Consider the following 54,940-nt stretch of genomic DNA (forward strand, 5'->3'; position numbering starts at 1 on the left):
GACGGCCAGGGACAAATTCTCAAGTAAATTCAATATGATGAGGTAGAACCATGACACTTCCGATCGGCACCACCGCCCCCGACTTCGAAGCCGAGACCACCGAAGGGAAGATCAAGTTCCACGACTGGATCGGCAACAGCTGGGCCCTCCTGTTTTCGCACCCCAAGGACTTCACCCCGGTTTGCACGACCGAACTCGGCGCGCTCGCCAAGCTGAAGCCGGAATTCGACAAGCGCGGCGTCAAGCTGATCGGCCTCTCGGTCGATCCGATCGATCGCCACGCCAAATGGGCCGAGGATATCAAGGAGACGCAGGGCGCTGCTCCCAACTATCCCCTGATCGGCGACACCGACTTCAACGTCTCGAAGCTTTACGAGATGCTGCCGGCCTCGACCTCGGGCGATCCCCTCACCCGGACGCCTGCCGACAACCAGACCGTCCGCAACGTCTTCATCATCGGACCGGACAAGAAGATCAAGCTGGTGCTGGTCTATCCGATGACCACGGGCCGGAACTTCCAGGAGATCCTGCGCGTCATCGACTCGCTCCAGCTCACCGCCAAGCATCGCGTCGCCACCCCGGCCGACTGGACGCAGGGCGAGGACGTCATCATCGCGGGCTCGGTCTCGAACGACGAGGCCAAGACGATCTACCCGCAGGGCTGGAAGGAGCCGAAGCCCTACATCCGGATCGTGCCGCAGCCGAAATGACTTTTGGCGGTCGCGGATAGCGACCGCAAAAAGTCATCCCGGGATGGTCCAAAGGACCAGACCCGGGATCTCGAGATTCCGGGCTCGGTGCTTCGCACCGCCCCGGAATGACTGCGTTGAGTCTCTATGCCGCGCGCACGCGGTCGATGAAGCTGTCGACCTCGGCCTTCAGATGCAGGCTCTCGCCCGACAGCGCCTGGGCGGAGGCGAACATCCGGCTCGACGTCTCGCCCGTCTCGCTCGCGCCCTTGGCGGCGTGACGGACATTGACCGCGACATCGGCGGTGCCTGACGCCGCGGCGCGAACGCTGGCCGCGATGTTGTGGGTGGCGCTCCTCTGCTGCTCGACCGCGGCCGAGATCGAGCCGGCGATGCTGCTGATGCGCTCGATGGTCTGGCCGATCCCCTTGACGGCGGTAACCGACTCCTCGGTCGCAAGCTGCATGCTGGCGATCTGGTTCGAGATCTCCTCGGTCGCCTTCGCGGTCTGGCCGGCGAGCGTCTTGACCTCCTGAGCCACGACCGCAAAGCCGCGGCCGGCATCGCCGGCGCGAGCGGCCTCGATGGTGGCGTTCAGCGCCAGCAGATTGGTCTGCTCGGCGATGGAGGTGATCAGCTTGACCACGTCGCCGATGCGCGAGCCCGCCTCGGAGAGCTGCGCAATGCGCTGGTCGGTGGCCTCGGCCTGCCGCACCGCTTCGGCGGAGATTTGGTTGGATTCCTGCACACGGCGGGTGATCTCGGAGATCGACTGGGACAATTCGTCGGAGGCTGCGGCCGCCGAGCGGACATGCTCGGAGGCGTCCTCTGACGCCCCGGCCGATCGCGCCGAGAGATCGGCGGTGGAGCGTGCGGTGTCGGTGAGCTGCCGCGCGGCCCGTTCGAACTCGCCGGATGAGCTCAGCACCTTGTCGAGGATGCCGCCGACGCTGCCGCGGAACTCCTCGACGAAGTTGCGCAGCTCCGCCTTGCGCTGCTCGGCCGCAGCAGCCGTGGCCGCCGTCTGCTCGCTGCGCAGGCGCGCCCGCTCCAGCGAATTGCTCCTGAACACCGCGACCGTGCGGGCGATCTCGCCGATCTCGTCGGCGCGGTCCTCGCAATCGATCTCGACGTCGCTCTGGCCGTTGGCGAGCGCCGTCAGCGAGCGCGTCACCGAGGTGAGCGGCCGGGTGACGCGGCGGACGATCAGCAGCGTGAGGACCAGCACCAGCAGCGCGGCGAGCCCGGCCGCGGCGGCCATGCTCGAGATCGCCTGGGTCAGCATGCTCTCGAACTGGGCCATCGGGATGCCGACGTAAAGGATGCCGGAGACCTTGCCGGCCGCGTCGACGACCGGGAAATAGGCGGTCATGAACGACTTGCCAAACAGGACGGCCGGACCCTTATAGGCCTCGCCACGGCGCAAGCCGGCCTGCGCCGGATGATCGGCGGCAAGCTGGGTCCCGACGGCGCGGTCGCCATTCTCCTTCTTCACGTTGGTCGAGCGTCGCACGAACTGCCCGCTCGCATCGTCGAACACGAACAGTGTCGCGTTGCCGCCGACATAGGATACCGCGCGATCGACGATCGCATGGTCCTTGAACTCGGGCATTCTGGGGACCTCGGCGCGGACGACCGCACCATCCCTCACCGTGATCTTCACGTCCGGAGCGGTTTCGGCGAAGGCCAGCGCCAAGGTGCGCAGATTGACCTCGATGTCGCGCAGCGCACGATCATTGAAAGCGGACGTGAGCGACCAATAGCCGGCGCCGACCACGAGCGCCGTGTTGACGGCGATCAGCAGCACGGCAGACAGGACTGCCTTGGTGCCGAGCTTGAACTGCGGCAGGAACCTTGCCGTCGAAAGGTTGGACATGGATGGAATGACCCCCGTAATTCCTGCATAATCGTGCAATCGGCTTACGGCAGCATTAACGACGGTTCACACCGCCGCGAGCGGCATGCTTTCCAAATCGTAAACGAGGCCCTGCCTGACCACGCCAAGCGCGCCGCCCGTCATCGTCTGGTTTCGCGATGACCTCCGCCTGTACGACCACCCCGCCCTCCACGCCGCCGCGAAATCCGGCGCGCCGGTGATCTGCCTCTACGTCCTCGACGACATGGTCGGGCGAGCGCCGGGCGCCGCGGCGCGCTGGTGGCTGGCGCAATCGCTGCGGGCGCTCGGCGCCGAGATCGCCGCGCGTGGAGGGGCGCTGATCCTGCGCAAGGGACCAGCGGCCAGGGAGATCCCCGATCTGGCGCGCGAGAGCGGCGCCCGCGCCGTTTACTGGAACGGGATCGCGCAGGCGCCGCATCAGGCGGTTGATCGGCAGCTCGAAGCTGCGCTTTCAAAGCTCGGCGTGGACTCGCAAATCTTCCCCGGCGACTTGCTCGTCCCGCCCTCGGCGATCCGCAACAAGGACGACCGGGGCCTGCGCGTATTCACGCCGTTCTGGCGGCGGGTGTTATTGCTCGGCGATCCGCCAAAGCCCCTGCCCGCGCCGAAGGAGCTGCGTCCGAGTCTGAAGATCGCCAGCGACAGGCTGGAGAGCTGGACGCTCGAACCGAGCAAGCCCGATTGGGCCGGCAGCCTGCGCGAGACATGGACGCCGGGCGAGGCCTCGGCCCGCACGCGCCTGCGCGATTTCCTCAAGCACACCGCCCGCGATTATGTCGGCGACCGCGACCGCCCGGACCGAAAAGGCACCTCAGGCCTCTCGCCGCATTTGCGGTTCGGCGAGCTCAGCCCGCGCCAAGTCTGGCACACCGCGCGGTTCGCTGCGGCCGAGCATCCGGCGCTCGGGCCCGGTGTCGAAAAATTCCTGAGCGAGCTCGGCTGGCGCGAGTTCTGCCGGCACCTCCTCCACGACTATCCGAACCTCGCCACCGAGAACCTGCAAACGAATTTCGACGACTTCCCCTGGAAGCCCGACAAGAAGGCACTTGTCGCCTGGCAGCGCGGCCGCACCGGCTATCCGATCGTCGACGCCGGCCTGCGCGAGCTATGGCACACCGGCGTTATGCACAACCGGGTGCGGATGGTGGTGGCGTCCTTCCTGGTCAAGCACCTCTTGATCGACTGGCGCGATGGCGAGTCCTGGTTCTGGGACACGCTGGTCGATGCGGATGCCGGCAGCAATCCCGCCAACTGGCAGTGGGTCGCCGGCTGCGGCGCCGACGCCGCGCCCTATTTCCGCGTGTTCAATCCGCAGCTGCAGGGCGAGAAGTTCGATCCTGACGGAGCCTATGTCCGGCGCTGGGTGCCGGAGCTGAAGGACCTGCCGGCGAAGCTGATCCACCAGCCCTGGCAGGCGACGCCGATCGAGCTGGCCAGCACCGGCATCACGCTCGGCAAGACCTATCCGCAGCCAATCGTCCATCATGCGAGAGGACGCGAGCGCGCGCTCGCTGCCTACGCAAAGATCCGCAAAGGTTGAGCGTTGCTTTGACACAATTGTGAATCCAGCTATCGTCATCGCTCCATACAAACCGTGGGGGACGATATGGACGACGAGAAGCCGATCGCCGAACAGGCGATGGAGACGATGACCACCGCCGTGGAAGCAACCAACGACGCCGCAGTCACCGCTGCCAAGCCGGTGAAGAAAGCCGCCAAGAAGGTCGCAAAGAAAGTAGCACCGAAGAAGGCCAAGAGGGCGAAGAAGTCTTCGAAGAAGGCTGCGAAGAAGTCGTCGAAGAAAGCCGCCAAGAAGACCGCGAAGAAAGCGGTGAAGAAATCCGCGAAGAAGGCCGTCAAGAAGAAAAAGAAGGCCAAGAAGTCGAAGCGCTGATCGCGGCGCGAGACGCATGTCTCCGGGTGCGGGCGCGCCCGGAGACGGCTCCTGCGATACCCTACCCTCACTTTTTGGCGGCGAGCCGGCCCGGGTGATGCTTGCCTTGCGGATCGCGGAATTCGCTGCGATGACCGCGCCGGTCCTCGCTATTGAAGCGCCGCCGCTTCGCCGGCGAGCCGAACGCCTTGATCACCTTCCTGCCGTTGACCTTCTTGATGACGTAGCCGCCCTCGGTCATCGAGAACGGCTCCTTCAGCGTCCCCTTGTGGTCGAACCTGGTGCCGCGCGGATGCTTGAACGGTTCGAACCAGGACGGGTAGACGAAGTTCGACATCTCGAAGCGGCCGACGCGGAAGGAGTCCTCCTCAACGGCGTCGCAGACCTCATAGGCGTATTGCGTGTTCGGGTTCTTGTCGGCCCAGAGATTGGCCATCGGGTCGAGCACCATCTCGAACAGCTCATGCGAGGCCGCTACGCTGAGCGGCTCATCGCCCAGTGCCTTGACGAATATCTTCGAGATCGGCTGGCCGCGATGGGTCAGCTCGTGTCGCCCGAGCATGTTCTTGTGCGAGGCGTCGTCGAAATAGACCAGCTGCCAGTCGGTCGGCCTCGGCTTCCGGGTAACGTAAAGGTCGACAGGATAGCCCCACACCGGCAGGAAATGCTTGTCGTAGCATTTTTGCAGTGCCGCGGTGAGCTCGGCCATTTTGCGGCCGCTGATCGACTCCTCCGCGTAGTTGATGCAGGCAATCCGGACCGGCTTCAGGGACCGGCCAAGCAGCGCACGTCTCGCCTTCTTCATGGAAATCACCTGTGAAAGGGAAAGCTGAAATGTGCTCAGCCTAACACGGACGCGGCCCGCACGTCAGGGATGTATTCCGCCGTACCGGTCCATCTGCCTAGAACCGCCGGTTGACCACGAACACCGCAGCTGCGCACATCGCCATGCCGGCAATCGCCAGTGCATCGAGTTTTTCATCGAACAGCAGATAGGCCATCAGCGCGGTCACCGCGGGCACGAGGTAGAACAGGCTCGCCACCGACGTCGCCGCAGCGTGGCGGATCAGCCAGTACAGCAGCCCGATCGATCCGATCGAGAGCGCGACCGCGAGCCAGGCCAGCGCGAGCACGAACTCCCGCGTCCAGTGCACCACGCGGTCCTCGAACAGGAAGGCGCCGATCGCGAAGAAGATGGTGACGGACACGTACTGCACGAGATTGCCGGCGCGCCAGTCGATGTGATTGCAATAGCGGCGCTGGTAGAGCGTGCCGAGCGTGATGGAGATCAGCGAGACAACTGAGGCGAGCCAGCCGAGCCCGGCTTCGCCGGTCATCGGGCGGTTGTGCAGGATCATCACCACGCCGCCGAGACCGAGCACGAGGCCGGCCCACTGCACCGGCGTCACTTTCTCGCCGAGCCAGCGGTTGGCGATGGTCGAGGTCAGGATTGGCTGAAGGCCCGGAATCAGCGCGGAGAGCCCGGCCGGAATCGAATGCGCGATCGCGATCGCGGTACCGCCGAGATAGAAGCCATGGACGAGGATGCCGGCGACTGCGCTGTGGGCGATGCCAATCCGGTCAGGCCATTTCGGCCGGGCAATCGCGACGATGAGCGCCATCAGGCCGACCACGATCGCCATGCGGATGGCGAGATAGGTCAAGGGATCGGCATTGTTGACGACGTATTTGGTGCCGATGAATCCGGTGCTCCAGAGCAGCACGAACAGGATCGGCGCGGCGCGGGCGGTCAGGGCTTCTTGATTATGGTTCATTGCCGCCCTCATTGCCCCATGGGGGCCTATGCGGCAATGCGAATTTCTTGCTCGGCGATGCTGCGCTGCGACGGACGGCGGCTAGCTCAGCCGCTCACCATTCTTCCGGACAGGGGTCGATGATCTTCCAGAGCTCGACACCGTTCTTGATCTTCTTCATGTCGGTGGTGAGCCCGCCATTGCGGCGGATCCAGTCCTTCACCGTGTCGGGGTAGTAGGACATCAGGTCGGACGTCCCTTCCGTGCTGGTGACCTTGATGCCGAAGGTGAAGGCCTTGTCGTAATAGGCCTGGTGGAAACCGAGGCTGGCGCGCGGGGTCACGCAGATCTTGTTCATCGGCACCATGCCAAGCACGAGCGTGCAGGCCGAGTTGCAGATGCCGTCGATGATGACGCGCTCGCCCTTTTCGCGGACGCGCTTGTACTTGGCCTTGTACTCCTCGACATAGCCGCCATGGTCGCGGGTAATGTGCAGTTCGGCCCGCGCCGGCGTCGTGGCGGCGAAGCAGAGCAACAGCAGGCTCAGAAGCGTGATGCGCATGACGAGGTGACGGTGAAAACCTTGCTGGGACGGGCCGGCCTCAAAGAGCACCCCAGGCGACCGGCAGGAATCTCTAACCGAACTCTTCTTGGTCATACTTGTGTGGGGAATTCGTTAAGCATCCCGAAAAGGCCAAAAATGGGCAGAGTTCGACCGCACTTCCGGCAATTCTGTCACACCCACCCGGGAATCGGCGGGATTAGCCCCTGATTCCGGCCGCTTGACGGGTGCCCTCGCGGCCCGAAATGGCTATAACGGCTGAGCTATTTGCGCGGGTTCCGGAGAATCGAGATGAGCAAGTTGAAGCTTGTAGCCGCAGTTGCTGCCCTGTCAGCCGCAATCCTGGCCCCTGGCCTTGCGGAAGCAAATGGACATCACCGGTATCACCGCTCCTACGTCAACCCGCTACCCTACCCGATCAGCTATCTGCACAATTACGGCCCGGGCCTCACCCCCGGCACCTTCGCCTATTACGACGGTCCCGCAACCAACCACTGCTACCAGAGCTCGGCCGCCTATATCGGCCAGGACCGCCGCCGGCACCCCTGCTACTGAGGGGCGCCAGCGCGTCCGCTGCGGGCGTCCTTATTTCGCGGCGCCCGACCGCAGCAACTGCTTCTCGATCTCATAGACCGGCAGCTTGACGAGGTCCTTGCCGACCTCGCCCTGAAGCGCCTTGCGCACGACGTCGGAATAGTCGGCGCGGATCATGCCGAGCGCACGCGGCGAGGCCACCATGGTCAGGGCCGAAGTCTCGCCCGAGCTGACTGCGGCGTCGAGCCGGCCGGCGAGGCTGCGCAGGAAGGCGCGCTCGGCCTCGTCGTGCCAATCGGTCTGCTCGACTGAGCTGCGTGCGCCGCCGGCTGTGCCATGCAGCCGGCCCGGCGCATCGCTTCCTTGTGCGCTGGTCGAGGGATTGGGCTGCTCGTGCACCTCCCTGGTGTGGAGGTTCGGAAACATCTCGTCGCCGAGGTTTTCCAGAATGAGCGCCTTGCGCCCGTCGCAAACGACCAGCCAGTCACCCTTGTCGATTCTCATCTTGTCCATTGCACAGCTCCAAACAAACGGTGGGCTCCGGGCCGATGCGAACCGCCGGACGCGCTTCGCATTCCGCGAAGGACTGCCCACGGCGACAAGACTATGGACGAAGCCGCCGGCGCGACTTGCGCAGGATCAAGGATGGGTGGCGATGCCGATGACGCAAGCGCGGCATGGCCAGGGGCATGAAGCTGGGCTAGTTTGGCCGAGCTGGATCAGGCCCGCGGCGGAGTGGCTGAAGATCTGTTCATCAGCATTACATTTCGGTTCCGCCACAATTTGATCAGAACAACTTCGATATCCTGTATTGCGTAAGCAGAGGAAGACATCATGAAGCTTAAGATTGGCCTCGTCGTCGCGTCTATGTTCGGTGCCCTAGCGGCATCGCCGGCGGCGTCCGCCATGCCCGTCGCGCCTGCACCTGCCGTCCCGCAGGTCTCCGACGTCGAGCAGGTCCGTATGGTCTGCGACGCCTGGGGGCGCTGTTTCTGGCGTCCGAACTATTATGGGTATTACGGCCCGCGGCCGTATTACGGGCCCCGATATTATGGGTATGGGCCCCGTGCCTACGGACCACGCTATGGATACTACGGCTACCGCCGCTGGTGATCAGAAGGGGCCCTCGGGGGCCCCTTCGCTTTTGCGAGATCACCCGTTCGGTCCGCCTGGAGCCATTCCAAAACTGATCTAGATCAAAGTGGGAAATCCGCCGCGGCGCCATTCTGCGCCGATGGCCGATTTGATCGTTTTTCGATGCCCTCAGACGGGTATGAATGTGCAGACGCATCTGGAAAAGCAACAGAGACCGGAGGGGCGAAGCTTCGAGTCCTACGCCTGTCCGGCCTGCACGCGTCTCCATTTCATCGACCTCGTCACCGGCCAACCGATGAGCCGGGACCGTTGACGGTGACAATGATCAGGCACACTTCGTGGCATGATGTCCGCAATACTACGGCCCGGAATCCGGTTTACTGAGGCGGCCTGTTTCGCCATTGATGGCAATGTACTGACGTTCATTTCATTGTCACATTGCAGCAGCCGGCCAGACGCATGTTCGATGCCCTCGTTCCGTCCTCCGCGCTTCAATTGATCGGCTTTGCCGACGTCGATGCCTTTCGGCCGATCGAGTCGATGGAGGATGCGCGAAGCATTCCGCTCGACGTTGTGAACTTCGCGGCCGCCCGCGCCGTCGTCTCCTTGCCGGCATGCCGCATCATCGTGATGAGGTCCTTCGCGCGCATCCTCGACACCGCCTATCGGATGCCGGGCGGCATGGTGATCCTGTCGATGACCGACGACCTTCAGGCCAATTCCAAGGGCATGGACCTCGACGCCCGCTTCTTCGTTGCGCTCCGCGGCAACGACGAGTGCCATTTCGTCGAACCCCAGACCAATCATTACGCGATGATCATCCTTTCGCCCGGCCTGCAAGACCGGGGCTGGTTCGATCACGCCGACGATTTGCGGGCCTATGTCGCAAACCGGCCCGCCCTGCTCCATACGCGTCATCTCGTGCTCGACATCCTGCGAACCGCCTCGATGCAGCCGTTACTGTTCGAGACCACCGAGGCCGCCGCCCATCTCCAGGAGGGCCTGCTGCTCGCGCTCGACGATCTGTTTCGGATCGGTGCGGGCCCGGACCGGAGCACCTCGGTCCTGAGCGGGCGGTCGACCAGGCTGGTGCAGCGGATCGACGATTACGTGGCTGCCTATCCGACCGCTCCGATCTACACGGCCGATCTCGCCGGTGAGTTCGGCGTCTCGGTCCGGACGCTCAGCGGCGCGGTCAGCAAGGTACGCGGCATGAGCCTGCACCAGTACATTCGGCTGAAGCGACTGTGGGCGACCCGCGCCCGGCTCCTGAAGGGCGGCGGTGCCACCGTTGCCACCTGCGCGCGTGCCCAGGGCTTCCACCACATGGGCGAGTTCGCCGCGGCTTACCGTGCGACCTTCCACGAGGCCCCCTCGGACACGCTGGCGCGCGGGCGGCAGAGCGGTCTTTCGCCAGGCTGACGCTGCCTAGCGCGGCGACGGCCGTCCGATCTCGGCAACGCCTGGAATTATGTCGGTAACGGTGGGGTTGGCGCGCTCGGAAGGATTCGAACCTCCGACCCTCGGAATCGAAATCCGATGCTCTATCCAGCTGAGCTACGAGCGCCCTGGCCCGGGGTTGGGCCGTTAGCCGCGAAGCGCCGGACCGTGGCTGGCGAGCCAGCGCACCGGACGGCGTTCGGACGGGTTCGAATTAGCAGAGAGGCTGGCCAATAAAAAGCCCTTCCCGCCTCCACGGAGGCGGGTCACTGCCGGCTTGTCACCAGGTCGTGTTGAAGAGGCCGAAATGCGGCTGCTGTGCCACCATCATCGGCCGGCCATACTGCGGCCCGCCATATTGTGGCCCGCCATAATACTGCGGCGCCGGATGCGCTCTGGCGACCTTACGCTTGGGCTGAGCCTGGGCCAGCGGCTTCTTGGCGGCGTCGGCCTTCGAACCGGGCGTAAACTGGGCAAAGGTCTCGCGCACCCGCGCCTTGGCCGACATCTCCGCGAGGGCCGCTGCCGACGCGGTATCCGGCGGCTGCGGCGCCGCGACAGCGGCGGTCTTCACCGCAGGCGGGGCAATCGTCGGCTGGCTGGTGTCGAGCACGACACGCTCGGGCAGATGGCGATCGGACCGGATCCGGATCGACGGCTGGTCATTGCTTGCGGTCGCGACGGCTGGCGTCACGGGCGAGGCCGGCACGACGAAGTTCACCGCAAACAGCAGTGTGAGCAACGCTCCGCCGACATACATGAAATACCGAAAGATGGGCATTGGCCGCACTCCGCCCCCCGCAATCCCCGCGTGGGCTCTCCGCCTTAACAGGCGATACTCTGATTGGTTCCTGGCCCTGCCCTTCGGTTCAAATGGCGACGCCAAGTTTTTCGGCCAAGGCCAGAACAAGGCCGGAAACGGTAACTTTTCCGCTACCGCAGAACGCCGCCCTCTACGCCCGCCGTGCCGCGACCAGCGAGCACTTCGCCTGATCGGCATTAACGTTGACGTACCCGACCGGAATACGGGCGAAGGTTTTGCGGCTCTTCATGCCGACGGTGTCGGTCAGCACGCGGCTGCGGACGGTGAGAGGCGTGCCGTCGCGACGCACGAAGGCGCAGACGATCTCGACATCTCTTACGGCATAGTCGTTGTCGTTTCGCAGCGTGAACGTCACCAGCGCCTTCGAGCCGAGGCCGCCACGACGCCAGGTCTGTGATGAAATCCTGAGATGATCGAGCTCGGCTGCAGCCTGAGCTTCGGCCGTCGGCGGGACCGCCGCTGCAGCATCGCCCGGAGTAGCCGGTTCGACGGCGGCCAGATCTGACTTGAAGTCCGACTTGACCGGCTCGGTGGTGTTGCCTTTGGAGAGCGGCAGCAGCATCCAGATGCCGCATCCGACGATGATGGCCGCCAGCAGCCACAGCAAGCCTCGGCCAAACGAGACGCTCGCGGCCGTCACGGCTCGCGCCAATCGTTCGCCGGCCCCGGCAAAGCGTTCCAACCTGATCCGGTCAAGCCTGGTGCCCATGGATGCATCACCGATAGCGGCCGAACTGCGTTTGCACGACGAACAGACCACCTGCTTACCTTAACCCGGAAGAGGAACTAAGGTTCCCGCGCTTCAGGCGAGTCGGCACGGTGGCGACCACCGGCTGGTGCCGCTAACATGCGCCGCAACATCGCAAGACCCGTTGGGAGACTATGAAATGCCAATCGCCGTCACTTGGGATCACGTCAATCTGCGCAGCCCCGATCCGGAGGTCACAGCGGCCTGGCTGCGGGACATCTTGGGTGGCGAGATCGTGCGCGCGCCGGGACGAATCGACGTGAGCCTCGGCGGCGCCAAAATCTTCATCGCCTCGCTCGAGGGCGACGATGCCGTCAATCCGCCGCCCCCGCACCCGCATCAGGGTCTCGACCATTTCGGTCTGACCGTGAAGGACATCGACACTGTGGCCGCCGAGATCAAGGCCAAGGGTGTCACCTTCACGCGCGAGCCGACGACGATCCGGCCCGGCGTGCGCATCTGCTTCATCCGCGGCCCTGAAGGCATCTCCATCGAGCTTCTCGAGCGCGACAAGAAGTACACCTGACATCGCGCGAGCCGCGTCAAGCAACAGCGAGACCAGGCGGGGTGCCGCCTGGCGCGCTTATGTCATGCTGCCGGGCATGAAGCAGCGGATGGTGACGCCCATGTAGCCGTAGATCGGCCACACCATGGTGCGCCCCACCCGGTTCGGCTCCGAGATCACGGCCTCCTCGGGCACATCGACCCAGACGAGTTCCTGCTGCTGGCCGTCAAGCACGTAGCCAAGGCGTGGGACGCGCACACGATAGTGCCCGTCCTTGCTCTCCCAGTCGGTGTCCGAGAGCGCCGAGCCGTCGGCATCGGAGCAGCATGGCCCCTTGCCGCTTCGCAGGCTGTCGAACCAGGCCTTCAAGTCGGCATTGGTGTTGACGAACTGGCCCCGGTCACGGGCGTGCCCAAAGGGGGCCGCGAGCCCAATCAAGGTTACGGTGCATGCCAGCCTCGTCACGCTTCGCCAGCGTGTCTCGCTGCCAATCCACCGTCGTTCGCTTTTGCAATTCGTGGGACGCGCACTGTACAGACGCGGCTCATCGCCGCCGGAATCGATCCAGTTGCTCACGTTCGTCTTGCTCCAGCACCCCGCGGCCAGTGCAACAATGGGTTATGCATTTCGCGGGCCAACTTGATTCGCAACGACTGGCCTCGCCCCGTGATGAGACCGTCATATTGGCGTCACGGACAAGCCGGGACGAATACGGCCCGCGCGACAGAGGTACTTGCCGGCCGGCAAACTGCCGCGTTGCGCGAGGGGATGTGCTTTGGCATAAAAGCTGGACCGGTTACGCCATTGGGCGATGGCGGCCGGCCCACGGGACGTTATGAAGAACGGCCTCTATTCGATCCACGTCACGCTGCTCGACGGTCGAGTCGGCAAAGGCAGCGGCGTGATCCTTTTTCGCGACGGCAAGATTCTTGGCGGCGATGCCTATCTCTATTACACCGGCAGCTACGTGGTGAAGGACGAGCACACCTTCAAAGGCGAGGTGCTGGTGCAGCGGCACACGTCACCTCGGGGCGATGACAATCCGCTGTTCGGCGGCCCTGCGCCGGTCGGCATTGGCGTCAGCGGGACCTACACGGAGACCCGCGCGGAGATGACGGGGACGGCGCTGGTCGGCAAGGCCAGCCTGATTTTCGGCGCAACCCTGCACAAGCTCGCCGAGGCCGACTAAGGCGCGAGCGCTATTCGGCGGCCTGCTCCAGCGGCGCCGTGCGCGGCAAGATCATCTGGATACGCGTACCACCGCCCGGCTCGGAATCGAGATCGAGCCGTCCGCCGAGCCGGTTGGTGACGATGCTGTAGACGATATGCAGCCCGAGACCGGTGCCGCCCTGGTCGCGTCTTGTGGTAAAGAACGGATCAAATGCGCGGCGGCGCACGTCGAGCGACATGCCGCAGCCATTGTCGGAAAAGATGATCTCGACATTGTCCTTGCCGGATTCGCGCACCTGGATGTCGATGATCCCCGGGCGCCCGTCGGGAAAGGCGTGCGCCACCGAATTGAGAAACAGGTTGGTCAGCACCTGCCCGTACGGGCCGGGGTAGCTGTTCATGGTCAGGCTGGGCTGGCAATCGACATTGAGGGTCAGGTTGTGCTTGCGCAGGCCCGGCCGCAGGCTCATCACCACCTGCTCGGTGAGATCGCCGAGGTCGAAGGTGCGCTGGTCGGAATAGTTGCGATCGGCCGCGACCTGCTTGAACGACTGGATCAGCTCGGCGGCGCGGTTGAGATTGGAGACGAGCTGCGAGGATGCGTCGCGGCTGGTGTTGAGGAAGTCGTTGAGCGTGGAGCGGCGAAGCTCGCCGCGCTCGACTTCGGACGAGAACATCGCGGTCTTGCGCTCCAGCGCGGAGGCGACCGTGAGACTGATGCCGACGGGATTGTTGACCTCGTGCGCGACGCCGGCGACCAGCCGTCCGAGCGCAGCGAGCTTCTCCGCTTCGATCAACGAGGCCTGGGTCTCGCGCAGATTGCGTAGCGCGGTCTCCGCCGATTCCTTGGCCTTGCGCATCTCCTGCTCGCCGCGCTTGCGCTCGCCGATGTCGAGCGCCACCGTGACGATCCGCTCGATCTCGCCATCGGCATCGAGCAGCGGCAGCTTGTTGACCAGCCATTGCCGCATGTTGCCGGCAGCGTCCTTGTACTCCTCCTCGTAGAAACCGAGTCCCTTGCGCAGCTTGAGCACGCGCTTGTCGTTCTCGTCGGTCTTGGCCGCACCGTAACGCGACATCAGGTCGGCCGTGGTCCGGCCGAGCGCATCGCCCGGCTCGATGCCGAAGATGCCGGCCATGTAGCGGTTCATCAGCACGTAGCGCAGGTCGCGGTCCTTGACGTTGATGACCGCGGGCACGGTGTCGATGACCTGCTGGAGCAGGCGGCGGCCTTCGGCGATGGCGTCTTCCGCCCGCTTCTGGTCGGTGATGTCGCGTAGCGTGCCTTCGTAACGGACGATGTTGCCCTGCTCGTCCCGCACGCCGGTGGCGCTGTCGGAGAGCCAGAGGATGTCGCCGCTGCGCTGGCGCACCTGGTACTCGAACTCGCGCACCATGCCGTCGCGTGCCATCAGCCGCTGATATTCGTCGCGCGCCTCGGGATGGACGTAGATGGTGTGGGCGATGTCGTTGATGCTGTCGATGAGGTGCTGCGGGCTGTCATAGCCCATCATCCGCGCCAGCGCCGGATTGGCGTTGAGGAGGTCGCCGGCCGGCGTGGTGACGTAGATGCCGTCGACCGACCCCTCGAACAGTTTTCGATAGCTCTCTTCGGCCAGGCGCTGCTCGGTGAGCGCGCGCACCGCCGCCTCGCGCGCGGTGTCGGCCTCCTCCAGCGCTCGGCGGAACACTTCGGCCGCACGCGCGATGTCGCCGATCTCGTTGTCGAGATCGGCGGATGGGATCGAAGTGTCCTTCTGGCCGGCCGCGAGGGCGCGAATCGATCGCGCGATCTGCGCCAGCGGGCGCACCGTGCGCCGCACCACGAAGCCCGCCGCGAGAATGCCGATCAGCACGCCGATGGAGCCGAGCACGATGCTCTGCCAGCGCGCCTCCGTCAGCGTGCGGGCAAAATCGCGCGACAGCACGTGGCCGCGCCTTGCGCTGACCTCGCGCAGCAATTCGGTGACGCGCCCGATCAGCCGGCCCTCGGTGCCCAGCACCTCGCGATCGATGTCGGCGATCTGCCGCTCGCGGACCGCGACCGCCATGATCGCCTCGGCATAATCGTTCACCGCCGCCTTGAGCTTGGGATCGGTGATATCCATCGCACGCATGCCCTGCGCGGCCTGCTCGGCCGCCGACGGGTTGCGCGCCAGCAATCCAAGCGCGATCCGGCTCTGCGCCTCGGACAGGCGGGAGGCGAGCTCGCGGTCGGCGGCGCCGGAGACCGCTGCGTCGAACTGCTCGCGCAGCGGCGGCAGGCCGGCGAGCAGCTGGGCGCGGCGGTCGATCAGCGTCGAGATCCGCTCGAGGCCATTGCGATAGGTCGCAAGCCGCTCGGTGACCCCGTCGATCATGTCCTGCTGCTCGGGCGCGAGCTCGATGCGGGTCTTCTTTAGAATGTCGCTGAGTGTCGAGGCCGCCTCGCCCACCTGCTTGAACTGGATGCCGGCGCCGGGATCGGTGACGAAGTCGCGCGCGGCGAGCCGCAGCTCGTTCATGCGGCGGTCGATGTCCTCGGCGAGGTCGCCGACGCTCTGCAGTCGCTGCAACTCGGCGAAGGTCGTGTCGATGTGCCGGATCGCAATCACGCTCGCGGTCGAGGTGACGATGATCACCGCCAGCACCAGGATGAAGCTTCCGAACGTCAGTTGGCCGATGGACAGCGAAAATATTCGCTTTTTCTCAGGGGGCGGCGTCAATTCGGCGGACATTGGTTGCGTTGAGGACCGGGCTATTGAAAGCCCAATATACGACGTATTGCGGGCCCGGGGGAACATGCCTGCCGCCGCGGAATATCGTTAATATCGTTGTTCTCGGCCCGCCCTCCGCACCGGATTATGACGTTTTGACGCTTGCCCGCCATCCGGCCGGGATCGTCATGGCGGCGACGCCGAGAACGACGCAGGCAAGGCCGATCCAGGCGGTCCGGCTCAAGGTTTCGCCAAGCAAGGCGACGCTGATGGCGACCCCGATGGGGACGCGCAAATAGGCCTGCGCGGTGGTGCCGACCGAGCCCAGGGTCTGGATCAGGCGGAAGTAGATCGCAAACGCCGCGGCGGTCGAGAAGGTCGCCAGCGCGAGCAGCGCCAGCATGGAGCTAAGTGACGGCGACAGCGTCCAGGGCCGCTCGACGAGCAGCGAAGCCGGGATCAGGACCGCCGCCCCCGCCAGCAGCGAGCCGGCCGCGGGCGCCATGGGATCGAGGCCCTTGAAGCTGCGGCCGAAGATCGCGGCGCAGGCGTAGCAGACGGTGGCGGCGACGATCGCGGCCTCCGCGATGAGGCCGCTGCCGATGTCCTGGAAGGCGTCGACACCGACGATCAACAGGATGCCAGCCATGCCGGCAACCACGCCGAACAGCTTTCGCGGGGTGGTCGCTTCGTGGCGGGTGACGATCGCGGTGAGCAGGAAGGTGAAGATCGGCCCGGCCGAATTGAGGATGGTGGCGAGCGCGGCATCGACATGGCGCTCGCCCCAGGCGATCAGCGTCCAGGGGATGACGCTGTTGAGCACGGCCTGGAATGCGAAGCGCTGCCAGGTCGCGGCATCCATGGGCATCTTGATGCCGCGCGCCCGCATGACGATGAGCAGCAAGAGGCCGGCGATCGCGGTGCGCGCCGCGATCAGCGTGATCGGCGGAATGGTGGCGACGCCGAGCTTGATGAAGGTGTAAGAGCCGCCCCAGAGCGTTGCGAGCGCGACCAGCAGCGCCAGCTCGACGGCGATGTTGGTGTCCTGCCGGTTGTCCATTGTGACTCTCGTCCATTCCGCGATGGACGGAACCTAGCGCGTCTGCGCCCGCCGATACTTCGTTGCGTGTCGAAGTGTATCAGCCGACCGCGCCGACCTCGAACACCTCACCGTCATAGCCGGCCTCGCGGGGGATGCGGAGCTGGCGGCCGGTTTCGGTCTTGGTCATCACAGGCATGACGGTGACGATCGACATGCCCTTGGCATGGTCGAGCGCGGACTTCACCGTCGGCTGCTTCGCCAGCCGGATCAGATTGCGCGTGGTTGGGAACGGCAGCTTGAAGCGGCCACTGTCACCGCCCTCCACGGCCTCGCGCGCGGAGACCCAGATCGAGTCGGTCGATTCCATTCCGTCGTGAGCACCGAGCTGGTCGGGCGGCGCTGCTGCGAGGAAGAACCAGGTGTCGAAACGCTTCGGCATGCCCTCCGGCGTGATCCAGTGCGCGTAAGGCACCAGCGTGTCGAGCGCGAGCTGGAGGCCGTTGTCGGCGAGGATGCTGAGGAAGCTGATCTTGTGCTCGTTGAGCGCAACGCGATGCTTGTCCGCGATCTCGCCGGCGCGCCTGGCGTCGATCGGTGTGCCCGAGTCCTTCGAGCGCGCCAATAAAATGCCGCTCTCCTCAAAAGTCTCGCGGATCGCGGCGATCCGAAAACCGCGGTCCGCTTCGCTGAGGCCCTCGCCGCCTGAATACAGGTCGGCGCGAGCGACGATCTCGTTGTCGCCGGCATCGACGCTGCCACCGGGAAACACCAGCGCGCCCGAGTTGAACTCGATCTGATGATGGCGGACCATCATGAAGACCTCGACCTCCTTTGCCCCGTCACGGAGCAGAAGGATGGTCGAAGCCGGGCGTGACGCTGATGTCTCGGCCATTCGATTAACCCGCGGCGCTGGATTGCGGGCCGAGATTGGCGCGCTTGTCGAAGCGGGCGACGCGCGACAGCAGATAGTCGACCTCGGCCTTCGCCGTCGCCGTCATCGTCGCGCCGGGCTTGCGCTGCGCGCTGGAGGCGATGATGCCGCGCTTCTGCAGCACATATTTGCGCACGGTGAGGCCGACGCCGGGCTGCTGCTCGTAGCGGATCAGCGGCAGATGCGCGTCGAACAGATCATGCGCGGCATCGCGCTTGCCGGCCTTGGAAAGATTCACGACGTCGATCAGCAGTTCCGGGAAGGCGTAGCCGGTCATCGCGCCGTCGGCACCGCGCTCCATCTCGAAGTCCAGGAACGTGCCGCCATTGCCGCAGAGGATCGAGAGCGGGCGGAGCGAGCCGTCCTTCTGGAAGCCGCGCAGCGTCGAGATCTTCTCCAGGCCCGGCCAGTCCTCGTGCTTGAGCATCACGCAGTTCGGATTGTCCATGACGATCTTGCGGATCACGGCGGGGGTGAACACCACCTGCAGGGTCAGCGGGTAGTCCTGGAGCACCCAGGGCACGTCGGGCCCGATGGCTTCCGCCGCCTGCTTGAAATAGCCGACGATCTGGTCGTCGGTGCGAAGCGAGGGCGGCGGCGCGATCATCACGCCGGCCGCGCCGGCGTCCATCGAGGCCTTCGCCAGCGAACGCATGGTGGCAAAGCCCGGCGCGGAGACGCCGACGATCACCTGCATCTTCTTGGCGCGCTTGACGTAGCGCACCGCCACCTGCTCGGCCTCGGCGGCATCGAGCTTGGGGGCCTCGCCGAGGATGCCCAGCACCGTGACGCCGTCGCAGCCGACCTCCTCGTAGAAGTCGGTCAGGCGGTCGATCGAGCGCTCGTCGATCCGGCCGTCATCGTGGAACGGTGTCGGCGCGATTGCGAAGGTGCCCTTGGCGTCGGCGGTTAGTTTCATTGGGTCTCTCTGTCCTATCAATTGTCGTCATTCCGGGATGGCCCGAAGGGCCAGGCCCGGAATCCATAACCCCAACTGGTGGTTATGGATTCCGGGCTCGCGACTACGTCGCGCCCCGGAATGACAGTGTAGCTAAAACCTCCGCGCGCCCATCTTGATCTGCTCCTCGGAGAAGAAGATCTCCTGGGCATGATCGACGATGTCCTGGGCGTTCCAGCCCGAGTGCGGCGGCTTCCAGCCTTCCATCTCCATCATCCGCATTTCGCGCACGCCGCGGGGCCCGGACACGCCCAGCACCTTGCCGGTCTGGTCGCCCGACAAGTCGCTGACCATGTATAGCACGGCCGGCGCGATGCCGTCCGGCCCCAGCGCCGCCCCCGGGTTCTCCTTATAGCGGGGCAGGTCTGCGGTCATGCGGGTCAGGGCACCCGGGGCGAGCGTCCAGATCCGGATGTTGTACTTCCGCCCCTCGATCGCCAGCACGTTGGACAGGCCCCAGATGCCGCCCTTGGCAGCTCCATAGTTGGTCTGGCCGAAATTGCCGATCAGCCCCGACGTCGAGGAGGTGTTGACGATGACGCCCCCGCCATTTTCCCGCATCCAGCGAAACACCGGCATGGTGCAACAAAAGGTACCCTTCAGGTGGACCTTGATGACCTTGTCCCAGTCGGCCTCGGAGGCCTTGGCGAAGGTCTGGTCGCGCAAAATGCCGGCGTTGTTGACCAGGATGTCGGCGCGGCCGAAGTGCTTGATGGCGTCGTCGAACACCGACTGGCCGCCCTCCATGGTGGAGATGTCAGCGCCGTTCGCGACCGCCTTGCCGCCCTCGGCCTTGATCGCGTCCACCACAAGCTGCGCCATGGACTTGTCGGCGCCGGAGCCGTCGCGGGGGCCGCCGAGATCGTTGACGACGACCGAGGCCCCTTCCCGCGCGAACAGCTTGGCGTAGGCCTCACCGAGCCCCCCGCCCGCGCCGGTGATCAGCGCAACCTTGCCGTCGAGTAGTCCCATGGCGGCTTCTCCCTGTTTGTTTTTGTTCTCGTGTCCCGGACGCGATGCAGCGCGAAACGCTGCGTCGCAGAGCCGGGACCCAGCTCTTTGTTACGGCACTCTCTGGGCCCCGGCTCTGCAGCGCACCGCTACGCGCTGCGCTGCGTCCGGGGCACGAGAGCGGTGCTAACCCAGCACCGTCTTGCCGTTCTTGATCACGGTGACGCCGCGCGACTTCACCTTGGCTTCGAACGAGATCGTGTTGCCGTCCTTCCAGAGGTCCATGGTCACGGTCTCACCGGGATAGACCGGCGAAGAGAACCGCGCCACGTGCTGGCGGAAGGCGCCCGCATCATAGTCGGCATAGGTCTGCAGCACGCCGCGGCAGGTGATGCCGTAGGTGCACATGCCGTGCAGGATCGGGCGCGGGAAGCCGGCCTTCTTCGCAAACTCGGGATCGCTGTGCAGCGGGTTGCGGTCGCCGCAGAGGCGATAGACCAGCGCTTGGTCGGGACGCGTGACGATGTCGATGGTCTTGTCGGGGCTGCGCGAGGGGATCTTGTGCGGATCGGGCTGGGTCAGGTTCGGCCCACCAAAACCGCCGTCGCCGCGGGCAAAGCGCGAGGCCACCAGCGTCGCCAGCTTCTCGCCCTTCTCGTTCTTGAGCACGGTCTGGTGGCTGATCACGACGCCCTTGTCCTTGCCCTTGTCGTAGATCTCGAGCACGGAGGAGTCGGCGGTGATGTTGGCGGCCACCGGCAGCGGCTGATGGAACGTGATGTCGCGCTCGCCGTCGACCACCATGACGCGGTTGAGGTTCATCTCGCCCGGCCCCGCGCCCCACGCCGCGACGGAGGCAAACGTCGGCACCACCTTGAGCGGCCGCGGCGTGAACGTGCCCTCGTTGACGAAGGCGAGCTCGTTCTCGTCCATCGGGTCGGCGCCGAGACCGATGCCGTAGGCGTAGAGCATCACCTCGCGATCGCTGTAGGCATATTTCTGCCCGAGGTTTTTCAGGCCTTTGAGCTCTTCGTATCTGGCGGACATTTTTCTGGTTTCCTCCCGGCATTCGTCTCAGCGAGCAGCGGCGCTCGTTAATGTGCCCTCTCCCCTTGTGGGAGAGGGCCGCACCGCTCTTGCGACAAACTCACTCGGGTGAGGGGTTGGCTCCGCAGTGACACTTCTCGTGTGGAGAGAGACCCCTCACCCGGCAGCCTTCGGCTGCCACCCTCTCCCACAAGGGAGAGGGTTACATCTCGCTTCGCGTCAAGCCGGCGTGAAGAACGGCAGCGGGGCGCCGTCGGTCGGCTTGAACACCACCTTCACCTTCTGGCCGATCTTGAGTTTCTCCAGATCGCAGTCGACGAAGTTGGTCTGCACCGACGGCCCCTCCTTCAGCGTGACGTAGCCGATGGCGTAAGGGCCGGTCGGCGACTTCCGCATCAGGCTGTAGGTATAGATCGTGCCCTCGCCCGACGCTTCTTCCCACACCGTCTTGTCGGAGTAGCAGAACGGGCAGATCGAGCGCGGGAAGTAGTGCGCTTCGCCGCAGGCGGTGCAGCGCTTGATCATGAACTTGCCTTGCTTGGCCGCATCCCAGAAAGCTGTGGTTTCCGGATTGGTCACCGGGGCCGGATACTTTTTCACTTCGCTCATCACACGCGCTCCAGAATGGCCGTCGAGGCGGCGTGGCGAACACCCAAGAGGCCGCCGGTGCCGTGGGCAATGGCGAGATCGCAATTCTTGACCTGCACCTTCGGATGGGCCTCGCCGCGCAGTTGGCGCACGGCCTCGATGAGCTTGGTCATGCCGCCGCGGTTGACGGGATGGTTGCTGCAGAGGCCGCCGCCGTCGGTGTTGAACGGCAGCTTGCCGACGCCGGAGATGAGGTTGCCGTCGGCGACGAACTTGCCGCCCTCACCCTTCTTGCAGAAGCCGAGGTCCTCGAGCTGCATCAGCACCGTGATGGTGAAGCTGTCATAGATCGAGGCGTATTTGATGTCCTTCGGCGTGATGCCGGCTTCCTCGAACGCACGCGGACCGGACCAGACGCCGGCGGAATATGTGAGGTCGAGATCCTTGCCGCCGCGCGGACCCTTCATCGCCTCGCCATGGCCGATCAGCTTGACCAGCGGCTTCTTCAGGCTCTTCGCAATCTCAGGAGTGGTCACGATCAGCGCGCCGCCGCCGTCGGAGACGACGCAGCAATCCATGCGATGCAGGGGATCAGAGATCATCGGCGAGTTCAGGACGTCCTCGACGGTGACGACGTCCTTCAGCATCGCATGCGGATTGTACTGCGCGTGATGCGAGGCCGCGACCTTGATCCAGGCGAGCTGTTCGCTGGTCGTGCCATAGTCGTGCATATGGCGCATGGCACACATGCCGTAGGCATTGTGCGTGGTCGCACCGTAAGCGGACTCGAAATCGAGCTCGGCGCCGGCCGCGCGCGGCGGCATTGCGCCAGTGCGCGGCTTGCCGGCGAGCGTGATCAGCGCGATCGAGCATTTGCCCGCCGCGATCGCCTCGGCGGCGTGGCCGAGGTGGATGATATAGGAACAGCCGCCGGTCTCGGTGGAATCGACGTGGCGGAGTTTTTTGGTGTTGAGGCCGAGATAGTCGACCATCGGCCAGGCGCCGCCGGGCGCATCGCCCGCGCAGAAATAGCCGTCGACATCGTCCTTGCTGATCCCGGCGTCCTCGATCGCGCCCTTGGCGACCTCGGCGTGGAGCTGGGCGGTGGATTTGTCCGGCGCATGCCGGGTCGGGTGTTCGTAGATCCCGGCAATGTAGGCCTTGCCCTTGATGGTCAAACTCAGGTCTCCGCTCGCGTTTCTTCTTGGCTCTTTTTTCTGAACCGCACCGGCCTGATTGGCAAGCGCGGAAATATTCCGTCGGGCGAGAGAGCAGCGGGTTGGCGCAACTCCCCCGCTCCGTCATCCTGAGGTGCGAGTGGCGCGATGCAAAGCATCGCGCCGGCAGCCTCGAAGGATGCACGGCCGAGATGCTTCGGCGCACTCCTCGCGGCGACAGCCGGGCTGTCGCCCTTCGAGGCTCGCCGAAGAGGCGAGCGCCTCAGGGTGACGGTTATGCATTGCTCGCTCCCTCAACGCCGTCATTACGAGCGCCGCGAAACAATCCAGGAGTCTTTCCGCGGATGCATTTCTGGATTGCTTCGCTGCGCTCGCAATGACGGATGCGACAGGCGAAATCCTAAAGGTGTTTTGCCCGACGGCGCAAGCGGATGTCTTTTTTGCCGAAAACAACCCCATGCACAGTAGGATGATGGTTGAATTCAAACGGAAAATCGTGCGGTCGATTGTAGCCCGGATGAGCGCAGCGACATCCGGGATTCCGTGAAAACCGTCCCGGGTATCGCTTCGCTCACCCGGGCTACAAGTAAATCAATGCCCTACTCTGCTGCGATCTGCCGTGGCGCGGGCGGCGGATTGGCGAGATCAGCTGCGAGCTGCGCGTAGCGGGCTTTGGCGTCCTGAACCGCCTTCTCTTTCACCGGGCCGTAGCCGCGGATGCGGTCGGGCAGCGAGAGCAATTCGACCGCGGTGTCGATCGTGACGGGCGACAACAGGCCGAGCACGGTGGTGACGTCCTTTTCGTAGCCGGCGATCAGGTCGCGCTCGAGCTTGCGGTCGGCACTGCGGCCGAAGATGTCGAGCGCCGTGCCGCGCAGGAATTTGAACTTTGCCAGCACGCGGAAGACCTTCAGCATCCACGGGCCGAAGGCGCGCTTCTTGGGGCGGCCGATCGCATCGATGCCGCTGCTGAGGATCGGCGGCGCGAGGTTGAAGCTGAACTTGAAGTCGCCCTCGAACTGGTCGCGGAGCTGCTGCTCGAAGGCGCCGTCGGTGAACAGGCGCGCGACTTCGTACTCATCCTTGTAGGCCAGCAGCTTGGCGTAATTCACGGCGACCGCGCGCGGCAACGCATCGCCATAATCGCCCTGCTTGGCGGCATCGCGGACCTGGTCGACCAGCTTGCGATAGCGCTTGGCGAGGCGGGTGTTCTGGTAGGCGGTGAGATGCTTGGCGCGATGCTCGATGACCTCGTCGAGCGTCATGGCATCCAGCGTCTTCGGCGCAACGACCTCCTCCGTCCCCTTCAGCATGTCAGCAAGACGCTTGGGATCGGCGACCGCGAGGCGGCCGAGGCGGAAGGCTTCCTTGTTCATCTTGATCGAGACGCCGTTGACCTCGATGGCCTGCTCGATCGATTCAGCGGATAGCGGGAACAGCCCTTTCTGATAGGCATAGCCCATCATCATCATGTTGGTGGCGATGCTGTCGCCGAGCAGCTGCTCGGCCGGTCTGGTGAAGTCGAAGAACACGGAGTCCTTGTGCAGCGCCGTCTCCAGCACCGCATTGAGCTTGCGGGTCTGGAAGTTGAAGTCGCGATTGAGGATGAAGTCGGCGGTGGGGATGACGTGGCTGTTGATGACGCCGCGGGTGCGGCTGCTGTCGCACAGCGAGATGGTGTCCTTGGCGACCGCGACCACTTCGTCGGCGGCGAGCACGAGATCGGCCGTGCCGGTGACGATGCGCGAGCAGGTCACCTCGGCCGGATGATCGGACAGGCGGACATGGCTGAGCACCGCACCGCCCTTTTGCGCCAGGCCCGACATGTCCAGGATCATCGACGCCTTGCCCTCGATATGGGCGGCCATGCCCAGCAGCGCGCCGATGGTGAGCACGCCGGTGCCGCCGACGCCGCCGACCGCGATGTTATAGGGCTTGTCGAGCGTCGGACGCGATGCGGGCTCGGGCAGCTCGCCGATCTCGGCGAGTTCGGCCGGCGCACGGTGGCGCGGCGCGCCGCCGTCGATGGTGACGAAGGACGGACAGAAGCCCTTGAGGCAGGAATAGTCCTTGTTGCAGGACGACTGGTTGATGGCGCGCTTGCGGCCGAACTCGGTCTCCAGCGGCTCGACCGAGATGCAGTTCGACTGCACCGAGCAGTCGCCGCAGCCTTCGCAGACCGCCGGGTTGATCATGACACGGCGCGCCGGATCCTCCATCAGGCCGCGCTTGCGGCGGCGGCGCTTCTCGGCGGCGCAGGTCTGCACGAACACGATCGCCGACGTGCCCTTGTATTCGCGGCACATCTTCATGACGTTCTGGAGCTCGTCGCGGTGATATTTCTTCACGCCCGGCGCGATGGTGTCAGCCGGATAGGCGTCCGGATTTTCCGAGACGAGATAAATCTCGCTGATGCCCTCGGCGTGAAGCTGAGCCATGATCTTCTGCGGCGAGAGATCGCCGTCATGGCGCTGGCCGCCGGTCATGGCGACGGCGTCGTTGTAGAGGATCTTGTAGGTGATGTTCGCCTTGGAGGCGATCGACTGGCGGATGGCGAGACTGCCGGAATGGAAATAAGTGCCGTCGCCGAGGTTCGCGAAAATGTGGTTCTCGTTGGTGAAGGGTGCGATGCCGACCCACGGCACGCCCTCGCCGCCCATATGGGTGAAGGTCTCAGTCGAGCGGTCCATCCACAGCGCCATGAAGTGGCAGCCGATGCCGGCGAGCGCGCGACTTCCCTCGGGGACCTTGGTCGAGGTGTTGTGGGGACAGCCGGAGCAGAAATAAGGGGTGCGGGACACCGGTGCGACCGCCTGCATCTGGGTCGCCTGACGGCCGTTGAACCAGTCGGCCTTGACGCGAAGCATCTCCGCGATCTCAGGGTTGAGATTAAGTCGGAGCAGTCGCTCGGTGAGCGAGGTCGCAAGCGAGGCGACGCTGAGCTCGGCGGCGAAGGTCAGGAAACGCTTGTCGTGCTCGTCCATCTTGCCGACGATGCGCGGGCGGACGTCGTCGCGCCAGTTGAACAGCTCCTGCTTGACCTGGTTCTCGACGATCTCGCGCCGCTCCTCGACGATGAAGATCTCTTCGAGGCCGACCGCGAACTGGCGCACGCCTTCCGGCTCCAGCGGCCAGGGCATCCCGATCTTGTAGAGGCGCAAGCCGATCTTGGCGGCGACCTCCTCGGTAATCCCGAGCTCGCGCAGCGCCTGCCGCACGTCCTCATAGCTCTTGCCGGACGCCATGATGCCGAAGCGGGCATTCGGCGAATCCATGGTGATGCGGTTGACCTTGTTGGCGCGCGCAAAGGCGATCGCGGCAAAGCCCTTGTAGTCCTGCAGGCGGCGGTCCTGCTCGAAGCGGTCGTCGGGCCAGCGTAGATTGAGGCCGCCGGGCGGCAGCTCGAAATCGGTGGGAATGATGAAGGGCTTCATCTCGTCGGTGAGATCGATCTCGGCGGTGGTCTCCACCGTCTCCGTGATCACCTTCATGCCGACCCAGCAGCCGGAGTAGCGCGACATCGCGATGCCGAGCAGGCCCATCTCGATCATCTCATGGATGCTCGAGGGATAGAGATACGGCATCAGCGCCGAGATGAAGGCATGGTCGGACTGATGCGGGACCGTCGAAGACTTGGCGCCGTGGTCGTCGCCGGCAAGGCACAGCACGCCGCCGTTCTTGGCCGAGCCGGCGGCATTGCCGTGGCGGAACACGTCGCCGCAGCGGTCGACGCCGGGGCCCTTGCCGTACCAGATGCCGACCACGCCGTCATACTTGGCGCCGGGCGAGAGGTTGAGCTGCTGCGAGCCCCACACGGCAGTCGCGGCGAGGTCCTCGTTCACGCCGGGCTGGAACTTGATGTTGTACTGCTCGAGATGCTTGCGGGCGGCGAACAGCTGCTGGTCGTAGCCGCCGAGCGGCGAGCCGCGATAGCCGGAAATGAAGCCCGCGGTGTTGAGGCCATTGGCGCGGTCGCGCCGGATCTGCGCCATCGGCAGGCGGACCAGGGCCTGGATGCCCGTGGTGAAGACGTGTCCGGTCTGCTGGGTGTATTTCTGATCGAGACTGATCGGACCCTGGTTGATGCCCATTCTTGTCCTCATCCGCCCTTTTGAGCGTTTGGCTGCTTAAGCCGTTGCCTGCCCGTCGTTTTTAGCTAGGGCGCGCCGACCACCTGTACCACTCTATGTCGGATATTTAACGCTCCGCACCACAAATCTGGACCAAAGGGAGCGCCGGGTAAAAATCGCAATTTCGTGGCTGCAAAGGCATCGGGCATTTTCAATTTGTGTCACCATACCCCCGCCATCGCGAAATGAATTGACGCTCCTTTCACGCGGGTGCGGTCGATTGGTCGCAGGAGAGGCTTCGATGCGGACGATTCTGGCTGGCTTGGCTCTCGCGGGTTTGGCGTTGTGCAGTGCGGTTGGAAGCGCGGCCCGTGCCGCCGAACCGTCGCCGGAGCTGATCGCCTATGGCAAGGCTCTGGTCCAGGCCGGTGACTGCGCTGGCTGCCACACCGCCGATCCGGCAAAGCCGTTCGCTGGCGGAAAGCGCATCGACACACCCTTCGGCGCGATCTATGCGCCGAACCTGACGCCCGACCGCGACACCGGGATCGGCGCCTGGGCGGATGCCGATTTCACCCGGGCCCTGCGCTACGGCATCGCGCCGGATGGATCGAACTATTATCCGGCCTTCCCCTACCCTTACTTCACGAAGATGACGAAGGACGACACGCTGGCGATCCGCGCCTATCTCGGCACGCTCGCACCCGTGGCGAGCCGCAACAAGCCGCCGGAGCTGCGCTGGCCGTTCGGCTACCGCGGCCTGATGCGGATCTGGAACGCCGTGTATTTCAAGCCCGGCCTGTTCGAGCCGGATCAGAACCAGAGTGCAGCGTGGAACAGAGGCGGCTATCTCGTCACCGGTCTCGGCCATTGCGGCGCCTGCCACACGCCGAAGAACTATTTTGGCGCCGACAAGCAGGCCCAGGCGCTGTCGGGCAACGAGGTCGGCGGCTGGTACGCGCCGAGGCTCGATGGCGCCGCGCGCACCGGGCTGAAATCCTGGAGCGAGGCTGATATCGCGGAGTATCTGCAAAGCGGACGCAACGCGAAGAGTCATGCTGACGGTCCGATGGCCGAGGTGGTCGTCAATTCCACGGCGAAGATGAGCGATGCCGATGTCCGCGCGATCGCGCTGTATCTGAAAAGCCTGGCACCGGCACGGCGCGAGACGATCGTCACGCCGCCCGACGATGCCGAGATGAAGGCCGGCCAGGCTGTCTACGCCAAGCTTTGCATCGCCTGCCACGAGGCCGACGGCTCAGGCGCGCCGCGGATCTATCCGCCGCTGCCGGGCAATGCGCTGCTGCAATCGGTCAATCCATCCTCGACCCTGCGCATCATCCTCGACGGCGCCTATACCGTGACGACGCCGCGCGCGCCGAACACCGGCGAGATGCCGGCCTATGCCAAGACATTGTCCGACGGCGAGATCGCCGCGGTGACGAACTACATCCGCAATTCCTGGGGTAATGCCGGTCCGCCGGTGACGCCGTCGCAGGTGGCGAGGGCAAGGAGGGAGGAGTAGTCCTCCGCTGCCTCCTTCTCGTCATTGCGGGCGCAGCGAAGCAATCCAGAGTCCCTCCGAGGAAAGATTCTGGATTGCTTCGCTGCGCTCGCAATGACGGCATGAATGGAGCCTACCTCTCCTCATCCCCCGTGAACACGAATTTCGGCATCTCCCATTTGTAGCGCACCGCGAGCAGACGGAAGCTGATGCCGAGCACGAAGGTCAGGATGGTCCAGAGCCCCGCGTTGAGCTGCAAACCGAACGCGGTCGCATAGAACAGCCCCGTCACCACCGAGACACTGGCGTAGAGCTCGGAGCGGAACAGCAGCGGCACGTCGTTACAGAGCACGTCGCGCAGCACGCCGCCGGCGCAACCCGTCACCATGCCGGAGACGATCACGATAGGCAGCGTCGCATCCATCTGCCAGGCGACGTCGCAACCGGTCATGGTGAAGACGACGAGGCCGATGGCATCGAGCACGATGAAGGCGACCTTCAGCCGGTGCACGAGGCGCGCGATCAGAATGGTAACGAAGGCCGCGCCGCCGGCGAGCGCGAGATAAACGGGGTTGGCGACCCAGGCCAGCGGATAGTGTCCGAGGAAGAGATCGCGCAGCGTGCCGCCGCCGAGCGCGGTGATGCAGCCGAGGAAGCAGACGCCCAGCCAATCCATGCTGCGGCGTCCGGCAGCGAGCGCAGCCGTCATGCCCTGTGCGGCCACCGCGACCAGCGACAGGAAATGCAGCACGGTATCAGTCGGTGGCAGGCTCCACATCGCCCTGTTCCCTCCCTCGCGCAATGGAACTCACGCGCGGGGCTCCCGGCGGAACAGGTTCCCGATTCCCGGGGCGAAGGCAACATGCGACGAAAGCATGAAGGGGGGCGGAACAGAATCTCGCACCTGATGGTTGTCCCGGCGCAATAACCGAGGAGACCAATCGATGGCTGACGACCGTTTTCCCAACGATCCGTATCGCCCGAACCTCGCCGACGATGAGTATCTTCGCGCGGCACGCCGGGATGCCGACCTTCAGGCGGATCCCGAGCTTGGCGAAGGCCCCGCCTCCAGCGGTAAGATCGCGCTGTTTGCCGTGGCTGTCGCCCTGGTGCTCGGCGCCGTGTTCTACGGCCTGAACAACAGCACCACGGGCAACCAGGCGAGCAACGAGCCGACGCCGCGGACTGCCCAGCAGACGGCGCCGGCCAATCCGGCCGCCCCTCCCGGCATGCGTGACGTGACGCCGCGCAACAACACCGAGCCGGGTGTGACCACGGGTGCTGCGCCGACCAAGCCGGCTCCGGACACGCAGAAGCCGTCTGACGGCGCGAAGTAAGAGCCACATGATAGCTGTCGTCGCCCGGCTTGACCGGGCGACCCAGTACTCCGAGGCGGCGGTGATTCAATCGAGAAGCCGCGGCGTACTGGATGCCCCGCTTTCGCGGGGCATGACACGAGAGGATGACAGAGCGGCGGGACTCAACATCCCGCCGCTGTTTGTTTAGCTGAACATCTTGTTGAGCTCGCCGCCGGAATAGCCGCTGCCAAGCTCGGCAAAGGTCCCCTTCTCCGCCATCTCCTTCGCGGCGCGCATGAAGCCGCCCCAGGCGGCGCGGGCGAGCGAGCCGCCGACGCTGATGCGGCGCACGCCGAGATCTTCGGCTTCCCTCAGCGACAGGCCGGAGCCGCCGATCAGAAGGTTGAACGGCTTCGGTGCGACAGCCTTCACCACAGCAGTGATGTCCTCGCGGGTCTTGAGCCCCGGCGCATAGAGACAATCGGCACCGGCATCCGCGTAGGCGGTAAGCCGGTCGATGACGAGCTTGAGATCGGTGACGCCCCAGAGATAGGCCTCGCAGCGGCCGACCAAGAGCGTGCCGCTGTCGCCGATCGCCTTGCGCGAGGCCTTGATGCGCTCGACCGCCAGCGCGCGGTCGTAGAGCGGCTTGTCCTTGTCGCCGGTGGAATCTTCGATCGACAGGCCGGCGACGCCGGTGCGCACACCGCGCTCGACATTGTCGGCGACCTTGTCCGGCTCGACGGCAAAGCCGCCCTCGAAATCAGCGTTCACGGGGATGTCGACCGCCGAGCTCAATGCTGCCAGATGCTGACAGACGTCCTCGACGGTGACGTGATTGTCGGCCTTGCCGATGGTCCAGGCAAAACCTGCGCTCGATGACGCGATCGCCTTGAAACCGAGATGTTGCAACGCCTTGGCGCTGCCGACATCGACCGGATTGGGCAGGATGAAGCAGCCGCTCTCGTGCATCTTCTTGAACGTCGCGCGCTTGTCAGCGGTCGTCACATGCATGTTTCTCTCCCTTGTTGGCCGCGCAGAGATAGGCACGCATCATCGAGCGCGCTAGTGCGCGTCATGCACGGCGCGGCTGTCCTTCGGCGCCTCCTCGCGATCGTTCATGCCGTAGTCCCTGACAACGCTGGCGATGCGCAAGTGATAATCGGCGAAGATCTGCGCCCTGCCTTTGGCCTGGGTGCGGCGGTGCTCCATGGTGTTGCGCCAGGCCTGCACGGCTGCCTCGTCCCGCCAGAACGACAGCGACAGGATCTTGCCCTTCTCGGTCAGGCTCTCGAAACGCTCGACCGAGATGAAGCCGTCGATGGTTTGCAGGAGCGGCTTCAGATCGGCTGCGAGGTCGAAATAGGTCTGGCGGTGTTCCGGCTTGGGCCAGACCTCGAAGATCACGGCGATCATGGGCATCTCCTCATGTTTGACGGCCTACAATACCACCTTGCGCAGGAAGGTGCGCTCTTCGGCGAGGATGAATTTGTGCTCCTCGGCGAAATGGAAGTTCGCCATGCCCTCCGCATCCTGGCGCAGTCGGGCGCGATAGGCCTCATAGGCGGCGAGGCTCTCGAAGGTGATCAGCGCGAAGGCGATGTTGTTGGTGCCCTCATGCGGCATGAAATAGCCGATCAGGTCGCCGCCGCATTTCGGGATGATGGTGAGCCAGCGTTTTGAATATTCCTCGAACTGCGCACGCTTGAACGGATCGAGCTGGTAGCGGATGAAGACGGTGACGGACATGATGGACTCCTGTGTTTTCTGCCGTCATTGCGAGCGCAGGTCTCGTAGGGTGGGCAAAGCGAAGCGTGCCCACGGTCCTTTGTCCGCAACGACGGTTGGTGGGCACGTCGCTGCGCTCCTTTGCCCACCCTACGGCACCGGTGTGCTCGCAATGACGTGTTCGTGGCGACACGCTACGCGCTTGCCCGACCACAATGCTTCGGCTACCATCGAAGCATGAAATCAGGACCCGACATCGCCATGGTCGCCGCGCTGGTCGGCGACCCCGCCCGCGCCAACATGCTCACGGCGCTGATGAACGGACGCGCGCTGACCGCCAGCGAGCTGGCGCAGGAAGCCGGCATCACGCCGCAAACCGCGAGCTCGCATCTGGCCAAGCTCGAGGCCGGCGGGCTGGTGGAGCCGGAGAAGCAGGGACGCCACCGCTACTACCGCCTCACCGACGATGACGTCGCTGGCGTGCTCGAGGGGCTCGCGGGCCTTGCCGCGCGCACCGGCCATATGCGCGTGCGCACCGGACCGAAAGATCCGGCGCTGCGGCGCGCGCGGATCTGCTACGACCATCTCGCCGGCGATCTCGGCGTGCAGATGCTCGATTCCTTGCGCGAGCGGCATCTGGTCAAGCAGAAGAAGCAGGAGATCGAGCTGACCGCCGAGGGCGAGCGCTTTCTCGCCAAAAACCTGCAGATCTCGTCCGACATGCTGAGCCACCCGCGCCGCCCGGTCTGCAAGGCCTGCCTCGACTGGAGCGAGCGGCGTCATCATCTCGCCGGCACGCTGGGCGCCGCCATGATGCAGCGCTTTGCCGAGCTGAAATGGGCCGCGCGCGATCCCACGCCCGGCAGCCGCGTCGTCAATTTCACCCGCACCGGCGAGAAGCAGTTTGCCGCGCTGTTCGGCAACGGGAAGGATTAGTCACGCCGGGCGCGTGACAGCACACAATCACGTGTGAACGACTGCTACCGTCATGCCCGAGCTTGACCCGGCCATCCACGCGTTTATGGCCACCGTCATTCCGGGACGATGCAAAGCATCGAACCCCGGAATCTCGAGGTTCCGGGTTCGCGCTATGCGCGCCCCGGAACGACGCCGCTAACAAGAGACCTCCAAATGAACCGCCTCCTTCTGGCCGCGCTCGCCGCCGCCCTTCTCGCTTCCCCACTCACATCCACCCGCGCCGCCGAGACCGCACCGCGCGAGCCCTACGGCATTGCGCTCGAGGGCTTTGCCTATCCCTATCCCGTGCACTTGCTCCCCGTCGTCAATGACGGCGAGCAGCTCAGCATGGCCTATATGGATGTCGCGCCGGCGCAGCCGAACGGCCGCACCGTGGTGCTGCTGCATGGACGCAATTTTCCGGCGAGCTATTGGGCACCCGTCATCAAGATGTTGAGCGAGGCCGGCTATCGTGTCGTGGTGCCGGACCAGATCGGCTTCGGCAAATCCTCCAAGCCGGCGGGCGAGCTGCATTTCGACAATCTGGCGCGCAACACCATCGCGCTGCTCGACCACTTAGGGATCAACAAGGCCGAAATCGTCGCGCATTCGCTCGGCGGCATGCTGGGCGTGCGCATCGCCCGCGCCTACCCTGACCGCGTCGCCCATCTCGTGCTGACCGCCCCGATCGGCCTCGAGGACTATCGCCTCTACGTGCCGCCGACGCCGACCGAGAAGATCATCGAGACCGAGGACAAGCTCACCGCCGACGTCTATCGCAAGCAGCTCCAGACCAACTACGCGATCAAGCTGCCGCCTGAGGCGATCACGCCGTTCATCGATGCCCGCTTCAACATCAAGGGCAGCCCCGATTATCCGCGCTGGCTGCGCGCCTTCGTCTCTTCCGGCCAGATGATCTATCGCGAGCCGGTCGCGCACGAGATCCCGCTGATCGCGCTGCCGACGCTGTTCATCATGGGCGCCGACGACCACAACGCGCCGGGCCGGCCGCTCGCGCCGGAGGCTCTGCGCGCAAAAATGGGGCAGAACGCAGAGCTTGCGAAGCAGCTCGCCGCGAAGATGCCGAACGCGCGGGCCGAGGTGATCCCCGACACCGGGCATCTCGTCTTCCTGGAGTCGCCGGAGAAGTACAAAGAGCTGGTGCTGGGCTTTCTCGGCCGCTAGCGACAGCTGAGTGTCGCTTGAGGCAGGATGCGGCGCACGTTCATGCCGCATTCAGGTCATGATTGGCAGGTTTGGATCGCGACGTGTCGGCACGTGTCTCCCAGATTTAACGTGTCGAATCGTGTCTGTTGATTCATTGTGCGCCGCAAGCGCCCTGCCCCAAACAATCTGCCCCAAGGACGAGAAGGAAGATCAAATGAAATATCTCTTCGCCGCCGCCATGCTCGCGAGCGCGGTCGTCGGTTTCAGCGAGGCGGCCAGCGCCGCGCAGGGTTGCGGTCCGGGCTGGTACCGTGGCCCCTATGGCGGCTGCCGCCCGATGCGCGGTGCGGTCGTTGTGCGCCCCGCCCCCATCGTGGTCGCCCCCGCGCCGGTCGTCGTCGTGCCGCGCGCCCGCGTGTGCCCCTATGGTTTCCGCTGGTGGGGTGGCCGCTGCCGCCCGATCTGATCTCGTCTCTTCGCACTGCGAATTGGCCGCGCGGGAGTGCCCCGCGCGGCCTTTTTCTTTTGAGGCCCTCCAACAGGCCATCGGCGGAGTCACGCAACAGCCACGAATCAAAACGGGGACCGCGATCGCGATCCCCGTCCAAAGCATGGCTTGTGCGAAGCTTACCAGTGACGGCGATGCCAGCGCCGGCGATGCCAGCCCCAGTGGCGACGGCGCCAACCCCAGTGGCGGTGGTGGCCACGCCAATGCACCTGCTCGGGCTTGAGCTGCGCGGTCTCATCGCCGGTGGTGACGGCCGGATGCAGATCGGCATCGGGCTGCGGCATGCGGCCCGGACCGCCGACCGGCTGCGGTGACAACGGCGCGGCCTGGGCGGTCGCGGCGAAGGCGGCGGCGCCCGCCGTCACACCCAATGCAAGTTTCAAAAAGTTCCGGCGCTCCATGGACATGTCCTCTAGGTGACCGAGCAAGTGATGCAGAGGAAGTGTCGCGGTCACGACATGAACCCAAGCTGAATCGCGCATTCAGATTCGTTGCGAAGTGGATAGCTTCGTAGCCCGCATGAGCGAAGCGACATGCGGGAACGCTTTCCCCGGATATCGCTGCGCTCATCCGGGCTACGGGAGCGCAACTACTTCACGAACTCCTGCGCCAGCACCAGCGTCTCGCGCGAGCGCTTCACGTCGGGCCAGTCGCGGTTGAAATCGGCCACGAGCTGTTTGAGCGCATCGCCCTTCAGCACCGCATCGAGCTTGGCCTCGTCATCGAACTGATACATCGCCTGGTGCAGCGAGGGATCGTCGAGGCTCCAGAACCGCCAGGCTTTGCTGACGCCGAACGCCTTCACCGCATCGGGCACGTGCTCGGTCTCGTACCATCTGTCGAAGGCGGCGCGCTTGCTCGCATCGGCGACGATGGCGCGGACGACGAAGAAGGCTGCCGGCATCGGATTTCCTCCTGTTGTTTAGCCTCAGGATAGCCGGTTATAGTCGCCGCAACAAAAAGCCCGCGCGGCGGAACTTGCCGTCGCGCCATACAAGGGAGGGACAGCCGTGCGCAGGATCATCTCGGGTCTCATCGCGATCACCTGCCTGTGGCCTGCGCGCTCGCCGGCCGAAATCGTCCGCTTCGACATTTTGGAACGCGTGCCCGCCTTTGCCGGACGCAGCTTTGGCGCCGTCGGCACCTATGAGCGCATCACCGCGCGCGCGACCTTCGCGCTCAACCCGTCCGACGACCGCAACGCCGTCATCACCGACCTCGCGCTCGCACCGCGTGGCGCCGACGGCAAGGTCGAAGCCAGTGCCGACGTCGTGATCCTCAGGCCCAGCGATGCCAGCCACGGCAACGGCACGCTGCTGCTGGAAGTCCCCAATCGCGGCCGCAAGCTGGCGCCGCAGCTGTTCGACGATTCCGCGCAGCCCGGCGCCAACATTGCGGAGAAGGCCGAGGACGCCGGCATCGGCTTCCTGCACCGCCAGGGTTTTACGGTGGTCTGGGTGGGTTGGCAGGGCGAGATTCCGTCGAAGCCGGGGCAGCTCGCGATGACCGCGCCGGTGATCAAAGCCGTCACCGGCCCCGCGCGCGAAGAGGTGATCTTCGACAGCACGACCAATCCCGCGCGCGCGACGCTGACGTGGCCCGCAGCTGACGCCGCCAACCTCAACGTCACCGTGCGCGCGGCCTGGGCCGACGCGCGGCAAACGCCGTCAGGCCTTGCGGCAAAGCTGGTCGATCCCGTGACGGTGGAGATCATCCGACCCGAGGGCTTCGATGCCGGCGCGCTCTACGAGATCACCTACACCGCACGCGATCCGGTGCCGCTCGGCCTGGGCTTTGCCGCCGTGCGCGATGTCGTCAGCTTCCTCCGCCACGACGAAACGCCAGCGAACCCGCTACTGAATGGCCTGCATTCGTCCGTCAGCCGCGCCATCGGCTTCGGCGTCTCGCAATCCGGCCGTTTCCTGCGCGACTTCCTCTATCTCGGCTTCAACGAAGATCTCCAGGGCCGCACCGTGTTCGACGGATTGATGCCGCATGTCGCGGGCACGCGGCGGATGGCGACCAATGTCCGCTTCGGCCAGCCCGGCCGCAACCCGCGCCATCCGCAGGATCCGGCGTGGCAGGCCGATCTGTTCCCGTTCACCTACGCGACGTTGAGCGATCCCTATTCCGGCAAGACCGACGGCCTGTTGCGGCGCTGCTCGCTCTCGGCCACCTGTCCGAAGGTGATGCAGACCGACAGCGAGCACGAATGGTGGGCCTCGCACGCCTCACTGCTGGTCACCGACCTCGCCGGCAACCATCTCGACCTCCCCGACAACGTCCGCGCCTACATGATCACGGGCACGCCGCATTTCGCCGAAGCCGCGGAGGCAATGCGCAAGGGCTTGCCGGCGATGTCGCTGCCGCAGAACCCGATGCATGCGGGCATGCCGATGCGCGCGCTCCTCACCGATCTCAACGCCTGGATCAGCGATGGCATCAAGCCGCCCGCAAGCCGCATCCCGATGCGTGCCCACGGCACGCTGGTGCCGGCGTTAGGCGCGGTGCCGACGGATATTCCCGGCTTGCCCTATGCCGGCATCCACACGCTCTCCGTCTTCTCCGACCAGAGCGTGCTGCCGCCCAAGGAGATCGGCCGCTATCCCGTGTTCGTGCCGAAGGCGGACGCTGACGGCATGGCGATATCAGGTATCCGTCAGCTCGCAGTGGCGGTGCCGCGCGCGACCTACACCGCATGGAATCCGCGCGCGCAGGGCTTTGGCCCGACCGCGCTCTATCCGCTCCAAGGCGCGGTAGTGCCGTTCGCGCCAACGGAGGCCGCGCGGAAGGAAGTGCACGATCCCCGGCTGTCGATTGCGGAGCGCTATGCCGATGACGGGGCATATGTGGCGGCTGTGCGACGCGAGGCCGCGCGGCAGGTGGCGGAACGCTTGCTGCTGCCGGAGGATGCGGAGCGCGCGGTCGAGGCCGCGAAGCAAGGGAAGTTGGGGAAGCTCGGGCAGTAGTATCGGTCCGTAGGGCGGATTAGCGAAGCGTAATCCGCCACGCCTCCATCTGGCGAAGCAGACGTTGGTGGATTGCGCCAGCGGCGCAGCCGCTGGCTAATCCACCCTACGAAAAAACATCGCTCCGCTGTCGGAACGCCCGCTCGCCATCCGTCCTAGGCTTAAGACAGCACGGAGACCCCACATGTCCGACCTCACCCTCACCACCTTCGACTGGGTTCCCGAGATGCCGCGCGGTCTGGTGCGCGATCTTCGCGTACGCTGGGCGCTGGAAGAAGCGTCCCTGCCCTACCGCGTCGCGAGCACGCCGTTCGGCGACCGCGGCGCTACACATCTCGCGCACCAGCCGTTCGGCCAGGTGCCGTGGCTGACCGACGGCGACCTCTCGATCTTCGAGAGCGGCGCGATCCTGCTCCATCTCGGCGCGCTCAGCGCGAAGCTGATGCCGTCAGATCCGCGCGGCCGCAGCGAGGCGACAAAATGGGTGTTTGCCGCGCTCAATTCGGTGGAGATGGCAAGCCTGCCCTGGTCCATGTTCAAGTTCACCGGCAGCGACGACGGTTCACCGGCCGTGAAGTTCGTCGACGGCTTCCTGAAGATCCGCCTCAAGAATCTCGAGCCGGTGCTGGCCGGCCGCGAATGGCTGGCGGGCTCCTTCTCCGTCGCCGACATCCTGATGGCGGACGTGCTGCGCCCCGTCGACCGCTTCGACGGGCTCGCGGACAGTCCCGCCTGCCGCGCCTATCTCGCGCGCGCCACGGCCCGCCCGGCCTTCGCCAAGGCCCACGCCGACCAGATGGCGCATTTCGCCGCAGCGGATAAGGCGCGTTGATAGGACGGATCAGCTCGTAGCTCGCAGAATGGGTCAGGCGAAAGCCGTGACCCACCAGGTCTGCCCGAACGAATGGAGAAGTGGTGGGCTAGGCTGGCGCTAACGCCGCCGCCGCTTCACACCAACTTCATTGGCGCATCGTCTTGCGGTTCCCGCGCACGCGGCGTAGCTTTCCACCACAGGTAGCTCATTCGAATGTGATCTGTCGGGTTCGGCCTAGCGGGAGGGAGCGATGGTGGACCAGGTCTCGTGGCAGCTTTCCGGTGACTATTTCGAAAATTGCAGTTGCAGCATCGTGTGCCCGTGCCTCGTGTCTGCGGGTGCCCCGCTGACCGCGCGACCGACCGAGGGCTTCTGCAACGTGCCGCTGATTTTCCACATCGAGACCGGGCGTTACGGCGACGTCGCACTCGATGGACTGAACGTGCTGGTTATTCTCCATGCGCCCGGAGTCATGGCTGACGGGAACTGGTCGCAGGCCACCTATGTCGATCAGAGCGCCGACGATCGGCAGACCGAGGCGCTGGCTGCGATCTTCAGCGGCGCGGCCGGTGGTCCCATGGCCGCGTTCGTACCGCTGATCAGCAAGAACCTGGGGGTGAAGAAGGCCCCGATCACATTCCGGATCGACGGCAAGACTCGGTCCGCGGAAATCCCGGGCATTCTGCACATGTCCGTTGATCCGTTGCCGACCATGCACCCGAGCGGCGAAATGTGGGCCAACATCGGCCACCCCGTCAGCCCCGACAGGATGGTGATGGCGGTCGGCGCCGCCGGCAATACGTACAGCGATCATGGCATGCGCTGGGACAATTCCGGCAGGAACGGTCTCTATGCGCCGATCCAGTGGTCGAACCAGGCTTGATGCCGCTCCTGATGTGACGGTCTGCGAAAAGGCCGGCAACACGCATCACAAATGACCGACAGCGCTCTCGAAACCGTGCTGCGCCGCGACCGCTGGATCGTCGGCGGCGCGATTCTGACCATCGTCGCGCTGGCATGGGCCTATGTGCTCTGGCTCGCGGACGACATGGACATGGGCGGCATGGACATGACCGGCTTCCGCATGATTCCGGCCGGGATCGGAATCATGTTGCCCACGAGCGAGCCGTGGCGAACGTTCGAGTTCGCATACGTATTCCTGATGTGGGCGGTGATGATGGTCGGAATGATGGCGCCTTCGGCCGCGCCCATGATCCTCATGTACGCCAGCGTCGGCCGGCGGGCGAAGGCACAGGCCAAGCCGTTCGCGGCAACCGGCTGGTTTGCGGCCGGTTATCTCCTCGCCTGGGCCGGCTTTTCGCTTGTCGCAACCCTTCTGCAATGGGGGGTCGATCGCGCAGCCCTTCTCGACTCCCGGATGACGCTCGCCAGCAACCTGCTCGGCGCATGCGTGCTGATCGCGGCCGGCATCTATCAATGGACGCCGCTCAAGGACGTCTGCCTCGTCCAATGCCAGTCGCCGTTTCTGTTCCTGATGCGCCACGGCGGGTTTCGCGACACGCCGCGAGGCTGCCTGCTGCTGGGGCTTCGGCACGGAAGCTATTGTGTCGGCTGCTGCTGGCTCTTGATGGCACTTCTGTTCATAGGCGGCGTGATGAACGTGCTCTGGATCGCGCTGTTGGCGCTGCTCGTCCTGCTCGAGAAGCTGACGCCGGCCGGACGATGGATCGCGCGCGCTGCCGGCATTGCATGTGTGGCCGCGGGCGCGTGGCTGCTGGTGTCCTCGCTGCGGTGATGCATTCTATGTTGCGAAAGCCACGCCTCCCTTGACGGGCTAAACCCACCCTCCCCGCGCCATCACCGCCGCACAGAGCAGGATGACCACGATGGCCGCGAGCTCCCCATGAATGATCGACGCCACCAACCGCTTCCGTTCGGCGTCGAGCACGGGCGCCTGCCCCGCCTTGATCGACGCGCTCCACGACAGGAACTCCTGCGTCGGAATGACGGACAGCGCTCCGAGGGCGACAAAGAGCGCGATCTTCGCCAGGAAGGCGTAGCAATGAAGGTAGTAGTCGTAGCCTTTCTCGAAAAAGAGCACCCGCAGCAGCCCGACGACAAACAGCGCCGCGGCTGCCGTGCCCAGCACGATATCGGTGACCTGGAGCCGTCGCGCGGTCGACACCGTCAGTTCCTGCCGGATCAGCGTGAACTCGACCGCAACCGCCGCAACCAGCGTGAAGGCGCAGAGGTGATGGAAGAAGGCGAACAGCGTGGACATGGCAAATTCCCGATCGCCCGACGGGCAGTGAGGCTCATCACACCAGTTTCATCGGCGTATCCTCGACCACGCGAAGGTCGATCGTGCCGATCAATCGCGAGCGGAGCGCCTCGGCGCTGCTGATCGCGTCGTTGGTCTGCCGCAACGTGCTGACGTTGGAACCAAGCGACACGATCCCGCCCAGCACCAGCGCGATCGATCCGAGCGCCGCGGTCTGCCCCGTCCCCAACAGGCCGAGGATCGTGATCAACAGCAGCGCCGCACCGCCGCCGATGGCGATCTTGGACGCCAGGATGTATTTCCGGCAGCGCTCGGCGATCTCGGCCAGCGCCTCGATCCGATCCTCGATGTCTGAGATTTCGTCAGTCAGATCGTCTTCGGTCATTGGATCGAGGATGCCAAATCAGCTGTAGCCCGCATGAGCGAAGCGACATGCGGGACTCTTGGGCCGAAACCCGGATGTCGCTGTGCTCATCCGGGCTACGTGTCCTCACAACGGCAAATTGTCGTGCTTCTTCGCCGGCATTTCCGTCTTCTTGTCCTTCAGCATCGCCAGCGCGCGGGCGATGCGTTTGCGGGTCGAGTGCGGCATGATGACGTCGTCGATGTAGCCGCGCTCGGCGGCGATGAACGGCGACAGGAAGCGGTCCTCGTATTCCTTGGTGCGGGCGGCGATCTTGTCGGGGTCGCCGATGTCACTGCGGAAGATGATCTCGACCGCGCCCTTGGCGCCCATCACGGCGATCTGGGCGGTCGGCCAGGCGTAGTTCATGTCGGCGCCGATCTCCTTGGAGGCCATGACGTCGAAGGCACCGCCATAGGCCTTGCGGGTGATGACGGTGACGAGCGGCACGGTGCACTGCGAATAGGCGAACAGCAGCTTTGCGCCGTGCTTGATCAGGCCGCCATATTCCTGCGCGGTGCCCGGCAGGAAGCCCGGAACGTCGACGAAGGTGACGATCGGGATGTTGAAGGCGTCGCAGAATCGGACGAAGCGCGCCGCTTTCCGCGACGCATCAGAGTCGAGCACGCCGGCCAGCACCATCGGCTGGTTGGCGACGAAGCCGACGGTGCGGCCGGCGATGCGGCCAAAGCCCGTGACGATGTTCTTGGCGAAGGATTCCGCGATCTCGAAGAAGTCGCCCTCGTCCACGACCTTCAGGATCAGCTCCTTCATGTCGTAAGGCTTGTTCGGATTGTCGGGGATCAGCGTGTCCAGGGAATCGTCGAGGCGCTCGATCGAATCGAAGCTCGGCCATTCCGGCACGCCGTCGGTGTTGTTCGACGGCAGGAAGTCGATCAGGCGCCGCATCTGCAGCAGCGTCTCGACGTCGTTCTCGAAGGCGCCGTCCGCGATCGAGGAGCGCGTGGCGTGCACCGAGGCGCCGCCGAGCTCCTCGGCGGTGACGACCTCGTTGGTGACGGTCTTCACCACGTCGGGGCCGGTGACGAACATGTAGCTGGTGTTCTTCACCATGAAGATGAAGTCGGTCATGGCCGGCGAATAGACGTCGCCGCCGGCACAGGGCCCCATGATGACGGAGATCTGCGGGATCACGCCCGAGGCCAGCACGTTGCGGCGGAACACATAGGAATAACCGGCGAGCGCAGCGACGCCCTCCTGGATGCGGGCGCCGCCGGCGTCATAGAGGCCGATGATGGGCGCCCGCGCCTTCATCGCCATGTCCTGGAGTTTCGTGATCTTCAGCGCGTGGGTCTCGGACAGCGACCCGCCGAACACCGTGAAGTCTTTGGCAAAGACAAACGTCTTGCGGCCGTTGACGGTGCCCCATCCCGTGACGACACCGTCGCCAGGCACCTTGGACTTCTCCATGCCGAACTCGGTGGAGCGGTGCTCGACGAACATGTCGAACTCCTCGAACGATCCCTTGTCGAGCAAGAGCTCGATGCGCTCGCGCGCGGTCAGCTTGCCGCGGGCGTGCTGCGCCTCGATGCGCTTCTCCCCGCCGCCGAGCTTTGCGCCGGCACGACGATCTTCAAGGGCGTCCAGGATGTGTTTCATTTGCTCCCGCCAGGTCTTAAGTGATGCGGGGTTCTAACACGGCATTTTGCGGCCCGGAAAGCCGCTTTCGTCGTCGCAGGGCTGCCCTGCCGTAGCGGGAAAGCACAAGGAATTACAAATTTTTGTCCGGGAGACGAGCATGACGGAAGGAACGGCCGAGACGGGCGCGGCGACCGGCGGCGTCAACATCCTGCTGCGGCTGGAGGGCCTGACCCTGTTTGTGGGCATGGTGATGCTCTACGCGGCCTGGGATGGGTCGTGGCTGGTGTTTGCCCTGCTGTTCTTCGTGCCCGATCTGAGCTTCCTGGCATACCTGTCCGACGCCAAATTCGGCGCGATGGTCTACAACGCCGCCCACAGCTACATGGCGCCGGTGACGCTGCTGACGCTGGGCTTCGGCCTTGCCTCGCCCCTCACCCTGTCCATCGCCTTGATCTGGCTCGCCCATATCGGCATCGACCGGGCGCTCGGCTACGGCCTGAAATATTCCGCCGGGTTCGGCTTCACCCATCTCGGCCGGATCGGGCGGCAGAGGGATGCCTGATCTCCCGCTTCGGCTGACTGCGTAGCCCGGATGGAGCGGAGCGTAATCCGGGACAAGTGCGGCGCGGGCGCGATCCCCGGATTGCGCTGCGCTCCATCCGGGCTACGGGACCGTATCTGCCGCGCTTGCCGGTTGACCGGGCCGGCCGATTCAGGCTTGCTTCAAGCCTTGCGATCAGGCGCCGAATGTTGCGTGAGCCAAGTCGGTACGGCGGCGGTCATCATGCCCTGGCTCAAGCATCACCCATGTCCGCGACGGTCGTCCCACTGCCGCCGAACCCATCGTCCGAAACCATCGACTTCCTGCGGCGCATGGCCAGCATGGTGTCGGGGCGGAACGGTGAGATGCTGCTGCGCGCAGCCAGCATGATCGAGTCGCTGAGCCAGCGCGCGATGTCGGCCGAACGGCTGTATCATCAGGCGCAGGAAGAGAGCGCGCGCAGCACCGAGCTGCGCGAGGCCGCCGAGCTCGCCTCCGATGCCATGGTCGGCCAGATCGAGGCGCTGCAGAGACAGCTTGCGGACGTCACCGCGGCGGCGGCCGCCGAGCGCGCGGCCTTCGAAGCCGAGCGCAACAAGTTGCTCGGCCTGATGCAGCACGCAGAGAGTCACATCGGCAAGCTCACGAGCGAGCTCGACAGCTTGCGCGCCTCCGTGGACAGTTTCAACGAGACCGTGGTCTCGGTGCCGATCGAGGTGCTGCGGCTGGCGCGGACGCAGTTCGATTATCTCTCCAGCTGCTTTGCGCGCCGCGGCGACGTGATCTCGCGGGCGATGAGCGAGATCGGCGGCTTTGCCATCGACCAGGCGCTGACGGCGAAGAAGCCGGCGGACAAGGGCTGAGACCGTCGCGCGTCAAATTGACAGCGCGCAGGTCCGTTGCTCTACTCCCCGAAAATCAAGAGGGAGGATCCGATGCCGACGGCATTCCGCGCCGCCATGGTGCTCATTGCGCTCTGCGTTTCCACTGTGCTCGCCAATGCGCAGGCGCTTCCCAAGGAAGTCGCCACGCGCGCCGAGATCTACCCGATCCCCTCGCTCACCCTCTCCGACCAGCAATTTCTCAGCGGCGATGCCGCCGCGGGCAAGGCGGTGACGGTTGCCGGCGAATTCCGCGTTGCGCAAGGCACCGGCAAGCTGCCGGTCGTGGTGCTGATGCACGGCTCCAGCGGTGTCGGCGCCACCACCGAGGCCTGGGTGCACGCCTTCAACGCCATGGGCATCTCGACCTTCGTGATCGACGGCTTCACCGGCCGCGGGCTGACGGTGGTGGGGCCGAGCCAGGCCCTGCTCGGCCGGCTCAACCTGATCGTCGACATCTACCGCTCGCTGGAGATCCTGGCGAAGCACCCGCGCGTCGACCCCGACCGCATCGTGCTGATGGGTTTTTCGCGCGGCGGCCAGGCGACGCTTTATGCGAGCCTGGAGCGCTTCAACAAGCTCTGGAACAAGTCCGGCATCCAGTTCGCAGCGTACATCCCGTTCTATCCGGACTGCTCGACGACCTATGTCGGCGATAGCGAGATCGCCGCGCGCCCGATCCGCATCTTCCACGGCACGCCCGACGACTACAATCCCGTGAGGAGCTGCAAGGCCTTCGTCGAGCGGCTCAAGAGCGCCGGGCGGGACGTCGTGCTGACCGAATATCCCGACAGCGCGCACGGCTTTGACAGTGGCCTGCTCGGGGTCAACACCGTTGCCGTGTCGGCGAATGCGCAGACCGTGCGCAACTGCAAGATCAGGGAAGGTGACGGCGGCGTGCTGATGAACGGCGATACGAATGCGCCGTTCTCCTACAAGGATTCCTGCGTCGAGCTCAATCCGCATGTCGGCGGCAATCCGGCGACCGCCGCGGAGTCGCGCAAGGCCGTGGAGGAGTTTTTGCAGGTGTTGTTCAAGCTGGGATGAGACCGCCTGCTCCACACGCGCTGCCGTAGGGTGGGCAAAGCGGAGCGTGCCCACCAACTAGATGATGGTGGGCACGGCGCTGCGCGCCTTTGCCCACCCTACGGCTCCTCGGCCATGGGAGACACCGCATACTCCGTCATTGCGAGCGCAGCGAAGCAATCCAGAATCTTCCCGCGGCAGCAGTCTGGATTGCTTCGTCGCAAGAGCTCCTCGCAATGACGGTGATGGAGCGGCGCCGGCGCGACAGCGCTAGATCGCGCCGATCTCGGCAAGGCAGGCTTGCGTCAGCGGCATGCGCTCGCCGACGAGGCGCGGCTCCTTGCAATCCATGTTGAGCGCGAACACGGTGTGCGCCTCGCCCTTCTCGGCCCAGCCGACCATCCAGCCGAGCGATGGCTCGCCGCGCTCGGCACCCAGGAGACCGGACTTGGCGCGGATGACGCTGTCGCCGACCTTGGTCACCGGCAGGATATCGGCGACGAGGTCCTGGCTCCGCTTTGAGATCGGCAGCGCGCGGCGGCGCAGACGGTCGACGAAGTCGATCTGCTCGACCGGATCGATGCGCAAATTTCCGGTGAGCCAGAACTGGTCGATGCCGCCGCCGATGTCGCGATTGCCGTAGTCGAACTCGTCGACATATTTCTGCATGCGCTCCTGCCCGATGCGGCGCGCGATCTCCTGATAGACCGGCACCGCGCTGACAGCGATCGCGCTGCGCAACGTGTGATCCTTGTTCCAGGCTTCGATCGGCCGCTTGACGCCGTCCCAGGGAAACACGTCCTTGTCGGGATCAGCGACGACACCGGTCTCGAGCGCGATCAGCGAGTTCGGAATCTTGAAGGTCGAGGCCGGCAGCTTGCCCTCGCCCGAGCGCTCCTTGTCGCTGGCGACGATCAGGTAGTCCTCGACCTTGTAGCCGACGAAGGTGCCTGAGGTGCCGAGATCGGTGAAACGCTTTGCGAGGCTGTCGCGGATCTCGTTGCGCGGCGGCGCGACATGGGCGAGTGCACGTGACGGCAATGTGGCGGCTGCGGCGAGAAGGCCGAAGGTGGAGCGGCGGGTGAGCAAGAGCGGGATCCGGTAAATGATGAAGGTGGCCGCGACCATGCAGCCGCTACGTGGTGAAACGATGACAGCTTGTTTCTACCGCCCCCGGCCCGACAGCCGCAGCACGAACACCAGCACTTCGGCGACGGCCTTGTAGAGATCCGGCGGAATCTCCTCGCCGAGCTCGACCTTGGAGAGCGCGCCGGCCAAAATTTCGTTTTCCTCGATCGGGATGTCGTTGGCCTTGGCGATCTCGACGATCTTTTCGCCGATCGTGCCCTTGCCCTTGGCGACGACGACGGGCGCGCCAGAGCCCTTCTCGTAGTGCAGCGCGATCGCGAGCTTGGATGGATCGCTCATGTGGCGCGGTCCAGGAAGTGGCCGGCGCGGGCCGGCGCCGGCTGCGGCGGCGTGCCGTCGCGCACGACGATATCGCCGGGCTTGAGCTCGGCCCTGGACATCGCCTGGCTGAGCTCGCCGATCCCGGCGCGGAGCTGCTGCGCGGTTGCCGGCCGCTCCGCCCACATCCGCACGAAGGTCTTGTCGCCGTTCAATGTGATCAGCGCGTGCACGGGCCCGGCCGGCTCGACATTGAGCGCGAAGCGCGCGCGCCAGGCGCGCTTGGCGGGATCGGCGGATTCGTTGCCGCCATCGCGCGAGATCTCGAACTGCGCCATCGCGGTGCCCTGCGGGGTCGCGAACGGGATCTCGAAATTCCACTGCGGCACGGCCGGATCGATGCGGTGACCAGAGGCATCCGTGCGATCGGGGAGCGAGGCAACCTGCAACAATGTCTGCCGCGCGATCGCGGCATCGGTGTCATCGAGCAGACGATGCACGGTCGCGGCCAGAGGTGCGTCCGGCGCAAGCGATGGCAAAGCGACAGGCTGCGACGATGGCAGCGCGCCGCGGAGCGGCGGCGGTGTGGTCGCGCGCGCGGCGGCCTCGAACACGTGACCATCCGGCACGGCCTTGCTGGAGCCCGGCAAATTGCCGAGCATGCGCGGCAGGTTCTGCGTGACCTCTTGCAGCAGGCTCGCGGCAAGGCCTGCGGACATGGTTCGCGGCACCGCGGCTTGCGGATTGCCGCCCGCCATCTCCGCCAGCACGGCGGCGGCAAGCGCGCCGCGCGACAACTGCGTCGGTTGGGCGATCTGCGCGTCGGGCGACGGCAACACTGCCTGCGTGGTCTGACCTGCCACCAAAGCTGCGGAAGCTGCGGTCTGCGGCGTGGCCGCGGCACTCGTCGGCAGCGCGGCGCCTTGCGCCGGCGCCGGCGGCACGGTGGTCTCAAGGGTGGCCAGGGTCTGGCGCAGCACCAGCAGCGCGGCCTTCAAGTCCGGCGTCGCGCCAGGAGACGGCGTTGTGCCTGCGGCCAATGAGGCTTCGAGGAAGAGCCCGGACTTGTTGAATGCGGATTCGATATCGCCGCCATCAAGCGCGGTGTTGAGCGGCGTCTGCTGCGCCAGCACGTCCAGCACCGCCTGCTTCAATCCCGCTGGCAAATCACTGCTTGTCACGACGGAGGCCAAATTGGCGAACAGCGGCGCCTGGCTGCCCTGTTTCGTCACGGCCTCGGCCGAAGCGGCGCTGACGGCGACCTGCTCGGACGGGGTCAGGGTATTGCGCGCCGGGACTGCCGACGGCGCAAGCGGCGGGCTGTCCACCAGCGAGGCCGCGCGCGGCGTCAGCGTAATCTGATCGGCGCTCGCCTCGCCTGCCCCGTTCATCACGGCGAGCCGGATCGTGCCGTCGTTCTGCGACACCGCGAGCTGGAGGTTTTGCCCCGGCGTCAGCGCCACCTCCGACATCACGTCCATCGAGAGATTGGCGATCGCGATCCGCACCAGATTGTCGGCCATCACGCTGACGACCCTTGCGTCGACGACGCTGCCGGCCTGAAGCACGAGATCGGGCGTCGTCGCATCAGCCACGGGGCTGGCGGCATTGACGGGAACGATCGAGCTTATCGGCGTCGGCATCTCAGGAGCCCGGGGGAATGCTAGTCCCACCCTAAGGCCCCCTCGTAAACCTCTCGTTAAGGACCTTGGGCCGCGGGCGGCTTCATGGCCGCCAGAACCGTCACAGCGGCCTGAAAATCCTTCAGGCGGGCGGCGCGGCGGGCGGCCGCCTCCTCGTCCACGCCCCATTGTTCGGCGTTCCAGTCCTCATCGACATGGGCGGCGGCCCAGACCTGGTCCGCATCGCGCACGCCATGGGCGAGCGCCAACGCCAGCAGCGCCGAGCCGGTCAGGGTCGTCACCACGTGGAGGGCTGCGACCGACCAGGCATCGCCGGGCAGCGCGGCGCGGGCGGCCTTCAGCGCCTCGTCCGGCTGTTTCACATGCATGACGCCCTCGGACAGGATGAAATGCGCGCCCAGCGTCTCCGCGGCCCAGAACAGCACGGGGTCCCAATGCGTGGCCTCACGGGCGACCAGCCCCTCGGGATGGCCGGCCCGATAGAACAGCAGATCGGACTCGAAGTATTTTGCAAGATCGTCGCTGACGAGCTCGACACGGTCGACGACGCCCTCGACCACGCTGTTGGCGATCCGGGTCAGCGGCATGGTGACAGGGTCGATCGTCTCGCCCTGGGCCGCCCATTCCGCGGCCACCGCATCGGCCAGCGCGCGCGCGGGGATCGCCACCTGACGGCCGGAGGGCGTACGGATCGGCTTGCCGTCGAGCGTGATGGCAAAGCCGCCCTCGGCATCCGTGACGCCGGCCTCCTTATAGAAGCGCTTGCGCAGCGGCGTGCGCGCGGACTGGCGCGCCGATTCCCGCGGATCCGGCGGGGGCTGGCCTGCTGCTTCTTCGAACAATTCGCGCATGTGAGTTTTCGGTCCCGGTCGCTGGATGCTAGGCTTGTAAGATAAGACCTGTGGCCGATAAAGCGAGCGGCGGGCATGAGGGAACTTGCGGGCATTGGGGCCCTGTTGGCAGGACTTTGGCTGGCCGCGGCGGAGGCAGGTTTCCGCAGCCCGGAATCGCTGGTCCGCAACGTCTATGCCCATTACGGCGAAGGCGCGCCGGAGCTGTCGAAAGGCCTGCCGCGCGACGCCGTGACCGCCCGCCAGTTCTTCGATCCGCCCCTGCGCAAGGCCTGGAGCACGCCGAGGATCGAGCCCTATGATTTCCTGGTGCAGAGCCCGAGCTGGAAGCTCGGCCCGGTCGCGATTGAGATCGTCCGCAAGCAGTACGACAAGACCTATGTCGCGGCGAATTTCGACAATCACGGCCGCCGGGTGGTGCTGAACTTCGTCCTCGTGAACGGGCCCGAGGGCTGGCTGATCACTGATGTCGAGAGCCCGCACGACTCCTTGCGGATGTTTCTGGAGCAGTTTCGGAATTGAGGGTGGCCAACCACTGCTGTCTCCGCACCGTCATTGCGAGCGCAGCGAAGCAATCCAGAATCTTTCCGCGGAGGCAGTCTGGATTGCTTCGTCGCAAGAGATCCTCGCAATGACGGGGCTAGCAGCGGAGCTCAGCCCCTACTCCTCCGGCGCGTTCTCGATCGGGTCGAACCGGCTCGCATCGAGCCCAAGCAGATTCCACGACTGCTGCATATGCGGCGGCAGCGGCGCGGTGGCGTCGATCACGCCGCCGCGCGGATGCGGAATGACGATGCGGCGCGCGAGCAGATGCAGGCGGTTTTGCAGGCCGCCCGGCAGTTGCCAGTTCTCGATGTTGAAATATTTGGGATCGCCGACGATGGGATGGCCGATATGCTCCATGTGGGCGCGCAGCTGGTGGGTGCGGCCGGTCACCGGCTTCAGCGACACCCAGGTCAACTTGTTGCCGGCAGTCTCCACCACCGCGTAGTACGTCACCGCGTGGCTGGCGCCCTCGTCGCCATGCTGGGCGATGCGCATGATGGTGTCGTCTTCGCTCTCCTCCTTCGCCAGGAAGGTCGAGATGCGGCCCTGCTTGGGCTTGGGCAGGCCCGGCACCAGCGCCCAATAGACCTTTCGCGCCGACCGCGAACGAAATGCACCGGTCAGATGCGAGGCGGCAAAGCGCGTCTTGGCGATCAGCAAGCAGCCCGAGGTCTCGCGATCGATGCGGTGCACGAGGCGCGGCTTCTGGCCCTTGGCATCGCGCATCACCTCCAGCATCTGGTCGATGTGCCGCGTCATGCCCGAGCCGCCCTGCACGGCAAGGCCCGCCGGCTTGTTCAGGACGAGGACGTCGTCGTCCTCCCAGATCGTCATCTCCTTCAGCGCCTTGAGCGTCTTCTGCGCAGCCTCCGAGAGCTCGCCGACAACCTTCGGCGCGTCGAGCTTCAGCGGCGGAATGCGGACGCTCTGCCCTTCCTCCAGCCGGTCCTTGCTGTCGACGCGCTTGCCGTCGACGCGGAGCTCGCCTTTGCGGACGACGCGCTGGATGTGGGAGAACGACAGGCCGGGAAAGCGCGCCTCGAGGAAGCGGTCGACGCGCATGTTGTTCTCGTCGGCCGTGACGGTGACGGTCTGCACCTTGGTCGGCAGCAGCGCCTCGACCGGCTTCTCCGGCGCAGGCCTTTCCTGGGCGGCTTTGGACGGCCGCCGCTCGGCACGCTCGGGGCCACGCCGCTCGGCACGCTCTCCGGCAAAGCGCGGCGGCTTCCCGCCGGGCTTGCCGCCCGGACGCGGTCCGGCCTTCTTCGCGCTGCGCGCCTGATGTGGACGTGCGTCGTCGCGCTCGTCACGCGAACGGGGCTTCGGGTTCATTCTCTTGATGCGGCGGCTCATGGTTGCCTGCGTACCCTAAAAGCGGCCTTCCGTCACGGTGAAATGGCCGCCTCTAGCGCGAGCCGCCCGCTCCTTGCGCAGCTTGGCCCAGTAATCCAGCCGCTTCCTGATCTCGCGCTCGAAGCCGCGCTCGGGCGGGTCGTAGAAGGTCTGGCGGCCCAGGGCTTCCGGGAAATAGTCCTGCCCGGAGAAGGCGTCGGGGGCGTCGTGGTCGTATTCGTAAGCCGCGCCGTAGCCTTCCGACTTCATCAGCTTGGTCGGCGAGTTCAGGATGTGCTTGGGCGGCAGCAACGAACCGGCCTGCTTGGCGACCTGCATCGCGGTGCCGAAGGCGGTGTAGACCGCGTTCGATTTCGGCGCGGTGGCGAGATAGACCACGGCCTGCGCGATGGCGAGCTCACCCTCGGGATGGCCGAGGAAGTCGAAGGCATCCTTCGCCGCATTGGCGATGACGAGCGCCTGCGGATCGGCGAGCCCGATGTCCTCCACCGCCATGCGCACGACGCGGCGGGCCAGGAACAGCGGGTCCTCGCCAGCGTCGAGCATGCGCGCGAGATAATACAGCGCGGCGTCGGGATCGGAGCCGCGGACCGATTTATGCAGCGCCGAGATCAGATTGTAGTGGCCGTCGGCCGACTTGTCGTAGATCGGCGCGCGGCGCTGCAGGATGTCCTGCAACTGCGCGGCGTTGAAAATCTCGTCCGCTCGCGCCGAGCGCCAGACCTCTTCGGCGAGCGTCAGCGACGCGCGGCCGTCACCATCGGCCATGCGCACCAGCACCGCGCGCGCTTCGGCGTCCAGCGGCAGCTTCTTGCCCTCGACCGCCTCGGCATGCGCGAACAGCTTTTCGATCGCGGCCGCGTCGAGCGAGCGGAACACCAGCACGCGCGCGCGAGAGAGCAACGCCGCGTTGAGCTCGAAAGATGGATTCTCCGTGGTGGCGCCGACCATCACCACCGTGCCATCCTCCATCACGGGCAGAAACGAGTCCTGCTGGGCGCGGTTGAAGCGATGTACCTCGTCGACGAACAGCAACGTGCCCTTGCCCATCTCGCGGCGGGCGCGCGCGGCATCGAACGCTTTCTTGAGGTCGGCCACGCCGGAGAACACCGCGGAGATCTGCTCGAAATGCAGATCGGTGGCGTCCGCCAAGAGCCGCGCCACCGTGGTCTTGCCGGTGCCGGGCGGGCCCCAGAACACCAGCGAGCCCAGCGTGCGCGTCTCCAGCATGCGCGTCAGCGCGCCGTCGGGACCGAGAATGTGATCCTGGCCCACGACCTCCGACAGCGCGCGCGGACGCAAGCGATCCGGCAGCGGATGCGGGGCCTCGTGATCGAGCCCCGCCGCGGCAAAGAGCGTTGGCGTCTCCTGTGGTCGCTTCGGACTCATCCGCCCAGCGTGACGTTGATCTGCTGACCGCCGCGCACCAGCGTGATGCGCCAGATCCGCGGCCGCTCGCCCGCGGCCTTCTCGAGATCGCCGGTCTTGCTGATCTTCTGACTGTTGACGGCGAGGATGATGTCACCCTTCTGGAAGCCCACACTCGCCGCCGCGCTGTCGCCGCCGAGATCGGCGATCACGACGCCTTCTGTGTCGGCGTCCAGATGCAGCTCGTCGGCAACCGCCGGCGTGATGGTCGAGACCTTCGCGCCCTGGAACGGCGAACGCGCGGTAATGACGAGCTCGCTGCGCCCGGTGTCGGGCGCGGTCTCCAGCGCCACCGTCAGCTTGACCGGCTTGCCGCCGCGTTGCACGTCGATCTGGGCGGTGCCGCCCAAAGGACGCGTGGCGAACCGATAGTCGAAGGCGTTGGGATCATCCACGGCCTGACCGTCGATCCCGGTGATGAGATCGGAGGATTTCAGGCCGGCCTTGGCCGCGGGACCGTTCGACACCACGCTCGCGACCAGCGCGCCGGTCGGCGAGCGCAGGCCGAGGCTCTCCGCGATCTCCGGCGTCACCGCCTGCAATTTCGCACCGAGCCAGGGACGCTTCACCGCCTTGCCGCCGCTCTTGGCGGAGGCAACGACGACACGCACCATGTTGGCGGGAATCGCAAAGCCGATGCCCTGCGAGCCGCCGGAGCGCGAATAGATCGCGGTGTTGATGCCGGCGAGCTTGCCGCTCATGTCGACCAGCGCACCGCCGGAATTGCCAGGATTGATCGCCGCATCGGTCTGGATGAAGAACTGGTAGTCGGTGATGCCGACCTGCGTGCGCGCCAACGCCGAGATGATGCCGTGCGTCACCGTTTGGCCGACGCCGAAGGGATTACCGATCGCGAGCACGATGTCGCCGACCAGCAGCTCGTCGGAATTGGTGAAGTCCAGCGTCGGGAATTTCTCCTTGGTGTCCTTCAGGCGGAGCACGGCCAGATCAGTGCGCGAGTCTTTCAGCAGAATCTCGGCCTCGAACTCACGCTTGTCCGACAGCGACACCCTGACCTGGTCCGCACCCTCGATGACATGGACGTTGGTGACGACGAGGCCGGAGGCATCGACGATCACACCGGAACCGAGCGAGCGCTGCATCTGCTCGGGCTGCTGGCCCGGCACGCCGAAGAAGCGGCGGAAGATCGGATCGTCCAGCAGCGGGTTGCGGTTCTGCACTACCTTCGCGGCATAGACGTTGACGACCGCCGGCTGCACCCGCTGCACAATCGGCGCATAGGACAGCCGCAGTTCGGCCGGCGACGACGGGACCCGACGGTCCTGCGCAGCAGTCGGATTGAAGTGAGCTGAAAACGCTATGCACAATGCAGTGACGATAGCGGCGGGACGGATCGATCGAAACATTCCTACCTCTCGGAAAAGACGACGGAATATAGGCGCGTTCGTCCCCCAATAGAAGGGCGCCGGGCGGCAATATTCGGCCCCATCCCCGGTGTGTCCGGAATGCAAGTGGGCCGTGCGAATCGGTAATTTGCCCGGGCGGTGGATTGGCATGATGCGCGTCATCTTGCATGCTGATGGGAAGCGGATTCGGTTGCGACGAATTTGCATCAGTGGGAACCGCGCAACCGGGCGCAGCGTCGCGGGGCAGTCATCGACCACACCTAGGCTCTCCGTTCGCGACTTGGGGAAGTTCGTCAAACGATGGAGGCGTAACGTGAGCAGGACAATGATTGCAGCCACGGCGATTGGTCTCGCCGGCGCGCTGGCGGCCTCGCAGGCCCAGGCCCAATCGGCCAGCAACAGTGAGCAGGAAATTGCGCTGCTGAAGCAGCAGCTGAAGCTCCTGGAGCAGAAGCTCGACAAGCTCCAGAGTCAGACCGCCGCGAACACGGCCGCCACGGCGAAGGCCAAGGCCGAGGCCAAAGCTGAAGCGCGATCGGAGGCGAAGGCGGTCGTCGCCAATGCCAACGCGGCAATCCCGCTCAAGGGACCGGCGCATCCGTCAGGCGTCGTGGTGACGATGCCGAACAACCGGCCGACCATCTGCACCGCCGACGAGGCCAACTGCGTTGCCATCACCGGCCGCGTGCATTGGGATGTCGGCGGCTACGATTACCGCCCCAACACCGCGGCCACCGTACCGCAGAAACTGGACAGCGGCGAGAACGTCCGCCGTGCGCGCATCGGTGTCACCGGCAAATTCCTCAACGACTGGAATTTTGCCCTGATCTACGATTTCGGCGGCTCGTCCGACGGCTTTGGCGGCACCGGCGCCGCCGGCGCGACCCCTGTCGGCTTCCTGCCCGGCGGCGGCACGTCCGGCATTGAGAACGCGTATATCAGCTACACCGGGCTGAAGCCGTTCGGCGGCAAGATGGCGATCGAAGCCGGCATCATGGATATTGCCTGGACCTTGGATGAATCCACGAGCTCCAACGATATCGCCTTCATGGAGCGAGCCTCGGTCGGCATCATCGCGCAAAATATCGCCGCCGGCGATTTCCGTTCTGCCGCGGGCGCCCGCTGGTACAACGACGTGTTCTACGCCGGCGCCTACGTGACCGGCCCGACCACGGGTGCCATTCACTCGGCCTCGAGCGTTTCACCTCCCGGTACCAGCGAGCAATACGGCGCGACGGCCCGCGTTGCGGGCCAGGTCGTGAGCGGCAACGACTACTCGGTGCATCTCGGCGCCGACGCCGAGTGGCTGATCCAGCCACCGCGCAATCTGGTCGCGAACACGCAAACGCTCACGCTCAGCGATCGTCCCGAGCTGCGCATCGATCCCACGACGCTGATCTCGACCGCTGCGATTGCAAATGTGTCGGGCGCGCAGGTCTATGGCGTGGAAGCCGCGGCCACCTATGGACCGCTCTGGGTCCAGGGCGAATACTACTGGTTCAACATCGATCGCGGTGCGAACACTGCCGTGCCGCCCATCGGCACGTCGAGCCTGAAATTCCAGGGCGGCTACGCTCAAGCGGCCTATGTCCTGACCGGCGAATCGCGCAAGTACAATCCGGGCAACGCGGCCTATGGCGGCGTCAAGCCGAACAATCCGTTCTCGATCAACGGCGGCGGCTGGGGTGCATGGGAGATCGCCGGTCGCTACTCGACTGTGGATCTGAACGATCAGCTGGCGACCGCTGCCGGAATCGCCGGCGGGCGGCAGACCGTCTACACGCTGGCGCTCAACTGGTACGTCAACGGCAACGTCCGCTTCATGCTCGACTACCTGCACGGCACGGTGTCGAAGCAGGCCACGGCGGTGTCGGCGGTGGACACCGGCTCGAAGTTCGACGCGGTCGCGTTGCGCACGCAGTTTGCGTTCTGAGCCCGTCGTCCCGGGGCGCGCGAATGCGCGAACCCGGGACCCATAGCCACAGGGAGTGGTTTGGCGAAGGCTCGGAGTTGCCGGCTCGCGCCACAACTTGCCTCTGTGGTTATGGGTCCCTGCTTTCGCAGGGACGACACCGAGAGCTGGGCGGCCTACCTCTCACTACGCCGCCCGCTTCGGCTTCTTCACCACCACCG

At 65.3% G+C, this 54,940-nt stretch carries 56 protein-coding genes and 1 tRNA gene (1 of these 57 running past the window's edge); 22 read left to right on the forward strand and 35 right to left on the reverse strand.

Going from position 1 to position 54,940, the window contains the following annotated elements:
- Positions 1-50 precede the first annotated feature (50 nt).
- Positions 51-710 carry a peroxiredoxin gene (locus tag IQ16_RS08135; protein WP_018647322.1) on the forward strand — a complete coding sequence of 220 codons (660 nt, stop codon included), beginning with the start codon at positions 51-53 and terminating at the stop codon, positions 708-710.
- A gap of 124 nt (positions 711-834) precedes the next feature.
- On the opposite strand, the gene IQ16_RS08140 is transcribed toward IQ16_RS08135, so the two are convergent.
- Positions 835-2,565 carry a methyl-accepting chemotaxis protein gene (locus IQ16_RS08140; RefSeq protein WP_018647321.1) on the reverse strand — a complete coding sequence of 577 codons (1,731 nt, stop codon included), beginning with the start codon at positions 2,563-2,565 and terminating at the stop codon, positions 835-837.
- Positions 2,566-2,734: 169 nt separating this feature from the next.
- Between IQ16_RS08140 and IQ16_RS08145 the strand changes: the two genes are divergently transcribed.
- Positions 2,735-4,126, forward strand: coding sequence for a cryptochrome/photolyase family protein (locus IQ16_RS08145; protein WP_244635616.1), 1,392 nt, complete (start codon positions 2,735-2,737; stop codon positions 4,124-4,126).
- A 66-nt stretch (positions 4,127-4,192) separates the two neighbouring features.
- Entirely contained in the window at positions 4,193-4,480 is a 288-nt protein-coding gene (locus IQ16_RS08150) for a hypothetical protein (protein WP_018647319.1), read from the forward strand.
- A 67-nt stretch (positions 4,481-4,547) separates the two neighbouring features.
- Here IQ16_RS08150 and IQ16_RS08155 read toward each other — a convergent pair whose 3' ends face one another.
- From IQ16_RS08155 to IQ16_RS08165, 3 genes are all read right to left on the reverse strand, one after another.
- Positions 4,548-5,285, reverse strand: coding sequence for a hypothetical protein (locus IQ16_RS08155; protein ID WP_018647318.1), 738 nt, complete (start codon positions 5,283-5,285; stop codon positions 4,548-4,550).
- 97 nt (positions 5,286-5,382) lie between these two features.
- The gene (locus tag IQ16_RS08160; protein WP_018647317.1) at positions 5,383-6,255 is read right to left on the reverse strand and encodes a DMT family transporter; all 873 of its coding nucleotides are present in this window, start codon (positions 6,253-6,255) and stop codon (positions 5,383-5,385) included.
- A 94-nt stretch (positions 6,256-6,349) separates the two neighbouring features.
- Positions 6,350-6,796, reverse strand: a complete 447-nt coding sequence (locus tag IQ16_RS08165) for a hypothetical protein (RefSeq protein WP_018647316.1) — start codon at positions 6,794-6,796, stop codon at positions 6,350-6,352.
- Positions 6,797-7,087: 291 nt separating this feature from the next.
- Between IQ16_RS08165 and IQ16_RS08170 the strand changes: the two genes are divergently transcribed.
- Positions 7,088-7,351: a hypothetical protein gene (locus IQ16_RS08170; RefSeq protein ID WP_018647315.1), complete on the forward strand. Its 264-nt coding sequence runs from the start codon at positions 7,088-7,090 to the stop codon at positions 7,349-7,351.
- A gap of 30 nt (positions 7,352-7,381) precedes the next feature.
- Here IQ16_RS08170 and IQ16_RS08175 read toward each other — a convergent pair whose 3' ends face one another.
- On the reverse strand, positions 7,382-7,843 hold the full coding sequence (locus IQ16_RS08175; RefSeq protein ID WP_026312678.1) for a host attachment protein: 462 nt from the start codon (positions 7,841-7,843) through the stop codon (positions 7,382-7,384).
- A gap of 321 nt (positions 7,844-8,164) precedes the next feature.
- Here IQ16_RS08175 and IQ16_RS08180 point away from each other — a divergent pair, with 321 nt between their 5' ends.
- Positions 8,165-8,443: a hypothetical protein gene (locus tag IQ16_RS08180; protein ID WP_018647313.1), complete on the forward strand. Its 279-nt coding sequence runs from the start codon at positions 8,165-8,167 to the stop codon at positions 8,441-8,443.
- Positions 8,444-8,884: 441 nt separating this feature from the next.
- Positions 8,885-9,847 (forward strand): AraC family transcriptional regulator, encoded by a 963-nt coding sequence (locus IQ16_RS08190; RefSeq protein ID WP_018647311.1) that lies wholly within the window; start codon positions 8,885-8,887, stop codon positions 9,845-9,847.
- A gap of 68 nt (positions 9,848-9,915) precedes the next feature.
- Here the strand turns inward: IQ16_RS08190 and IQ16_RS08195 are convergent.
- The 3 genes from IQ16_RS08195 to IQ16_RS08205 form a co-directional block, all read right to left on the reverse strand.
- Positions 9,916-9,992, reverse strand: a tRNA-Arg gene (locus tag IQ16_RS08195).
- Positions 9,993-10,145: 153 nt separating this feature from the next.
- On the reverse strand, positions 10,146-10,646 hold the full coding sequence (locus tag IQ16_RS08200) for a hypothetical protein (RefSeq protein WP_018647310.1): 501 nt from the start codon (positions 10,644-10,646) through the stop codon (positions 10,146-10,148).
- A 172-nt stretch (positions 10,647-10,818) separates the two neighbouring features.
- Positions 10,819-11,397, reverse strand: a complete 579-nt coding sequence (locus tag IQ16_RS08205) for a hypothetical protein (protein WP_026312677.1) — start codon at positions 11,395-11,397, stop codon at positions 10,819-10,821.
- 178 nt (positions 11,398-11,575) lie between these two features.
- Here IQ16_RS08205 and IQ16_RS08210 point away from each other — a divergent pair, with 178 nt between their 5' ends.
- Positions 11,576-11,962, forward strand: a complete 387-nt coding sequence (locus IQ16_RS08210; protein ID WP_145831360.1) for a VOC family protein — start codon at positions 11,576-11,578, stop codon at positions 11,960-11,962.
- A 57-nt stretch (positions 11,963-12,019) separates the two neighbouring features.
- Here IQ16_RS08210 and IQ16_RS08215 read toward each other — a convergent pair whose 3' ends face one another.
- The gene (locus tag IQ16_RS08215) at positions 12,020-12,517 is read right to left on the reverse strand and encodes a hypothetical protein (RefSeq protein WP_018647307.1); all 498 of its coding nucleotides are present in this window, start codon (positions 12,515-12,517) and stop codon (positions 12,020-12,022) included.
- Between the two features lie 259 nt (positions 12,518-12,776).
- Here IQ16_RS08215 and IQ16_RS08220 point away from each other — a divergent pair, with 259 nt between their 5' ends.
- Positions 12,777-13,130, forward strand: coding sequence for a GrlR family regulatory protein (locus IQ16_RS08220; RefSeq protein ID WP_026312675.1), 354 nt, complete (start codon positions 12,777-12,779; stop codon positions 13,128-13,130).
- 10 nt (positions 13,131-13,140) lie between these two features.
- Here IQ16_RS08220 and IQ16_RS08225 read toward each other — a convergent pair whose 3' ends face one another.
- From IQ16_RS08225 to IQ16_RS08265, 9 genes are all read right to left on the reverse strand, one after another.
- Positions 13,141-15,828, reverse strand: a complete 2,688-nt coding sequence (locus tag IQ16_RS08225; RefSeq protein WP_018647305.1) for a PAS domain S-box protein — start codon at positions 15,826-15,828, stop codon at positions 13,141-13,143.
- A gap of 124 nt (positions 15,829-15,952) precedes the next feature.
- Entirely contained in the window at positions 15,953-16,867 is a 915-nt protein-coding gene (locus IQ16_RS08230; RefSeq protein WP_018647304.1) for a DMT family transporter, read from the reverse strand.
- 79 nt (positions 16,868-16,946) lie between these two features.
- The gene (locus IQ16_RS08235; protein ID WP_018647303.1) at positions 16,947-17,741 is read right to left on the reverse strand and encodes an NUDIX hydrolase; all 795 of its coding nucleotides are present in this window, start codon (positions 17,739-17,741) and stop codon (positions 16,947-16,949) included.
- A 4-nt stretch (positions 17,742-17,745) separates the two neighbouring features.
- Positions 17,746-18,699 carry a dihydrodipicolinate synthase family protein gene (locus tag IQ16_RS08240; RefSeq protein ID WP_018647302.1) on the reverse strand — a complete coding sequence of 318 codons (954 nt, stop codon included), beginning with the start codon at positions 18,697-18,699 and terminating at the stop codon, positions 17,746-17,748.
- Positions 18,700-18,831: 132 nt separating this feature from the next.
- Positions 18,832-19,710, reverse strand: a complete 879-nt coding sequence (locus IQ16_RS08245; protein WP_018647301.1) for an SDR family oxidoreductase — start codon at positions 19,708-19,710, stop codon at positions 18,832-18,834.
- A 165-nt stretch (positions 19,711-19,875) separates the two neighbouring features.
- Entirely contained in the window at positions 19,876-20,736 is an 861-nt protein-coding gene (locus IQ16_RS08250) for a MaoC family dehydratase (RefSeq protein WP_018647300.1), read from the reverse strand.
- Positions 20,737-20,955: 219 nt separating this feature from the next.
- On the reverse strand, positions 20,956-21,345 hold the full coding sequence (locus tag IQ16_RS08255; RefSeq protein WP_018647299.1) for a Zn-ribbon domain-containing OB-fold protein: 390 nt from the start codon (positions 21,343-21,345) through the stop codon (positions 20,956-20,958).
- Positions 21,345-22,502: a thiolase domain-containing protein gene (locus tag IQ16_RS08260; protein ID WP_018647298.1), complete on the reverse strand. Its 1,158-nt coding sequence runs from the start codon at positions 22,500-22,502 to the stop codon at positions 21,345-21,347. Before IQ16_RS08260 ends, IQ16_RS08255 begins: the two co-directional genes overlap by 1 nt.
- Before the next feature lie 599 nt (positions 22,503-23,101).
- Positions 23,102-26,593 carry an indolepyruvate ferredoxin oxidoreductase family protein gene (locus tag IQ16_RS08265; RefSeq protein WP_018647296.1) on the reverse strand — a complete coding sequence of 1,164 codons (3,492 nt, stop codon included), beginning with the start codon at positions 26,591-26,593 and terminating at the stop codon, positions 23,102-23,104.
- 280 nt (positions 26,594-26,873) lie between these two features.
- Between IQ16_RS08265 and IQ16_RS08270 the strand changes: the two genes are divergently transcribed.
- Positions 26,874-28,097: a cytochrome c gene (locus IQ16_RS08270; protein ID WP_026312674.1), complete on the forward strand. Its 1,224-nt coding sequence runs from the start codon at positions 26,874-26,876 to the stop codon at positions 28,095-28,097.
- A gap of 112 nt (positions 28,098-28,209) precedes the next feature.
- Here the strand turns inward: IQ16_RS08270 and IQ16_RS08275 are convergent, their stop codons facing one another.
- Positions 28,210-28,854 carry a trimeric intracellular cation channel family protein gene (locus tag IQ16_RS08275; protein ID WP_018647294.1) on the reverse strand — a complete coding sequence of 215 codons (645 nt, stop codon included), beginning with the start codon at positions 28,852-28,854 and terminating at the stop codon, positions 28,210-28,212.
- A gap of 166 nt (positions 28,855-29,020) precedes the next feature.
- On the opposite strand from IQ16_RS08275, the gene IQ16_RS08280 reads away from it, so the two are divergent.
- The gene (locus IQ16_RS08280; RefSeq protein WP_018647293.1) at positions 29,021-29,413 is read left to right on the forward strand and encodes a hypothetical protein; all 393 of its coding nucleotides are present in this window, start codon (positions 29,021-29,023) and stop codon (positions 29,411-29,413) included.
- Positions 29,414-29,578: 165 nt separating this feature from the next.
- Here IQ16_RS08280 and IQ16_RS08290 read toward each other — a convergent pair whose 3' ends face one another.
- From IQ16_RS08290 to IQ16_RS08300, 3 genes are read right to left on the reverse strand one after another with little or no spacing between them, the layout of a single operon-like run.
- Positions 29,579-30,388, reverse strand: coding sequence for an isocitrate lyase/PEP mutase family protein (locus tag IQ16_RS08290; RefSeq protein WP_018647292.1), 810 nt, complete (start codon positions 30,386-30,388; stop codon positions 29,579-29,581).
- A 51-nt stretch (positions 30,389-30,439) separates the two neighbouring features.
- Entirely contained in the window at positions 30,440-30,790 is a 351-nt protein-coding gene (locus IQ16_RS08295; RefSeq protein WP_026312673.1) for an antibiotic biosynthesis monooxygenase family protein, read from the reverse strand.
- 24 nt (positions 30,791-30,814) lie between these two features.
- Entirely contained in the window at positions 30,815-31,123 is a 309-nt protein-coding gene (locus IQ16_RS08300) for an NIPSNAP family protein (protein ID WP_018647290.1), read from the reverse strand.
- Between the two features lie 216 nt (positions 31,124-31,339).
- On the opposite strand from IQ16_RS08300, the gene IQ16_RS08305 reads away from it, so the two are divergent.
- The 3 genes from IQ16_RS08305 to IQ16_RS08315 all read left to right on the forward strand — a co-directional run bounded on the left by IQ16_RS08305 (position 31,340) and on the right by IQ16_RS08315 (position 33,692).
- Positions 31,340-32,038, forward strand: coding sequence for an ArsR family transcriptional regulator (locus IQ16_RS08305; RefSeq protein WP_018647289.1), 699 nt, complete (start codon positions 31,340-31,342; stop codon positions 32,036-32,038).
- A gap of 195 nt (positions 32,039-32,233) precedes the next feature.
- The gene (locus tag IQ16_RS08310) at positions 32,234-33,244 is read left to right on the forward strand and encodes an alpha/beta fold hydrolase (RefSeq protein ID WP_018647288.1); all 1,011 of its coding nucleotides are present in this window, start codon (positions 32,234-32,236) and stop codon (positions 33,242-33,244) included.
- 196 nt (positions 33,245-33,440) lie between these two features.
- Complete coding sequence (locus IQ16_RS08315; protein ID WP_026312672.1) at positions 33,441-33,692, forward strand: GCG_CRPN prefix-to-repeats domain-containing protein; 252 nt, start codon at positions 33,441-33,443, stop codon at positions 33,690-33,692.
- A 161-nt stretch (positions 33,693-33,853) separates the two neighbouring features.
- On the opposite strand, the gene IQ16_RS08320 is transcribed toward IQ16_RS08315, so the two are convergent.
- Positions 33,854-34,135 carry a twin-arginine translocation signal domain-containing protein gene (locus IQ16_RS08320; RefSeq protein ID WP_026312671.1) on the reverse strand — a complete coding sequence of 94 codons (282 nt, stop codon included), beginning with the start codon at positions 34,133-34,135 and terminating at the stop codon, positions 33,854-33,856.
- A 188-nt stretch (positions 34,136-34,323) separates the two neighbouring features.
- A complete protein-coding gene (locus IQ16_RS08325; RefSeq protein WP_018647285.1) occupies positions 34,324-34,638 on the reverse strand; it encodes a hypothetical protein in 315 nt (104 codons plus the stop codon).
- A gap of 106 nt (positions 34,639-34,744) precedes the next feature.
- On the opposite strand from IQ16_RS08325, the gene IQ16_RS08330 reads away from it, so the two are divergent.
- From IQ16_RS08330 to IQ16_RS08345, 4 genes are all read left to right on the forward strand, one after another.
- Entirely contained in the window at positions 34,745-36,703 is a 1,959-nt protein-coding gene (locus tag IQ16_RS08330) for an alpha/beta hydrolase domain-containing protein (RefSeq protein WP_018647284.1), read from the forward strand.
- 184 nt (positions 36,704-36,887) lie between these two features.
- Positions 36,888-37,535, forward strand: a complete 648-nt coding sequence (locus IQ16_RS08335; RefSeq protein WP_018647283.1) for a glutathione S-transferase family protein — start codon at positions 36,888-36,890, stop codon at positions 37,533-37,535.
- A 232-nt stretch (positions 37,536-37,767) separates the two neighbouring features.
- On the forward strand, positions 37,768-38,400 hold the full coding sequence (locus IQ16_RS08340) for a DUF1326 domain-containing protein (RefSeq protein ID WP_018647282.1): 633 nt from the start codon (positions 37,768-37,770) through the stop codon (positions 38,398-38,400).
- A 51-nt stretch (positions 38,401-38,451) separates the two neighbouring features.
- Entirely contained in the window at positions 38,452-39,273 is an 822-nt protein-coding gene (locus tag IQ16_RS08345; RefSeq protein WP_018647281.1) for a DUF2182 domain-containing protein, read from the forward strand.
- A 39-nt stretch (positions 39,274-39,312) separates the two neighbouring features.
- Here IQ16_RS08345 and IQ16_RS08350 read toward each other — a convergent pair whose 3' ends face one another.
- The 3 genes from IQ16_RS08350 to IQ16_RS08360 form a co-directional block, all read right to left on the reverse strand.
- On the reverse strand, positions 39,313-39,759 hold the full coding sequence (locus IQ16_RS08350) for a DUF2214 family protein (protein ID WP_018647280.1): 447 nt from the start codon (positions 39,757-39,759) through the stop codon (positions 39,313-39,315).
- A 37-nt stretch (positions 39,760-39,796) separates the two neighbouring features.
- Positions 39,797-40,144 carry a hypothetical protein gene (locus IQ16_RS08355; protein WP_018647279.1) on the reverse strand — a complete coding sequence of 116 codons (348 nt, stop codon included), beginning with the start codon at positions 40,142-40,144 and terminating at the stop codon, positions 39,797-39,799.
- A 105-nt stretch (positions 40,145-40,249) separates the two neighbouring features.
- Complete coding sequence (locus IQ16_RS08360; RefSeq protein ID WP_018647278.1) at positions 40,250-41,782, reverse strand: acyl-CoA carboxylase subunit beta; 1,533 nt, start codon at positions 41,780-41,782, stop codon at positions 40,250-40,252.
- Between the two features lie 139 nt (positions 41,783-41,921).
- On the opposite strand from IQ16_RS08360, the gene IQ16_RS08365 reads away from it, so the two are divergent.
- From IQ16_RS08365 to IQ16_RS08375, 3 genes are all read left to right on the forward strand, one after another.
- Positions 41,922-42,326 (forward strand): DUF4260 domain-containing protein, encoded by a 405-nt coding sequence (locus IQ16_RS08365; protein ID WP_018647277.1) that lies wholly within the window; start codon positions 41,922-41,924, stop codon positions 42,324-42,326.
- A gap of 245 nt (positions 42,327-42,571) precedes the next feature.
- Positions 42,572-43,168: a hypothetical protein gene (locus IQ16_RS08370; protein WP_018647276.1), complete on the forward strand. Its 597-nt coding sequence runs from the start codon at positions 42,572-42,574 to the stop codon at positions 43,166-43,168.
- Between the two features lie 72 nt (positions 43,169-43,240).
- Positions 43,241-44,233 carry a dienelactone hydrolase family protein gene (locus IQ16_RS08375; protein WP_026312670.1) on the forward strand — a complete coding sequence of 331 codons (993 nt, stop codon included), beginning with the start codon at positions 43,241-43,243 and terminating at the stop codon, positions 44,231-44,233.
- A 249-nt stretch (positions 44,234-44,482) separates the two neighbouring features.
- On the opposite strand, the gene blaOXA is transcribed toward IQ16_RS08375, so the two are convergent.
- From blaOXA to IQ16_RS08405, 4 genes are all read right to left on the reverse strand, one after another.
- Positions 44,483-45,301 (reverse strand): class D beta-lactamase, encoded by an 819-nt coding sequence (gene blaOXA / locus IQ16_RS08385; RefSeq protein WP_035667948.1) that lies wholly within the window; start codon positions 45,299-45,301, stop codon positions 44,483-44,485.
- A gap of 75 nt (positions 45,302-45,376) precedes the next feature.
- Positions 45,377-45,640 carry an EscU/YscU/HrcU family type III secretion system export apparatus switch protein gene (locus tag IQ16_RS47470; RefSeq protein ID WP_011088117.1) on the reverse strand — a complete coding sequence of 88 codons (264 nt, stop codon included), beginning with the start codon at positions 45,638-45,640 and terminating at the stop codon, positions 45,377-45,379.
- Complete coding sequence (gene fliK / locus IQ16_RS47475; RefSeq protein WP_167526312.1) at positions 45,637-47,262, reverse strand: flagellar hook-length control protein FliK; 1,626 nt, start codon at positions 47,260-47,262, stop codon at positions 45,637-45,639. The genes IQ16_RS47470 and fliK overlap by 4 nt, the downstream gene beginning before the upstream one ends.
- Positions 47,263-47,318: 56 nt before the next feature.
- Positions 47,319-48,113: an ATP12 family chaperone protein gene (locus IQ16_RS08405; protein ID WP_018647272.1), complete on the reverse strand. Its 795-nt coding sequence runs from the start codon at positions 48,111-48,113 to the stop codon at positions 47,319-47,321.
- Positions 48,114-48,188: 75 nt separating this feature from the next.
- On the opposite strand from IQ16_RS08405, the gene IQ16_RS08410 reads away from it, so the two are divergent.
- Positions 48,189-48,635, forward strand: coding sequence for a hypothetical protein (locus IQ16_RS08410; protein WP_018647271.1), 447 nt, complete (start codon positions 48,189-48,191; stop codon positions 48,633-48,635).
- A gap of 138 nt (positions 48,636-48,773) precedes the next feature.
- Here the strand turns inward: IQ16_RS08410 and IQ16_RS08415 are convergent, their stop codons facing one another.
- Genes IQ16_RS08415 through IQ16_RS08425 form a run of 3 tightly spaced genes read right to left on the reverse strand, consistent with a single transcriptional unit; the run spans position 48,774 to position 52,807 of the window.
- On the reverse strand, positions 48,774-50,012 hold the full coding sequence (locus tag IQ16_RS08415) for an RluA family pseudouridine synthase (RefSeq protein ID WP_018647270.1): 1,239 nt from the start codon (positions 50,010-50,012) through the stop codon (positions 48,774-48,776).
- Positions 50,013-50,027: 15 nt separating this feature from the next.
- Entirely contained in the window at positions 50,028-51,401 is a 1,374-nt protein-coding gene (locus tag IQ16_RS08420; protein ID WP_145831363.1) for a replication-associated recombination protein A, read from the reverse strand.
- Positions 51,398-52,807, reverse strand: a complete 1,410-nt coding sequence (locus IQ16_RS08425) for a DegQ family serine endoprotease (protein WP_018647268.1) — start codon at positions 52,805-52,807, stop codon at positions 51,398-51,400. The genes IQ16_RS08420 and IQ16_RS08425 overlap by 4 nt, the downstream gene beginning before the upstream one ends.
- Before the next feature lie 313 nt (positions 52,808-53,120).
- On the opposite strand from IQ16_RS08425, the gene IQ16_RS08430 reads away from it, so the two are divergent.
- A complete protein-coding gene (locus IQ16_RS08430) occupies positions 53,121-54,740 on the forward strand; it encodes an OprO/OprP family phosphate-selective porin (protein ID WP_018647267.1) in 1,620 nt (539 codons plus the stop codon).
- Between the two features lie 165 nt (positions 54,741-54,905).
- On the opposite strand, the gene IQ16_RS08435 is transcribed toward IQ16_RS08430, so the two are convergent.
- On the reverse strand, positions 54,906-54,940 hold the end of the coding sequence (locus tag IQ16_RS08435) for a winged helix-turn-helix transcriptional regulator (protein WP_018647266.1). 343 nt of this gene lie beyond the right edge of the window; 35 of the gene's 378 nt are visible here — the last part of the coding sequence; its start codon lies beyond the right edge, outside the window; its stop codon occupies positions 54,906-54,908.

The sequence above is a fragment of the Bradyrhizobium huanghuaihaiense genome, assembly GCF_007830635.1.
Classification (GTDB): domain Bacteria; phylum Pseudomonadota; class Alphaproteobacteria; order Rhizobiales; family Xanthobacteraceae; genus Bradyrhizobium; species Bradyrhizobium huanghuaihaiense.

Coding starts and splice junctions, on each gene's coding strand:
- IQ16_RS08135 (WP_018647322.1), top strand. CDS start 51: ATGACACTTCCGATCGGCACCACCGCCCCCGACTTCGAAGCCGAGACC.
- IQ16_RS08140 (WP_018647321.1), bottom strand. CDS start 2,565: ATGTCCAACCTTTCGACGGCAAGGTTCCTGCCGCAGTTCAAGCTCGGC.
- IQ16_RS08150 (WP_018647319.1), top strand. CDS start 4,193: ATGGACGACGAGAAGCCGATCGCCGAACAGGCGATGGAGACGATGACC.
- IQ16_RS08155 (WP_018647318.1), bottom strand. CDS start 5,285: ATGAAGAAGGCGAGACGTGCGCTGCTTGGCCGGTCCCTGAAGCCGGTC.
- IQ16_RS08160 (WP_018647317.1), bottom strand. CDS start 6,255: ATGAACCATAATCAAGAAGCCCTGACCGCCCGCGCCGCGCCGATCCTG.
- IQ16_RS08165 (WP_018647316.1), bottom strand. CDS start 6,796: ATGCGCATCACGCTTCTGAGCCTGCTGTTGCTCTGCTTCGCCGCCACG.
- IQ16_RS08170 (WP_018647315.1), top strand. CDS start 7,088: ATGAGCAAGTTGAAGCTTGTAGCCGCAGTTGCTGCCCTGTCAGCCGCA.
- IQ16_RS08175 (WP_026312678.1), bottom strand. CDS start 7,843: ATGGACAAGATGAGAATCGACAAGGGTGACTGGCTGGTCGTTTGCGAC.
- IQ16_RS08180 (WP_018647313.1), top strand. CDS start 8,165: ATGAAGCTTAAGATTGGCCTCGTCGTCGCGTCTATGTTCGGTGCCCTA.
- IQ16_RS08190 (WP_018647311.1), top strand. CDS start 8,885: ATGTTCGATGCCCTCGTTCCGTCCTCCGCGCTTCAATTGATCGGCTTT.
- IQ16_RS08200 (WP_018647310.1), bottom strand. CDS start 10,646: ATGCCCATCTTTCGGTATTTCATGTATGTCGGCGGAGCGTTGCTCACA.
- IQ16_RS08205 (WP_026312677.1), bottom strand. CDS start 11,397: ATGGGCACCAGGCTTGACCGGATCAGGTTGGAACGCTTTGCCGGGGCC.
- IQ16_RS08210 (WP_145831360.1), top strand. CDS start 11,576: ATGCCAATCGCCGTCACTTGGGATCACGTCAATCTGCGCAGCCCCGAT.
- IQ16_RS08220 (WP_026312675.1), top strand. CDS start 12,777: ATGAAGAACGGCCTCTATTCGATCCACGTCACGCTGCTCGACGGTCGA.
- IQ16_RS08225 (WP_018647305.1), bottom strand. CDS start 15,828: ATGTCCGCCGAATTGACGCCGCCCCCTGAGAAAAAGCGAATATTTTCG.
- IQ16_RS08230 (WP_018647304.1), bottom strand. CDS start 16,867: ATGGACAACCGGCAGGACACCAACATCGCCGTCGAGCTGGCGCTGCTG.
- IQ16_RS08235 (WP_018647303.1), bottom strand. CDS start 17,741: ATGGCCGAGACATCAGCGTCACGCCCGGCTTCGACCATCCTTCTGCTC.
- IQ16_RS08240 (WP_018647302.1), bottom strand. CDS start 18,699: ATGAAACTAACCGCCGACGCCAAGGGCACCTTCGCAATCGCGCCGACA.
- IQ16_RS08245 (WP_018647301.1), bottom strand. CDS start 19,710: ATGGGACTACTCGACGGCAAGGTTGCGCTGATCACCGGCGCGGGCGGG.
- IQ16_RS08250 (WP_018647300.1), bottom strand. CDS start 20,736: ATGTCCGCCAGATACGAAGAGCTCAAAGGCCTGAAAAACCTCGGGCAG.
- IQ16_RS08255 (WP_018647299.1), bottom strand. CDS start 21,345: ATGAGCGAAGTGAAAAAGTATCCGGCCCCGGTGACCAATCCGGAAACC.
- IQ16_RS08265 (WP_018647296.1), bottom strand. CDS start 26,593: ATGGGCATCAACCAGGGTCCGATCAGTCTCGATCAGAAATACACCCAG.
- IQ16_RS08270 (WP_026312674.1), top strand. CDS start 26,874: ATGCGGACGATTCTGGCTGGCTTGGCTCTCGCGGGTTTGGCGTTGTGC.
- IQ16_RS08275 (WP_018647294.1), bottom strand. CDS start 28,854: ATGTGGAGCCTGCCACCGACTGATACCGTGCTGCATTTCCTGTCGCTG.
- IQ16_RS08280 (WP_018647293.1), top strand. CDS start 29,021: ATGGCTGACGACCGTTTTCCCAACGATCCGTATCGCCCGAACCTCGCC.
- IQ16_RS08290 (WP_018647292.1), bottom strand. CDS start 30,388: ATGCATGTGACGACCGCTGACAAGCGCGCGACGTTCAAGAAGATGCAC.
- IQ16_RS08295 (WP_026312673.1), bottom strand. CDS start 30,790: ATGATCGCCGTGATCTTCGAGGTCTGGCCCAAGCCGGAACACCGCCAG.
- IQ16_RS08300 (WP_018647290.1), bottom strand. CDS start 31,123: ATGTCCGTCACCGTCTTCATCCGCTACCAGCTCGATCCGTTCAAGCGT.
- IQ16_RS08305 (WP_018647289.1), top strand. CDS start 31,340: ATGAAATCAGGACCCGACATCGCCATGGTCGCCGCGCTGGTCGGCGAC.
- IQ16_RS08310 (WP_018647288.1), top strand. CDS start 32,234: ATGAACCGCCTCCTTCTGGCCGCGCTCGCCGCCGCCCTTCTCGCTTCC.
- IQ16_RS08315 (WP_026312672.1), top strand. CDS start 33,441: ATGAAATATCTCTTCGCCGCCGCCATGCTCGCGAGCGCGGTCGTCGGT.
- IQ16_RS08320 (WP_026312671.1), bottom strand. CDS start 34,135: ATGGAGCGCCGGAACTTTTTGAAACTTGCATTGGGTGTGACGGCGGGC.
- IQ16_RS08325 (WP_018647285.1), bottom strand. CDS start 34,638: ATGCCGGCAGCCTTCTTCGTCGTCCGCGCCATCGTCGCCGATGCGAGC.
- IQ16_RS08335 (WP_018647283.1), top strand. CDS start 36,888: ATGTCCGACCTCACCCTCACCACCTTCGACTGGGTTCCCGAGATGCCG.
- IQ16_RS08340 (WP_018647282.1), top strand. CDS start 37,768: ATGGTGGACCAGGTCTCGTGGCAGCTTTCCGGTGACTATTTCGAAAAT.
- IQ16_RS08345 (WP_018647281.1), top strand. CDS start 38,452: ATGACCGACAGCGCTCTCGAAACCGTGCTGCGCCGCGACCGCTGGATC.
- IQ16_RS08350 (WP_018647280.1), bottom strand. CDS start 39,759: ATGTCCACGCTGTTCGCCTTCTTCCATCACCTCTGCGCCTTCACGCTG.
- IQ16_RS08355 (WP_018647279.1), bottom strand. CDS start 40,144: ATGACCGAAGACGATCTGACTGACGAAATCTCAGACATCGAGGATCGG.
- IQ16_RS08360 (WP_018647278.1), bottom strand. CDS start 41,782: ATGAAACACATCCTGGACGCCCTTGAAGATCGTCGTGCCGGCGCAAAG.
- IQ16_RS08365 (WP_018647277.1), top strand. CDS start 41,922: ATGACGGAAGGAACGGCCGAGACGGGCGCGGCGACCGGCGGCGTCAAC.
- IQ16_RS08370 (WP_018647276.1), top strand. CDS start 42,572: ATGTCCGCGACGGTCGTCCCACTGCCGCCGAACCCATCGTCCGAAACC.
- IQ16_RS08375 (WP_026312670.1), top strand. CDS start 43,241: ATGCCGACGGCATTCCGCGCCGCCATGGTGCTCATTGCGCTCTGCGTT.
- IQ16_RS47470 (WP_011088117.1), bottom strand. CDS start 45,640: ATGAGCGATCCATCCAAGCTCGCGATCGCGCTGCACTACGAGAAGGGC.
- fliK (WP_167526312.1), bottom strand. CDS start 47,262: ATGCCGACGCCGATAAGCTCGATCGTTCCCGTCAATGCCGCCAGCCCC.
- IQ16_RS08405 (WP_018647272.1), bottom strand. CDS start 48,113: ATGCGCGAATTGTTCGAAGAAGCAGCAGGCCAGCCCCCGCCGGATCCG.
- IQ16_RS08410 (WP_018647271.1), top strand. CDS start 48,189: ATGAGGGAACTTGCGGGCATTGGGGCCCTGTTGGCAGGACTTTGGCTG.
- IQ16_RS08415 (WP_018647270.1), bottom strand. CDS start 50,012: ATGAGCCGCCGCATCAAGAGAATGAACCCGAAGCCCCGTTCGCGTGAC.
- IQ16_RS08420 (WP_145831363.1), bottom strand. CDS start 51,401: ATGAGTCCGAAGCGACCACAGGAGACGCCAACGCTCTTTGCCGCGGCG.
- IQ16_RS08425 (WP_018647268.1), bottom strand. CDS start 52,807: ATGTTTCGATCGATCCGTCCCGCCGCTATCGTCACTGCATTGTGCATA.